Genomic DNA, 48,160 nt, shown 5'->3' with positions numbered 1-48,160 from the left:
GCGGATAAGGATTCCCAGGGGACGAAGACGGGTTCGCTGGAGTCTTCGGGCATGAAGCAGACTTCGCGGCGTTGGCGGTTGAAGCGGGTGGGGATGATGGCGGCGCGTTTGTTGTGATAGTGGAGCCAAGTGAAGAAGAGGATGGCTAGAGCAGAGAAGCCGGTAACTAAGGCATATCCATAGATGGCGAAGAATAAATCAATGACAAATTCCCATGTGTATGCGAAGTCATATCCGAAGATAAGGCCCATACAGCCAATTGCTGGCGGGATTAGGAACGCGATCATGAAGGCACCACTGAGCGGTAATCCTAATATGACCTGCCATGAAAACACCTGGGGCGATCCCAAGCCAAAATCCATAAACACCTCATTCAGATCCCCGATATGCGGACCGTGCGGGGGTAGCGCTGTCGGCAGGGGCAACGGCGCGAGATAGGTAGTTCTTCCGCTTGGAAACGGCTCAACATCTCCGGCTTTTCGAGGTTGCTCAAGCTGCGGCACGGGCATCGGGCTATCAAGGTTGTTGGGCATGGTCAGCCAACTCCAGCAGATGGGTTTCAACCAGCAACATGGGCGGATGCTCGGTAACGGATTGAGGGGCCAACGCCGGAAAGCGGCCGTCACCCCGAGGGTTCAGGCGAATGACCCGAATGCGCGAATCCCACGCGCCCTTGGCGTTCAAGGTCTGGATGCAGACGGCCAACTCCAGCGTTTCGGACGCCGGGGTAAATTCAGAGTCAGGATCCACGGGATACTGCAGGCATAACACCAGACGATCGGGTCCTGTTTGCACGATGCGCAGGCTGTTTGCGACTTCCTCACTGATGACGTCCTTGCGCTCGCGCGGCGTGCCACGGCTGTGGAGGGGAACGGAAAGACGGTGGGCGCCGATTCCCAGGCGATGAGCTGGTTGTCCACTCAACGGTGGCTGGAAATCGCTGAGCTTGAGCCTTGGCAGCACCAAGTGAATGTCGCTGGGCTTGGCTTCTAGCAGCACGTTATTCAGCCACGAGTCATGCTCATTTGGGCCAAGTTGCGCGTACGGGGCATTCAGCAAATAGGCCAGATAACTTTGATATTCATCCAGGGTATGGTCGCCACGCTCGTCGGTGTCCAGGCTCCATGGCGTGGCTTTGAGCCATTTGTCATGGGCGCTGATGTTGTAACGGTTGTACAGCCAGGTTCCGCCCAGTTCCAAAATGGTGAACAGGGCACCGGCCAGGTTGAACCGGAAGAATACGGTGGATAACCTTGTCCCCGCAGCGGCCCAGGCGGCGGTTCTTGCGGCGCTGTTTTTTGCGACCAACACGTTAAACGCGGCACGACCGGTGTGACTCAAACCATAGGCATTGACGGTCGTCATGCCGGCCGCCCCCGCTGTCGCGAGCGCTGCACTATTCTGCGCAGCAGCATTCCCGCTACGCGTCGCCTGTTGCCAATTCTGGTGATGATTGATGAGGCTGACCATTGAAGACGCAAAGCCTAAAACGTAGGTAAAGCCACCCAACCCAATATGCAGCTTCCCCATCTGCACATGTACATTCAGCAACGCATGGTGTTGAAGACCCGCGACGAGTACAGCGCTACGTGCCTTCAACGCCGTATCAGCCAGACTTTGCGCCGCGGTGAATCCCGCCGCTCCTGTCGCAAAACTCGCAGCAATCAACGGTTCCAACTTACGTTTGTCTCGTGATTGGTTAAACGTTTCCCTCATGACCGAAACCAAATTCACCCCCTGCACCAAAAACACCAACAACCCCATCCCTTCACTCCGAATCAACTTCGCATTCGGCACCGAGCTAACCCCCAGCCGAATATCCTTCAACAAACTCCGCACCTCCAACTGCTGCGCCGGCGGAAACACCACTGTCACCCCCGCCCGAGCCGGTGTCGCGCCGTACAGCCGAACTGACTGATCCGGCAGTTCCGCAATCGGACTCAGCGCTCCGGCCAACCGGCCTTCCAGTTGCGTCAACTGCGCGCGCACCCGAACGATCTCGCCCTGCAATTCCACCGCCCGTGGTGTCTTGTGCCCTTGGCGGTTTTTGTTGTGAGTGAGTTGATTGCGTTCGCGAGTCAGGGTTTTCAGGTAATCGCGCTCCCTGAGCAGTTCCTTGAGGTTGGTTTGCAGCGCCGCATGTTCCGTCGGGCTGGCAACAGTAAAGGTCACCCCGGTAGTTTTCGCCGCATCGAGTATCCGCCCCGACAAGGCTTTGGGCAGGCGCCGGAACAGTTCGTCGAGGTCGGGGATCTTCTCTGCCGACAGGTCAAACCCTTCCAGCGCCCGGCTCAGGCCCAGGTTCAACGCCGGGCTGAGGCTGTGCTGGGCCGCGTCGGCAACCGCGCGGGTGTGCTCGGGCAGATCGTCGAGGGCCGGCAGATGCGGCTGTTCGATTTTCTGTAATTCGCCCAACCAGTGCGGCAGGTTGTTGAACACCCCCATGCCGGCGTTGAACAACGTGGCGTATTGCGCGGCCCGTTCCGGTTGCAGGCGCAGGGGCAAGGTGTAGAACAGTGGTCGGGTCAGTTCGGGGTGTTTCTCCAGATAACCGAGAAGGGTTTCGCTGGCGTGGTCACTGCGGCAGATGTCCTTGAGGCAGGCGTATTCGGCGGTGAAGGCCTGGTGGAGTTGCTGTTGATCCTGCGCGTCGTAGTACCAGGCCGAACGATGGAACCGACCGGCACCCACCAGCATCGTGCGGTCGGCGGTGATGCGTTCGAGCAAGCGGTTCCAGCGACCAAGGTCGTCTCGATGCTGAAACAGCGCGCTGTCCATGGCCGGACGGTCGATGAAGTCGTTGACCCCACGTTTGCCACTGAAGCTGGAGCCCTCGAGTACATCGACGATGCGTTTGTTTTGCTTCTGGCCGAGTTTTATCAAGGTATCGAGGTGACGTTCGACGAAATCACCGGGGGCGACCTTGAAATGTTGGCGAGTGTAGTAACGGTGGTCTGCCTCGTCACTGGCGCGGCTGTGGGCGGTGAAGTCGGGTGTAGCGCCCTGGTACTTGGCGAATTTGAACGCTTCTGCATGCGCTTCTTTGCGCGCTTGCTCCAGTTCCGGAGGTACGGGAGCGTCCAGTGACTCGACCTTACCGCCCTTGTTCAGGTAGTCGAGCAAAGCTTTGCGAGTGTGTTCCCGATCCGGTTCGGGCAACTGCTCCAGATCGGCGAACAGGACCTTGACCGGAGGATCGTCGCTGGCGTCGGCCAGGTTGCCGACATCCGCCGGACTGAGCTGGCTCAGGGACTCGATGTAACACGCCAGCAGGTAATCACGTTCGTTGTGGTCGGCGTTGCTCCAGTCGTCGACCCAGCCGACCACGGTGTCTTGATACTCGGCCAGATCGCGCAATACGCCGAGATCGTCGTGCATCACGAGAAACAGCGTGTCGTCTTGATAAGCCGGGCGCACCCGCCCGAGAAACTCGCCGATGTGCGCCTCGCGAAAGCGCGGAGGCTTTTCCCATAAATAGGGTTTACGTTCGTGCTCGGGGGCATCGCTGACGTGCACCGTTGGCAATAGAACGGCGTCCGGCGGCGACTCGGTTTCCTGCTCTTCGCGGTCTTTTGCGACGAGTGCCTGCTGGGCCGGAACAGTGGCAATCTCCGCTAGCCACTGCTCGCCCTGCTTGACCGTCAGTAGATGCTCGCCACCGGTTTGGCAATGCACCGGGCCGAGGTCGACGGCCTGCATGAAGTGCTCGCGTTCCTCGCGGCTGTCGAGCACTTGCGCGCATTTGGCCGCCGTCCACTGCACTTCGGCGAAGGTCACATGCAGGGTGCTGCGTCGCGAAAACACCAGCGCCGGACGCTCCTCGATGGGCATGCGCTGATCGCTGTCGACCGTGGCGCCCTGGTGCAGCAGGCCGCTGACCAACCCGTCGCGCACTTGGTACTCATACAATTCACCGGTAACGCTGTCGATGACATACAACCAACCATCGCGCAGCATGCGAATGCCCATCGGGCGGGTCGTCAGGGCGTACGGCAGCTTCAGTTCGGCACTCGGGTCGAGGGGCTTTTCCACCAGTCCGTAACGCAAGGGCAACAGTTGCACGTGGGTTTGGCGCAAGGGGCAGGCACCCAGAGAGCCGATGGGGGATTTGGATGCCGCCGCTGCGGCGAGGTTGGCGGGTGATGTCATGGGTGGCCTCGTTGGCTGGCCCACTGGTGGGCGCGGTCAGCGGCCAGCGCCACACGCTCGCCGGGGGATTGCAGTGATGGCGAATGCAACAACCGGTTGATCTGCGGATGCTGGTCGAACGCTGTGCCGTCCAGCCAGGCCATGACGTTGGCGTAATAAAACAACTCGGACTGGCTGCTCAAACCCAGCGCGCTGGCGGCAGCCTCCAGTTGTTCCAGCATTGGCCAGCGTTCGGCCACGGTTTTGCTGCCATGGCGTTCGGCGAAGTGCGCGAGCAGATGAGCGTCGAGTTCGAGCAATACGCGGCGCCGATCAGCGTGGTCCAGCGCCGCATTCTGTTCAGCGCTCAGGCGATAGGGCGTCGGCAGGTCAGGACGCTCGGACGACCGGGGTTGGTGGCGATGCCAATTCGCGCCGACGTTATCGGCCGTTACCACACAGGACAGTGGACCAAACAAACACTGATCGCCGCTGCCGAACAGGGCACGCGCCACGGCGGCATCGGCCAGTCGCAAAATCACCGGCAGGCCCTCTGGCAACTCAACCGTCAGCAATTTGCGCAAGTGTTGAGCGACGTCATGCGCAGGCTCGGGGCTGAACAACAGCACGCCCGACTCTTCATGCGCCTGTTGCCGATAGAACTGAACAATCGGCTCGTCAGGTTGTTGAACGGCCACTAAGAGCGGTGAGATATCCCGCAGCGCGGTGAAGGACGGGCAGTCATACAGCGCGATGGCGTTGGCGCCGGGGCTCAACTGTTTCAAGCGATCCGGCAAATCGCTCAGAGTCGCGCCGTCGAGCAACACAAAAGCCTGTTGCTCGTTCCAGGGCAGGTCGGCAGGTAAAGAGATCGAGAGGTTCATGCTTGGGCGGCCTCGCAAATCAGGCAGCGCGAGGCGCGGGTTGAAATCAGCGCATGGCGTTGCTGTACCGCGTCGAACGTCACTTTCAGCAAGGGCAAGGCGCCCGGTATCAGGGGCTCGGCGGGTAGACCCACGCCCGGGGCACCGCCGACTAGAATCGGCACGCTGCTGAAAATGCCTTCCGGCCCCAGCGTCAGCCAATGACCGCCAGCCTGGACTGACAGGCGGGCTCCGCCATCGATGACGACTTGCTGCCCGGCGCTCAGGTGAAGGTGCTGGGTGGCATTGAGCAGGTGATTGGTGGTTCGGACGTGGCGGTCGCCGTGAACCAACAGATGATCGTCCTGCTTGAGTTCCGTCAGGCGGTTGCCGTGGGTCAGGTGATGTTCTTCACCGCGCAGGTCGTGGCTCGCAACCCCGCCGATGACCACGGTGCGTTGGTTATCGACTTGAAGGCGTTCGTCGTTGAGAACGTGCTGGACAAAGTCGCGCTGGGCACGCAGGGCAATTTCCTCGGCGCCTTTCCTGTCCTCGATGCGCAATTCGTTGTAACCGCCGCCACCGGGACTGCTCTGGCTGCGGAAAATGCTGCGGCTGTGCTCGGCCGGCAGAGCCAGCGGTACGGGAGTTGAGGCGTTGGGCTGACAGCTGAGGACGAAGGGTTTGTCGGGATCGCCATCGGTGAACCCCACCAACACTTCCATGCCGACCCGGGGGACCATCACGCTGCCATAGCGGTCATGAGCCCAGCCGGTAGCGACCCGCAGCCAGCAGCTCGATTGTTCGTTGTGCTGACCGTCACGGTCCCAGAGCAGTTGAACCTTTACTCGGCCGTACTCGTCGCAGTAGATCTCTTCACCGGGCGGACCGGTGACGACCGCATGCTGGTTGCCCGTCATTTTGGGTTTGGGGTGTTTAACGGCCGGTCGGAATATCACGTCCCAAGGTATGGCGACGAAGTGGTTGCGGTAACCCTGAGTGAAACCATCCGCCAGGCTGACGTCGGTGATCGACTCTTCCAGCACTTGGGGCTGTAAGCCAACATGCTCGATCTCAGTCAACAACCACAGGCCATTGCGGTCAGCGCGTGGGTGTTCCGTCATCTCGAGGAAATGGCCGCTGCGCATCGCACTTTCGTCACTACGCCCATCGGCTCGCTGGTAATCGGCGCGGTGACGTTCCAGGGCTCGATTGGCCAGATGTTTACCGCGCTCGCGATGAGTGAACTGGCCTGGGAAACCATAATCCTCAAGGTGCGGCAGCAGCGGATTTTTGGCCTCGCTGTCGAGTGACAGTCGCGGTTTCTCGAAGTCGTAATCACGACGGCTAACGTGGGTCGGGCGGGTTTCCAGTCGCAGCTTGAAACGGTCGATCACCGGCGTTTCGGCGACCATGCCACTGCCTGGCCTGTACGCGGTTGACTGGGAGGGTTGCGAAAAGCTGGTTTGATCGTCGCCGAACACCAGCACATGCCCATCGGGGCTGTGCTCGAAATGAAAGTGCAGTCCTTCTTCCTCGCACAACCTTTGCAGGAAGTGCAGGTCAGCCTCGTACTGCACGCAATAGAGCCGTGGCCGGTACTCTGCGCTTAGTTGGAAACGCCAGGTATCGGACTGCATTCCTTGGTCTATCAGAACTTGTTCAATGATCTGCGGCACGCTCAGGTGCTGAAAAATACGCTGATTGTGGCAGTGAGTGAGGTAGGCGAGTTGAGGCGCCAGGGTGATTTGATAGTGGGTCAGGCGTTTGCCCGAGGCACCTTGGGCGATTCGATAGACATGGCCATGAAGGCCGGAATTGTCAGGGCCGAACGTCAGAAATGCCGGGCGATGCAGCAGCGACTCGAGATCGAGATCGGGACGCTCGCTGACCAGTTCGAGTGTGACTTCGTAGGGCTGGTTAAGCGCTTCCTTGGCGCGGAACTCGAGCACCTGAAGGTCGTGGGGAAAACCTTCAATGTCGAGTTTGAAAACGACCTGCTTGGCATCGCTGAGCATCCACGTGTCCCTGTGTCTATTTGAAGGCACGGGACTTTGCGTGGATCTGCCCATTGGCGCAGTCAGACGGTTCGATATTTAGCGTAGGACGCGTCCGTTAATCCGGATTGAGGGGCGACACGTCCCTTCGCCACAGGTAAGGCGCCCGGCTTCATAAGGTGAATACCCGACCAAAACCATCTGCCTTTCTTGATCGCCATCAAGCAGGTTTCAACCCTTCGCTTCCTATCATGGATGGGCCTAGCAAAGAGGAAGCGACCATGTCAGACACCTTCACCAAAGGCATGGCCAGGAATATTTATTTTGGGGGAAGCATCTTCTTCTTCCTGATATTCCTGGCTTTGACCTATCACACGGAACAGACCTTTCCAGAGCGTAGCAATGAAGCGCTGTTAACCAAATCAGTCGAGCGCGGCAAGTTGGTCTGGGAGCAAAACAATTGCATCGGCTGCCACACGCTATTAGGCGAGGGCGCCTACTTTGCGCCTGAACTGGGCAACGTGTTCCAGCGACGCGGCGGGGAGGCGGGCTTCAAACCCTTTCTGCATGCCTGGATGAAAATGCAGCCACTGGGCGTACCGGGCCGACGCGCGATGCCGCAGTTCAAGTTGAGTGACCAGGAGGTGGATGACATCGCCGAGTTCCTCAAATGGAGCTCAAAAATCAACACCAATGGCTGGCCGCCAAACAAGGAGGGCTAAGCAATGAACATTGCTAATCCGCATCTGAAATTCGCCTCGCAAGCCGTGGCCAAACCGTACTTCGTGTTCGCCCTGATCCTTTTTCTCGGCCAGGTGGTGTTCGGTTTGATCATGGGTCTGCAATACGTGATAGGGGACTTTCTGTTCCCGATCATTCCCTTCAACGTGGCGCGGATGGTGCACACCAACCTGCTGATCGTCTGGCTGTTGTTTGGGTTCATGGGTGCCGCCTACTACCTGATTCCGGAAGAGGCCGACCGCGAGCTGCACAGTCCGAAACTGGCGATCATCCTGTTCTGGGTCTTCGCCGCCGCTGGCGTGTTGACGATCCTGGGATATCTGCTGGTGCCGTATGCCGGCCTGGCCAGACTGACCCACAACGAGCTGCTGCCGACCATGGGTCGGGAGTTCCTGGAGCAGCCGACCATCACCAAGATGGGCATTGTGGTGGTGTGCCTGGGCTTCCTCTACAACATCGGCATGACCCTGCTCAAAGGTCGCAAGACCACCGTCAGCATGGTCATGATGACCGGGCTGATCGGCCTTGCGGTGTTCTTCCTGTTCTCCTTCTACAACCCCGGCAACCTGGCCCGCGACAAGTTCTACTGGTGGTGGGTGGTGCATCTTTGGGTGGAAGGCGTGTGGGAACTGATCATGGGTTCGATGCTCGCTTTCGTCCTGATCAAGATTACCGGTGTCGACCGGGAAGTCGTGGAGAAATGGCTCTATGTGATCATCGCCATGGCGTTGATAACGGGGATCATCGGTACCGGTCACCACTTCTTCTGGATTGGTGCTCCCGAGGTCTGGTTGTGGGTCGGTTCAATCTTCTCGGCACTCGAACCGCTACCGTTCCTGGCCATGGTGATCTTCGCCTTCAGCATGGTGAAGAACCGTCGCCGGCAACACCCGAACCGCGCAGCCACGCTGTGGGCCAAGGGAACCGTGGTAACCGCCTTCTTCGGCGCTGGCGTCTGGGGCTTTTTGCATACCCTGGCACCGGTCAACTTCTATACCCATGGTTCGCAACTGACGGCGGCGCACGGCCACCTGGCTTTCTACGGTGCTTACGCGATGATCGTGATGACCTTGATCAGCTACGCCATGCCACGGCTGCGCGGATTGGGTGAAGCCGCTGATGAGCGCGCGCAGACGCTCGAAATCTGGGGCTTCTGGTTGATGACGCTGTCGATGGTGATGATCACGCTGTTCCTCACTGCGGCCGGTGTCGTACAGGTGTACCTGCAACGCTGGCAGGTTGATGGCGTCGCGTTGCCATTCATGGCCACGGTCGAGCATTTGCAGGTGCTGTTCTGGGCCCGTTTGGGTGCCGGTCTCGGGTTCTTCGCCGGGCTTGCGTGTTACCTGTTCAGCTTCAAGCAACGTGGCCGCGCAGCCTTGCGCGCCCCGGCTGCTGTTGTCCCTTCATGAGCCGGTGTAACGGCTAGAAAAGGTCGGCCCGGCTGATACAGCGGGCCGTTTTTTTGCTTTACAAAAAGGGCAAATACCATGGCCTTTACCGTCGAATTGGAAGAGTGGGTGGGCAGCGTCTGGCATCGCTTCATCACCCGGCGCGCCAGCCCGGACTTCCCCGAAGCACGGGTCGAACTGGCCAGCCAGCAACGACCGCTGGCGTTGTTGTTTCGCGCCATGGGTGGCGCCAATGGCGTCGGCGTGGAAGCCGCCAGCGACCGCGATCTGCTGCTGCGGCGCAACGTGCTGCAGCAGATCGCCGGCACCTGCAAACAAGTGCCCTTGGCGTGGTGTGACGAGACGAATCTTCGTCTGCCGTCGAGCCTCGCGGTGTTTCCTGAAGTCGCACTGAACGAGGAGCTCTATCGTTGGCTCGCATTGCTGGCGGCCCAGGCTGGCCAGATGCGGCACTGGGGGCGGGACAATCAACGCTGGACGCAACAGCTGTTGCGGCGCTATCCCGCGTTGCGTGCCCGGTACAAACGCTTGGTCGATGCCCATCTGCAATTGCGCCCGGATCCGGCAACCTTGAACCGCGCCGAAGCTGCGCTGGAACGGGCGTTATGCCAGGCGTTGCGCGAGCCAGGCAGTGTCGAACATTTCCCTCGCAGCGAAAGGGCCGCCTGGCCGCTGCCACTGTGGTTGTACCCGCCGCAAAACCTCGCGAGCCCGCAGGCTGCCGATCTTGGGGACGAGTCGCAAGAGACTCTGACGACCCCGCCCGGTGAGCAGAAAGGCGCCAGCAAACGCGCCAAGCGGATCGATGAGGGCAGCCGCGACGGCGGGTTGTTAATCGTGCGCCTGGAGAACCTGTTCAGCTGGACCGAACACGTGGACCTGGATCGCTGGTCAGACGACAGCGAGGACCCGGACGCGGCCAGAGTCGCCGAGGACCTGGACGAATTGAGCCTATCGCGCACACGTCTGCGCAAGGGGGGAGGCCTCAAGCTGCACCTGGATTTGCCGCCCGCCGATGTCGACGATATTCCCCTGGGCGAGGGCATCAAGTTACCGGAATGGGACTATCGCAAACAGCAGATGCAGGACGCCTTCGTCAATGTGCAAATGATGGTGCCCCGCGACTGCGAGGCACAGCCACTGCCGCCACGGCTGAAGGCTTCGGCGCACCGCCTGCGCCGCCAGTTCGAGCACCTGCGCAATGACCGCCAATGGCTACGCCAACAACCCCAAGGGTCTGAACTGGACATGCAGGCCTGGCTGGATTTTCACGTTGAACGCGAGCATGGCCAGTGTGCGCAACGAGGTTTGTTCATGGAACAACGGCAGACGCGTCGCGACCTCGCGTGCCTGTTGCTGGCCGATGTGTCGATGTCCACCGACGCGCACTTGAACGATGAGCATCGGGTGATTGACGTCATCCGCGACAGTCTGCTGCTGTTCGGTGAAACCCTGTCGGTGCTGGGTGATGATTTCGCCTTGTATGGGTTTTCTTCGCTGCGTCGCCATCAAGTGCGCATGCAAGAACTCAAGTCCTTCACCCAGCGCTATGACGACAACACCCGCGGTCGCATTCAAGGGCTCAAACCGGGTTATTACACCCGCATGGGCGCCGCCATCCGCCAGGCCACCCAACTGCTGGGCAAGAGCCAACGACGCAGCAAACTGTTGCTGCTGCTGACGGATGGCAAACCGAATGATCTGGATCTGTATGAGGGCCGGTACGGCGTTGAAGACACTCGCGAAGCAGTGCTGGAGGCGCGACGTCAGGGATTGACGCCGTTCTGTATCACCATTGATCGTGAAGCCGGGGACTATCTGCCTTACATGTTCGGCGCCAATGGCTACACCTTGATCCGCCAGCCCGAGCAATTACCCCTGCGCTTGCCGCAGTTGTATCGGCAGTTGACTCAGCGTTGAACCCGGGATTGAGAAACGCAGCATCAACTGATGCTGCGTGGCAGCCAGAAAAACATCGTCACGCAGAAGATCGTCAGACCGATGCAAAACCACGTGAATCGGCGCAACCGACGTTGCGCCGCGTGTGCGGCCAATGCCGGCAGGGGCATGCCGCATTGGCGGCACTCGGTTTCTTGTGAGGGATTGGCGTGTTGGCAATACAAACAGACGGGCATGGCACTCACTCGAACTGTTCCAGACGCAGACGATCGAGAATGGCGATCTGGCGGCCGTCCTGGGTGATGATTTTTTCATCGATCAGGCGACGGATGATCCGCGAAAAGGTTTCCGGCTGGATCGACAGATGTCCGGCAATCAGTTGTTTGGCCATTGGCAGTTCGAATTGGCTGTCAACGGTCTGCTGGCGCACCAGTTGCGTCAGCAGATAGCGCACGACCCGGTGGGTGGCGTTTTTCAGGGACAGGGTTTCGATTTCGTTGACCCGTTGGTGCAGGCGAACGCAGAGCTTGCCGAGCAGCGCAAAGGTCAGCCGGCTATTGCTCTGCAGCAGGCGCATGTAGGTGTTGTTGGATAACCGATAGAGCTGAGTCGGGCAGATCGCTTCGGCTGAGGCCACATAGTTCGGGGTGTCCATCAGCATCATCGCCTCGGCGAAGGTTTGCCGATCGCTGATTACCTCAAACACTTTCTCCTGCCCATCCGGTGTCAGGCGGTAAATTTTTACCGCCCCGGCAATGATGAAATAAAACGAGTCTGCCGGCTCACCCTGGCGGAACAACGGTTCGCCTTTGTCGATGCTCAACAAGTGGCTGGTACTCATCAGTTCATCCAGCTGTTCTTCGTTCAACGGCTCGAACAAATGATGACTGCGCAGAATCTGGTGATGGACGCGATGAAGCACCATAAAAATTCATCCTAAGGAGTGAGGAGGGGATAGCGATCTAGTCAAACGAGGCCCAGCGAGACGCCGCTGGCCAACGCCAGAACCGAGGTCAACACCACAAACCAGGCCAACGGCTGGATGACTTTTTTCATGACGACTCCTGGGGATCGAGAGGGATCAAAGGTTCTTTGATTCCAATAGCTTGAGCAAAACGCGGGCCATGCCTGGAAGTCTTTGTTTATTGGGGATGTCTGACGCGAGGGTAAAAAAGACCATGATGTTTAGGGTTTAAAAAACCCTCAAAGGGTCATTTGTACCCTGGATGGCTCTCCGCGGCGGCACGCGAGGCTTGTTACGGGCGCGGATCAGCATCGGGGCACGCCCCTTGCACACTTGATCTGCGACAAAGGCAATTGATCGCTAATACGCGATGATTGCCCCCGGACTTACCTTGACGCGTGCGGGTTTGCGTCAGGTCAGCAGCAAGGTAAAGGAGTGGCTTTATGCAAGTGCTTGACCGCCGTAAAGCGATGGCCATCGCGCCACTGTTACGTTTGGCCTTTCGGCCATTTTTCCTCGCCGGCTGCCTGCTGGCAGTGCTGGCCATTCCGCTCTGGCTGGCCGCCTTCAGTGGTGCGCTTTCCGGTTGGCAACCGGCGGGTGGCTGGCTGGGCTGGCATCGGCACGAATTGTTGTTCGGGTTCGGCTTGGCGATCATCGCGGGCTTTCTGCTGACGGCGGTGCAGACCTGGACCGGTCGTCCCGGCATCAGCGGGCAACCACTGGCCGCGCTGGCGTTGCTGTGGTTGTTGGCGCGTGTGGCGTGGCTGGTGAATGCACCGTGGCCGGTGCTTGCGGTGCTGGAATTGGCGTTCCCGCTGGCGGTGGCCGCGCTTATGGGTTTCACCTTGTGGAAGGTGCGCCAGAAACGTAACTACCCGATTGCATTGGTGTTGCTGTTGTTAGCGGCGGCCGATGGGTTGTCCCTGTACGGCCTGGTCGAAGGTCATGAAGGCTGGCAGCGTCAAGGCGTGCTGACCGGTCTCTGGCTGGTGGCGGCGATGATGGGTTTGATCGGTGGGCGCGTCATACCGTTCTTCATCCAGCGTGGTCTCGGCAAGGTCGATGGTGTTGCCCCCTGGCCTTGGCTGGATTGGCTGCTGCTGATTGGCTCACCGCTGGTGGCGTTGTTATATGCCGCAGGACCTGCGCTTGCCCCCAATCTCTGGGTCGGCCTGTTGTTCGCCGCGTTGGCCGCCGGGCATCTGGTGCGCCTGGTTCGCTGGCATGATCGCGCCCTCTGGCGCGTGCCGTTGCTGTGGTCGTTGTACCTGGCTTATGCCTGGTTGGCGGTGGCCTGTCTCGCCATGGCGCTGTGGCATTTCGGTGTGCCGATTAACCCGAGTCTGGCGGTGCATGGCCTGACGATCGGCGCCATGGGCGGCCTGGTGTTGGCGATGATTGCGCGGGTCAGCCTGGGGCATACCGGCCGCGCGCTGGAGCCTCCGTCGGGCATGACTCTGGCGTTTATTTTGCTCAACCTGGCCTGTCTGAGCCGGGTCGTGTTGATCCTGTTCTTTCCCCTGCCTGCGTTGTGGCTGGCCGGTGTGTGTTGGGCGCTGGCGTTTGCGCTGTACGCCTGGCGCTACGGGCCGATGCTGCTGCGGGCCCGGGTGGACGGTCATCCGGGCTAAGCACGTGAACTGATGGAGGCTGGCGGTGTTATATCCCTTTTTACTGGTCACCCACTTGCTGGCGGCGATTGCCTTCATCGGCACGCTGTTTTTTGAAGTGGTGATCTGGCACCGCGCCCGCCAGCAGTTGGCGGACGGCGCGCAAACAACCGCAGATCAAGCGATCGCAGTGCGTTCGCGCAAGGTGCTGCATGGCGTGGTGTTGCTGTTGTATGGCGCCGGCATCAGTCTGGCGTGGCAGCACCGTGGGGTATTGAGTCAGCCGCTGGCGAGTAGTTTTGGCACGTTGCTGAGCCTGAAGATCATCCTGGCCCTGAGCATCATCGGCCATTATTTTTTGCTGGCGTACTGGCTGAAAAGCGCACGACTGACCGCAACCCGCGCCCGCTGGATTCGCCGCAGCATCCTCGGGCACATGGTGTTGATCGTGATCCTGGCCAAGGCCATGTTCTATTGGCACGGTTGATCGCCCGCCGTCGCTGACAGACAAAACCCGCGTCAGCCGGTGGGCTGGCGCGGGTCGGGTGTGAGCGGCAATCGATCAATGACGACGGTTCAAGGCGTTAACAAACAACACGTTGTTTTCCAGATGGATGTGTTGCATCAGGTCATCACGAAACTCCAGCAGCCCACGATAGAGGGCACGCCAGGTGTTACAGGCATCGGCCGGTGGGGTGATGTTGTTGGTCAATGCGAGCAGCCTCTCCAATGCTTCGCCATGTTGATCATGTTCAAAGCGCAGCACCTGGATCGGCGGCGCGGCCTGAGGGCCGATGCCCTGTTGCAGCATCGGGAAGAGCACTTGTTCTTCCTTGAGCATGTGGCCTTCGAGTTCTTGTTGCATGTCGGTCAGCAGATCGGCCAGGCCGTTGGGGCAGCTGCTGCGCGCACCATGGACCTGCTCGACGCGACGGGCCAGGCGGATCAGTTCCGGCAGTTGCTCGCGATGGCGGGCGTGGTAACGGGCCAGAAGATGGGCGATTAACAGCTCCGACGGCTCGTTGCGCCAGTCGTGTTGGGTTTCGCCGGTGTCTTGCAGCCGGTGCAGCGCATCGGCGATCAGGAGTGGATCGAGGTCTTTGCCAACGGCCGCTTCGCGCAGGCTTTTATGTCCGCCACAACAGAAGTCCAGTTTGAAGGTGTGAAAAATCCGCGTGGCGCCGGGAATGTCGCACGCCAGTTGGCCGAGGCTTTGTTCCAGTAGGGTCAGGCTCATCAGGGGGTCCTTGTTTGGATTTCAACGGTTCCCCAGGCTCATTGCATCCGGCATGCCATATTTAACGTATTGAAAAATATGACTTAATTTTTTGTTGTGGTGATAGACACCCGGACGCTTTAGGGTGAATCCAACCATAAAGGGTAATAACTACCATGCTGCGTGAAAGCCTGGCGGCCGACCTGATTGTCGAGTTGCCCAATGCTGTGCGGTTGCAACGACTGGTCCAGACCCTGCGCGAGTACTTCAACAGTGGCGCCGTGGGATTGCTGCGTCTGGATGACGACAGCTTGAGGCCGGTCGCGACGGTGGGGCTGGTGCATGAAGCGTTGGGCCGCCGGTTTGTCATCGCCCAGCATCCGCGGCTGGCGGCGATCATGGCGTCGCGCGAGCCCACCTGGTTCGAGCCCGACAGCCGCTTGCCGGACCCCTATGACGGCTTGCTCGACGGCCACGTCGGCGAACCGCTGCCGGTGCACGACTGCATGGGCGTGAGCCTGTATGTGGAGGGGCGGATCTGGGGCGCGATCACCCTCGATGCACTGCACGCCGGGACCTTCGACAGCCGTGCGCGGGAAGAACTCAAGCGCTGCACCTTGCAGATCGAAGCGGCTGTGCGAGTTACCCGGCTTGAGCAGGAGAACCGCAGCCTGCGCTTGTCCCGCAGCGATATTCAAGGCGTGCGGCGGCCAGCTGATGAAGGCGAAATCCTCGGGCAGAGTGAGGTGCTGCATCAGTTGCTCAATGAACTGGACGTACTGGCCGATTCCGAGCTGCCGGTGTTGCTGCTGGGCGAGACCGGCGTCGGCAAAGAGCTGTTCGCCCGACGCTTGCATCGTCTGTCGCGTCGCAGTCATAAGCCGCTGGTGCAGGTCAACTGCGCCGCGTTGCCGGAGTCTCTGGCAGAGAGTGAATTGTTCGGCCATGTCAAAGGCGCGTTTTCCGGCGCCACCAGTGACCGTGCCGGACGTTTCGATGCGGCCAACGGTGGCACGCTGTTTCTCGACGAAGTCGGTGAGTTGCCGCTGGCCGTGCAAGCGAAGTTGCTGCGCACCCTGCAGAACGGCGAGATCCAGCGCCTCGGCGCGGACAAGCCGTTGCATGTCGATGTGAGAATCATCGCCGCGACCAACCGGCACCTGCCGGACAGCATCCGCGACGGCTTGTTTCGGGCCGATCTGTATCACCGGCTCTCGGTGTACCCGGTGCCGATTCCGCCGCTGCGCGAGCGGGGTAACGATGTGTTGATGCTGGCCGGGCATTTCCTTGAACTCAATCGGACGCGGCTCGGTCTGCGTGGTTTGCGTTTGTCGCCGGCGGCTGAGCGAGCGCTGCTGACGTACATCTGGCCGGGCAACGTGCGCGAGCTGGAACATGTGATCAGCCGAGCGGCATTAAAGCAGCTCAGTCGCGGCACGAGTCGCACCCTGATCATGACGCTGGAGCCCGAGATTCTTGACCTCGACAGTGCCATGGGCGGGCAGGGCGCGGTCGTCGAAAGTCCCCTGGACGTGACGGCTGATGAGCCGTTCCAGCCCCTGGGCGAAGCGGTCGACGATTACCAACGCAAGAAAATTCTCCAGGCCTTGAGCCTGTCCGGGGAAAACTGGGCCAGCGCTGCGCGAATTCTGGAAGTCGATCCCAGCAACCTGCACAAACTGGCGCGGCGTCTGCGCCTCAAATAAGGCTGGGCGTGCTCAGTGTTGATGGTGGTCAAGGTGGTCTTGCGCAGTGCATCGCACACTGGGCAGAACCTTTTTGGAGATCACCGCCATGCCCCTTTCCCTGGCACAGATGCGCCGCAACTACACCCTTTTTGGCTTGCAAGACGAGGCAGCGCTGGACGACCCAATGGCGATGTTCCGGCAATGGATGCAACTGGCTCGTGACACGGAACGCGCGCCTGTCGAAGCCAACAGCATGGTGTTGGCGACGGTCGACAGTGAGGGGCACCCGCACTGCCGGGTCCTGCTGCTCAAGGGCTTGAGCGATGAGGGCTTCACATTTTTCGGCAATTACCAAAGTGATAAAGGCCAGCAACTGGCCGCCAACCCGCAGGCTGCCATGACCTTTTTCTGGCCGGGGCTGGAGCGTCAGGTGCGTATCGAAGGCCAGGTCTCCAGGCTCGAACCCATGCTGTCGGATGCGTACTACGATTCCCGCTCACAGGACAGTCGCCTGGGCGCCTGGGCATCACCGCAAAGCCGGCCATTGGCCAATCGCGCCGAGCTTGAGTCGCTGTTGATACAAACCACCCAACGTTTTGCCGGCAAGACCGTGCCGCGACCCGAACATTGGGGCGGTTACTGCCTGCACCCTGATCGTCTGGAGTTCTGGCAAGGCCGTGCCGACCGCTTGCATGACCGTCTCAATTACCGTTTGCGCGATGGCGCATGGCAACGCAACCGCTTGGCGCCTTGAACCGATCAAGTAGCAATGGAAACGAGTGTGGGCGCCCGACACACTCTTCTTATGTCCCTGACGAGGTACCTCTTTGGAGGAATAGGCTCACCGGGGATTGCGGTTCAGGCTTTGTCCCATACCCTCATTTACGGGAAGGCTTGGATATGGCCCATCTGGCGCAACGCACGTTTGAACCCTTGAACATTGCCGTGTTGACCATCAGCGATACGCGCACCTTTGACACCGACACCTCGGGGCAGACCTTGACGGATTTGCTGCAAACGGCCGGGCATCTATTGATCGATCGTGACCTGGTCAAGGACGACATCTATCAGATCCGCGCCAAGGTCTCTCACTGGATCGCCGACCCCAAGGTGCAAGTGGTGTTAATGACCGGCGGGACCGGTTTCACCGCGCGCGACAACACTCCGCAAGCCGTTTTGCCGTTGCTGGACAAACACGTGGAAGGCTTCGGTGAACTGTTCCGTCAGGTGTCCCTGGCGGAAATAGGCATGTCCAGTCTGCAGTCGCGGGCGTTGGCCGGAATGAGCAATGGCGTGCTGGTGTGCTGCGTTCCGGGCTCGCCGGGCGCCTGTCGAACCGCCTGGAACCAGATCCTGCTCGAACAATTGGACAGCCGCACCGGCCCGTGCAATTTCGCCCCGCATTTGAAACCGCAAGGGCCACGGGTCATCGACGCCTGCGAGACACGCTCATGACCGGTCGAGTGTGCGACCTCGGCAATCTGATGCCGGTGGACGAGGCCATCAGCCGTCTGCTGGATCAGGCACCGCCGCCGCCCCAGGCGCAAAAGATCGGTCTGGATCAAGCCTTGGGTCGGGTGCTGGCGGTGGACATTCATTCCCCCGTCAACCTGCCGGCCTGGGACAACAGTGCTATGGACGGTTATGCCCTCAGGGCCGCGGACCTGCCGCCAGACGGAGGCTGCTTGTCGATTGGCGGGCGAATTGCGGCGGGTGATTCGGCGTGCTCACCCTTGCTCGCGCAGCAGGCGGTGCAGATCTTTACCGGCGCGCCGTTGCCGCCGGGTGCCGACACGGTGGTGCCGCAGGAGCGCTGCCGGATCGATGACGAGCGCGTCTGGTTCCCGCCCGTAAACGCCGGTGATCATGTGCGCAAGGAAGGCGAGGAGGTTCGTCGAGGCGATCTATTGCTCCAGGCCGGTAAACGCTTGCGTGCGCAAGAAGTGGGGTTGCTGGCCGGCGCAGGGATCGCGCGGGTCGAGGTCTATCGACCTTTGCAGGTGTGCTTGCTCAGCAGCGGCAATGAACTGCGTGAACCGGGTGACTCATTGGCGCCCGGGCAGATTTACAACAGCAATCGTTACTGCCTCGCTGCGTTGTTGAGCGGTTGGGGCGTCGAGGTGCACGACTATGGCGTGATGGCCGATGAGTTGGCCGCCAGCCGGCATGCCTTGAGCCTGGCCTCTTCGGAATGCGACCTGCTGTTGAGTTCCGGGGGCGTCTCGGTCGGTGAGGAAGATCACCTCAAACAGGCGATCGAGGAGCTCGGCAGTCTGGATTTCTGGCGGCTGGCGATTCAACCGGGTAAACCGCTGGCCTTCGGCGAAGTGGCCGGCAAACCCTGGATAGGCATGCCGGGCAATCCTTCGGCGGCGCTGATTACCGCGTTGCTGGTGGTGCGTCCATTCCTGCTCAGGGCTCAGGGCGTGAACGACGTGTTGCCGGTGCCATTGGCCGTGCCCGCCGGGTTCGACTGGTTGCAGCGCAACAAGCGTCGGCAGTACCTGCGGGCTCGGCTGACGCCGGGTGCTGACGGCCAGTTGTGCGTGGAGCTGCACCCTCAGCAAAGCTCGGCGATGTTGACCGCCGCGTGTTGGGCCGACGGGTTGGCGGTGATCGAGTGCGAGCAGCAAGTGCTCAAGCACGACAACGTGATGTTCCTGTCCTTCGCCGACCTGATGCATTGATGGCAATTGATTGCCGTCAAGGCCGAGCCTGCCGGTCTCGCTAGACTGGCAGCGCGATTTTCCATGAGGATTACCCATGCAACTGGTCTGCCCGGCAGGGAATCTGCCTGCGCTAAAAGCGGCGGTGCGCGAAGGCGCCGATGCCGTCTATGTCGGTTTTCGCGATGACACCAATGCCCGGCATTTCGCGGGGCTGAACATGGACGACAAACAGTTCGACGCGGCCGTCGCCCACATCCGCCAGCATCAACGCAAACTCTACGTCGCGGTCAACACGTACCCGCAACCCAAGGGCTGGGAGCGCTGGCAGCGGGCGGTCGATCGTGCCGCCGATTTTGGCGTGGATGCGCTGATCGCCGCCGACCCCGGGGTGCTCAACTATGCCAGCCAGCGCCATCCGCAATTGGCGTTGCATTTGTCGGTCCAGGGCTCGGCAACCCATTCCGCGGCCCTGGAATTTTACGCGCAGCGCTACGGGATTCGTCGCGCGGTACTGCCGCGGGTGTTGTCGTTGGCGCAGGTACGTCAGGTGGCCGCGAGCAGCCCGGTGCCCATCGAAGTCTTTGGCTTCGGCAGCTTGTGCATCATGGCCGAAGGGCGCTGCCATCTGTCGTCCTACATCACCGGTGAGTCGCCGAACCTGTGCGGCGTGTGTTCGCCCGCTAAGGCGGTGCGCTGGAGCGACGACGCCGACGGCTTGAGCGCACGGCTCAGTGAAGTACTGATCGACCGCTACACCCCAGACGAACCCGCCGGTTACCCAACCTTGTGCAAGGGGCGTTTCCTGGTTGGCGGCAAACGCTTTCATGCACTGGAAGAACCCACCAGCCTCGATACGCTGGATTTGCTGCCGGAACTGACGGCCATTGGCGTTGAGGCGGTAAAAATCGAGGGTCGGCAACGCAGTCCAGCCTATGTGGAACAAGTCACCCGTGTCTGGCGCGCAGCACTGGATGCCCATCGTGGCTCGCCGGGCAGTTTTCGGGTCAAGGAGCAATGGCGTCAGGTGTTGGCCGGCCTGTCCGAAGGCAGCCAGACCACCCTGGGTGCTTATCATCGATCATGGCAATGAGGGAGGCGACATGAAGCTCAGCCTTGGACCGGTCCTGTTCTATTGGGACAAAGAGCAACTCAGCAACTTTTACGCCGAGATGTCGGCCTTGCCCCTGGACGTGATTTATCTGGGGGAAACCGTGTGCTCGAAGCGCCGGGCCTTTTCACTGGATCAATGGCTGGGGTTGGGGCGCGAGTTGCAGGACTGTAGCCAGGCACAGTTGGTACTTTCCAGCCTGACACTGATCGAAGCCGCCTCCGAACTCTCCAGCCTGCGCCGGCTCTGCGACAACGGCCAATTGCTGGTGGAGGCCAACGACATGGGCGCGGTGCAGTTCCTCGCCGAGCGCAAGTTGCCGTTTGTGGGCGGCCCGGCGATGAATGTGTACAACGGGCATACGCTGGGGCAACTGCTGGACTGCGGGATGACCCGTTGGGTGCCGCCCGTGGAGTGTTCGGCGGCGCTGATTGGCGATGTGCTTGAGCAGGTACGCCAACTGGGTCGTGAGGTGCCGGAAGTCGAGATCTTTGCCTATGGGCATTTGCCGTTGGCCTATTCCGCACGCTGCTTCACGGCCCGGGCGGAAAACCTGCCCAAGGACGACTGCCGGTTTTGCTGCCTCAACTACCCCGACGGTCTGCCGTTGACCAGCCAGGAAGGGCAGGCGCTGTTTACCATCAACGGTATTCAAACGATGTCGGCCGAGGTGACCAACTTGCTGGCGGATTACGCCGGGCTGGTGGCCTGTGGCGCCGGTGTGTTGCGTCTGAGCCCTCGCGCTCAGGGCATGGCCGAGGTCATTGACGCCTATCAACGCGTTCGTCTGGGCGAGACACCGCCGCTGTTTGTCGACGGTTGCAACGGCTATTGGCATGGCCAGGCCGGCATGTTGCGCGTCGAGGAGGTTGGCCTGTGTTGAATCGTAAAAAGTGGTTGTTGAAAGGCGCCGACCGGTTATTGCCGCTGGTACGCCGGGTGCCCTTCGCGGTGCAGCGCCTGGCGTTGCAGCAGGCCCTCAATCGCTGCCTCGCCGAGCCGTTGCGCGAGGGTGAATTTGAAGTATTGCGCGGACGCTGGTTGTGCCTGCGGATCCCTGACCTGGGTTTGTCCTGGTTCTTGACGCTGACCCGTCAAGGGTTGCGAATTGCCGAACACGCTAACGCGCACGTGACCATCAGCGGTAACTGGCGCGAGTTTTTATTGCTGGCCAGCCGTCAGGAAGATCCGGACACGCTGTTCTTTCGCAGACGCCTGGTGATCGAGGGTGATACGGAGTTGGGGTTGGCGCTGAAGAACTTGATCGACAGTCTTGATCCTGACGTGTTGCCAGTCTGGCTGTGGCGCAATCTGGAGCGGGCAGGGAAGGGCTTGGCGGCCGGTTAGCCGACCAGTCTTTTTGGGTTACTTGGAAAAGCGCCAAGTAACCCAATGCTCTTGCCCCATCGCCGCGACAAGCCTGCTTCCGCAGGGCTTTTGTTGTTCTTCAGGCCATCGTGTCCTGCCGGCTTTCATGCTGGCGAGCATCACTGGCAATCAACTGCCTGATCTCTCCAAACAACTCATCCCCCTGCGCCTCTGTGCAATCCTCGCCATTGCGCTTACGCAACCCGCAATGGCTAAGAATCAAGTGCACATCCGCGTGCAGACCATGCTGCTTCAAGCAGTTTTCAACGCATTGCAGCGGGCAGCCATCCAGCGCAAAAATCCGCCGCCCCGAGCGTGCCTTGTTGACCAGCGCCGCCACATGCCCGCCGACCCCGACGATGCAGGACATTTCCGCCAGGCCGCTGCGATCAAGCCGCACGGCCAGGGTGTTGGCCAGTTGGGCGACGTTGGAGCAGCCTGAGCAGGCGTAAATCAGGGGTAAGGTTGAACGGGGCATGAGCGCTCTCCATGGGTGGACGTCCTCAGTGTGCAAGGCCGGTGGCGTTGCGCATTGACTGCGGTCAATTCTGTCTATTGGAAGGCCGCGAGATCCTCTTCGGCGAGGATGCTGATGTTACGTCGTTCCATGGCGATCAGGCCGCTGTCCACCAGACGGTGCAAAATCCGCGAAAAAGTTTCCGGCTGAATACCCAGCTTCGAGGCCACCAGGCGTTTGGACACTTGCAAGACAATCAAGCCGCTGACCGGGTTGCGTTCCTGGAACAGAAAATTGATCACCCGACGGCTCGCGCTGGCCATGGTCAAGGTATCGATGTCCCGCAGACGCAGGTGCAGGTGCACGCTCATGCTCGCCAGGATCGCCAGGCAAACTTTCGGCTGATCTTCCAGGGCGTTGCGGTAATGGCTGCCCTCGATACTCACCAGCACGCTGTCCTTCAGCGCCGTGGCGCTCACCGGGTAGAGACGGGCCTGGCTGAACAGCAAGGCTTCGGCAAACGTCTGGCCTGGCTGAATGATTTCCACCAGGTTTTCCTGACCTTCGCCGGTAAGCCGGTACAACTTGATCTGGCCGCTGACCAGCAGGAAAAAACGCTTGGCCGGATCGCCCTGGTGCATGAGAGTGCTGTGACAGGCCAGGCGCTTGAGCATCGCCAGTGCGCAGACTTCCTCGAAGATTTTCTCCGGCAGTTGGCTGAACAGATGGTGACGACGCAACGTTAAAACGATGGAAGGGTGGGTCAGCATGGCGTACCTCCGCTGACGCTCATAGTAGAGAGCGCCGGCCGGATGACCTATGCCTCTGCCGGCCTACCTCTAAAGAGGCATGCCCGTCAGCCGGCATGGCGCAGATGCTCCATGGCCCACACCGCTGCCTCGACCCGCGAGCGCAATCCGAGTTTGTGCAGCAGGTTTTTGACGTGAACCTTGACGGTCCCTTCAGTGATGCCCAGCTTGTGCCCGATGACTTTGTTGCTGAAACCGCTGGCAATGGTTTTCAGCACCTGACGTTCACGCTCGGTCAGTTCCACCACGGTCTGGCGTTGCGGTGAACGCAGTGCCTGGGCCATGACTTGCGTCAGCCCCGGGCTGATTACCAATTCGCCGTTCAAGGCATTGCGGATGTACTGAATCAACAGTTCGGGCTCCATGTCCTTGAGCAGGTAGCCGTCGGCATCCAGACGCAGTGCGTCGCGAATATCGTCTTCGGCGTCCGAGACCGTGAACAGCAGCACCTTGCCGGTGTAATGCATCGCTCGTAACTGGCGCAGGGTTTCGATGCCATTCATCAGCGGCATGTTGTTGTCGAGCAACACCAGGTCCGGTTGCAGCGGCTCGATCAGACTGAGTGCTTCTTCACCGTTGCTGGCTTCGCCGACGATCAGGAAATCATCTTCGAGTTCGAGCATCTGGCGGATGCCGTGACGCATCATCGGGTGATCGTCGACCAGCAGAATGGTGTGTTGCAGGGACGGGTTCATGTGACGCTACCTTCTGTTTGCTGCCCGAGAAATTCCGGCTGGAATTCCAGTTGGACGCGGGTGCCTTGTGGCTCCCTGGAAAATATCTGCAGTTGACCGCGCAAGCTGCGAGCCCGCTCATCCATGATTTTCAGGCCGTGGTGTTCGCGTTGGTCGACGTTGCCGCTGAAGCCGCGCCCGTCGTCTTCAACCAACAACCTCACGGTTTCACCGTCCTGACGCAGTTCGAGCCAGGCGTTTTGCGCGTGGGCGTGACGCAAACAATTGGAAAGCGCCTCGCGGGTGATCTGCAAGATGTGGATTTGCTCGCTGGCCGATAACTGAAAGGCCAGCGCGTCGACGTGCAGGTGCACCTGAAACTCCCCGCGCCGGGAAAACTCCTCGGCGGTGTCCTTGAGTTCCTGCACCAGTCCCGCATCGTGAATCTGCAAGCGAAAGGTGGTCAGCAGCTCACGTAACTGGCGGTAGGCATTGTTCAGCCCTTCGCGCAGTTCGGCGGTGACGTTCTCCAGGGTTTCGACCGGTTCGCCACGGCGCATCAGGGTCTGCAGGCGACTGACTTGCAGCTTCATGTAGGACAGGGCTTGGGCCAGTGAGTCGTGCAGCTCGCGAGCGATGATCGTGCGTTCGTCGAGCAATAGCAGGCGATGATCCTGTTCCCGTTGACGCTTGAGCGAGAGCGAGGTGCCAATCAGGTTGGCCAGAGCCTGGATCAGTTGGGTTTCCCAGACTTGAGTTGGATGTCCATCGACAAAATGCGCCTTGAGTTCACCCAGTTCGCTGCCCTGGTTACTGATGCTGAAGGTTTGCGGGCTGGCTTTATGGTGCTTCTGGCACGTCGCGCAGTCGCTGCTGGCACAGACTTCCCGGATGTTCGCGCCGTGGAGGGCGAGCAACTGCTGGGCCGGTGCCTGCATTTGTCCTTGCAGACACAGCGACAGGCGTAAGCCAGGCAAGCGTTGCTGGAAGCGCCGGATCAACTCATCCAGCCCTTCGGCATTGGCCAGGCGTGTGGCCAGGCTTCGACTGCTTTGGTACAGCAACTCGAGGGCGGCATTGGCTTGTTGCAGGTTCAGGGTTTTTTGCTGGACCTGACTCTCAAGGGTGCGATGCGAGTCTTCGATGGTCTCGGCCATGGCGTTGAAACTCGTGGCCAACTGGCCCAGTTCGTCCTGGGACTGATGATTGACCCGCACCTTGAAATCGCCGCGACGAAAGCGCTGGGTTGCATCCACCAACTCTTTCAAGGGCATGACGACCCCGTACTGCAATTCGTACAGCCCAATCAGCAGGACGAACAGGGTGGTGAACAAGGCCAGGCCCTGGATCACCTGTTGCCAGCCTTGCTTTTGTTCGCTTTGGCGCTGCAACAGGTTGACGAATTGGTTCAGTTGTTCAATGAAGGGCAGGGCCTGGACCTGAAAATAGGCGGCATCGCCGCGCTCCAGTGCCGGGCGCAAATCTTCGTTCCAGTGTTGCTGGATCTGCCCGTAGCTGATTTGCAGCGCTGTGGTCGGGCCATCTTCCAGCACCGCTTTGAGTGACTGGCTGTTGAGGCGGGTTTGCAGGCTGTCGCTGATGGCGATGATCTCTTCGCCAGTTGCACCCGCGGCCAGTTTCCAGCTCAGGTGGTAAGTCTCCATGCGCACCGAGCCTGCGGTGTTGATGGCGGCCGCATCGCCCTGGCTGAACCAGGCGATCAGTCCGGCACTCAACGAACTGGCAAGGGCGAGCACGGCGATCAGGATCACCGCCAGCCCGGCGCGAGCGGGCAGGGAACTGCGCAACCAGCGGATCATCAGCGCAGGTCCCGGAAGAAATCAGCAAAACAGAGCATGTGCAGCTCCAGGGTGGGGTTTTGCCGCCGATCCCGGGCGCGCTACCTCTAAAGAGTTGTCGACTGATCCTTGTCAGCAAAAACCTTGGTAGAAAACCTTAAGACGCTGATAAACCGCCGGTTTTAGGGTTCTCCTGTACTACCTCCTTAGAGGTAGACCGCACAAGCATAAGCCTATGCCCCCTAGCGCTTCGTTGACATGGATCAAGTTTTTGCGGGGTTGGCCTCTTTAGTCTGCCGCCATGGCTAATTGATTGGAGAGCATTTGTGAACCCACCGCGTGTAAGACAAGGCTTGGTGCTGGGCATGAGCACGCTGGCCTTCACTGTCTGTTTCATGGTCTGGATGATGTTTGCCGTGCTCGGGGTGCCGATCAAGGACCTGCTCCAGCTCAACGAAACCCAGTTCGGCTTGCTGGCCGCGACCCCGGTACTGACCGGATCGCTGGCGCGTTTGCCGCTGGGTCTGCTGACCGACCGCTTTGGTGGGCGCAGTGTGTTTTTCCTGCTGATGCTGTCCTGCGTCGCACCGCTGTACCTGATCAGCCACGCCACCGCTTACTGGCAGTTTTTGGTGTTGGGCTTGTTCGTCGGCCTGGCCGGCGGCTCGTTTTCGGTCGGGATTGCCTACGTCGCCAAATGGTTCGACAAGGAGAATCAGGGCTTCGCAATGGGCATCTTCGGTGCCGGTAACGCCGGGGCTGCGTTGACCAAGTTTCTTGCCCCGGCACTGATCGCTGCCGGCAGTTGGCAATTGGTGCCGAAAGTATTCAGCGCGATTCTCTTTATTACCGCGCTGTTGTTCTGGTTCTTCAGCGCCGAAAACAAGGGCCACCGCAGTGCTACCGGCGCCACCTTGCGCGAGCAGTTGAGCTCGCTGAAAGACCCGGCCGTGTGGCGCTACTGCCAGTACTACTCAATCGTCTTCGGTGGTTATGTCGCCCTCGCGCTGTGGATGACCAAGTACTACGTGCAGGAATACGGTTTCAGCCTGCAAAGCGCGGCGCTGCTGGCGGCCTGTTTCTCCCTGCCCGGTGGCGTGTTGCGTGCGGTCGGCGGCTGGATGTCGGATCGCTGGGGTGCGCAAAGCGTGACCTGGTGGGTGTTGTGGGTCAGCTGGATCTGTCTGTTCCTGCTCTCGTATCCCCAAACCCAACTGCAAGTGCAAACGATCAACGGCCCGGTGGACTTCCACATTGGCCTCAATCCCGCGCTGTTCACCGTGCTGTTGTTCGTCATGGGCATCGCCTTCGCGTTCGGCAAGGCCTCGGTCTTCAAATACATCGCCAACGACTACCCGAAAAACATGGGCGCAGTGTCCGGCATCGTCGGCCTCGCCGGTGGCTTGGGCGGGTTCGTGTTGCCGATCCTGTTTGGCGCCCTGGTGGACCTCACGGGCGTGCGCTCTTCCTGCTTCATGTTGATGTACGGCGTGGTCTGGGTCTCCCTCACTTGGATGTACTTCAGCGAAATACGCAAAAGCGCGGTGCTGGGTAAGGCGCCGCTGCTGACCCCGTCCCTGATTTCCAGCATTGCCCTAGGAGAAGAACATGTCCGTTCTGCAAAAGCCTGACAAAGGCCCGGTCATTCATGACTGGCGCCCCGAGGACCCTGCATTCTGGGGGCGTAGTGGCAAACAGACCGCCACGCGCAACTTGTGGATTTCCATTCCTGCGCTGCTGCTGGCCTTTGCGGTGTGGATGGTCTGGAGCACGGTGATCGTGCGTCTGAACGCCATCGGTTTCACCTTCACCACCGACCAGCTGTTCTGGCTGGCGGCGTTGCCGGGCCTGTCCGGCGCAACCTTGCGCGTCTTCTATTCCTTTATGGTGCCGATCTTCGGTGGCCGTCGCTGGACCGCCCTGAGCACCGCGTCGCTGTTGTTGCCCTCGATCTGGATGGGCTTCGCCGTGCAGGACCCGAGCACCTCCTACAGCGTGTTCGTGTTGATTGCCTTGCTCTGCGGTTTCGGTGGCGGCAACTTTGCATCGAGCATGTCCAACATCAGCTTTTTCTATCCGAAATCGCAGCAGGGTACGGCGCTGGGCCTCAACGCCGGGCTGGGTAACCTGGGTGTCTCGGTGATGCAATTCTGTGTACCGCTGGTGATTACCTTCGGTGTGTTCGGCTTCATGGGCGGCTCGCCGCAAGCACTGCCGGACGGTGGTCAGTTGTGGTTGCAGAACGCTGGCTTCATCTGGGTGCCGTTTATTGTCCTGGTGACCGTGCTGGCCTGGTTTGGCATGAATGACCTGTCCAGTGCCCGCGCTTCGTTCAGCGAGCAGGCGGTGATCTTCAAACGCAAACACAACTGGCTGATGTGCTGGTTGTACCTGGCGACCTTCGGTTCGTTCATCGGTTTCTCCGCCGCGTTTCCGCTGCTGATCAAAACCTCGTTCCCTGATGTCATCGCGTTGAAATTCGCCTTTCTCGGCCCGTTGGTTGGCGCCCTGGTACGCCCATTGGGCGGCTGGCTGGCGGACAAGCTCGGCGGCGCGAAGGTGACCTTGTGGAACTTCGTGGCGATGATCGTGATGGTCTTCGGCGTCATGCACTTCCTGCCGCAGAACGGTCAGCCCGGCAACTTCTACGGCTATCTCGGCATGTTCATGCTGCTGTTCATTACCACTGGCATCGGCAACGGCTCCACCTTCCGCATGATCCCGGTGATCTTCCGCACCCAGCACGAAAAAGCCTCGGCCGGCAAACCACCCGCCGTGCGCGAACAAGCGCTGAAGAATGCCGGCAAAGAGTCAGCTGCCGTCCTGGGTTTCAGTTCGGCCATGGGCGCCTTCGGTGCGTTCTTTATTCCCAAATCCTTCGGCACTTCGATGGCCCAGACCGGCGGACCGGAGATGGCCTTCTACATGTTCGTCGGCTTTTACTTGAGCTGCATCGTGGTGACCTGGTGGTGGTACGCGCGCAAAGGCGCCGCGACACCCTGCTGAATCGAGCCGAATACAAAACCATTGCGTGGGCGGAGCACAGACTCCGCGACAAAGCCTGAGAGGACTACACCGTGAGTCATTTACTGGATCAATTGCGGTTTTTCAATCGCAAGCAAAACGAGTTTTCCGACGGTCACGGCGAGACCCGCAAAGAGTCTCGCGACTGGGAGAATGTCTACCGTTCGCGCTGGCAGTACGACAAGATCGTGCGGTCCACCCACGGGGTGAACTGCACCGGTTCCTGCTCGTGGAAAATCTACGTCAAGAACGGCTTGATCACCTGGGAAACCCAGCAGACCGACTACCCGCGTACCCGTAACGATCTGCCGAACCATGAGCCCCGTGGCTGCCCGCGTGGTGCCAGTTACAGCTGGTACATCTACAGCGCCAACCGGCTCAAGTACCCGAAAATCCGCAAGCCGTTGCTCAAGCTCTGGCGCGATGCGCGGCAAACCATGGCGCCGGTGGAAGCCTGGGCCAGCATTGTCGAGGACAAGGTCAAGGCCGACGCCTATAAAAGCAAACGCGGCATGGGTGGCTTCATTCGCTCCAACTGGGAGGAAGTCAACGAGATCATCGCTGCGGCCAACGTCTATACGATCAAGCAATACGGCCCTGACCGGATCGTTGGCTTCTCGCCGATTCCGGCCATGTCGATGGTCAGCTATGCCGCAGGTTCGCGTTACCTGTCGCTGATCGGCGGTGCCTGCCTGAGCTTCTACGACTGGTACTGCGACTTGCCACCGGCCTCGCCGATGGTCTGGGGCGAGCAGACCGACGTCCCGGAATCGGCCGACTGGTACAACTCCAACTACATCATTGCCTGGGGCTCCAACGTTCCGCAGACCCGTACCCCCGACGCGCACTTCTTTACCGAAGTCCGTTACAAGGGCACCAAGACGGTCGCGATCACCCCGGACTATTCGGAAGTCGCCAAGCTCACTGACCTGTGGTTGAACCCTAAACAAGGCACCGATGCGGCGCTGGCCCAGGCGTTCAACCATGTGATCTTCAAAGAATTTCACCTGGACAAGCCGAGCGCCTATTTCACCGATTACGCCAAGCGCTTCACCGATTTGCCGGTGCTGGTGCTGCTCAAGCAAATGGTCGACAAGGCACCGGGCGCCGGTTACCAGCCGGACCGCTTCCTGCGCGCCAGCGACCTGACCGACAACCTCGGCCAGGAAAACAACCCGGAATGGAAAACCATCGCCCTCGATGTCAGCGGCGAACTGGTGTCCCCTCAGGGTTCCATCGGTTATCGCTGGGGCGAGAAGGGCAAGTGGAACATCCTGCCCCGTGAAGGCGGCGAAGGCCGTGAGATCGATCTGAAGCTGAGCCTGATCGGCGATGACGTGGCCGAAGTGGCGTTCCCGTATTTTGCCGGCGAGTCCCACGAGCACTTCCAGCACGTGGCCGGCGATGCTGTGCAATACCGCCGCGTGCCGGTGCATAACGTGGTGCTGGCGGACGGCAGCGTGGCCAAAGTTGCGACCGTGTTCGACCTGTCGGCCGCCAACCTGGCCATCGATCGCGGCCTCGGCGGTGAAAACGTGGCCAAGGATTACGACGACGCCTCGGTGCCCGGCACCCCGGCGTGGCAGGAGCAGATCACTGGCGTCAGCCGCGAGAAAGCCATCCAGATTGCCCGTGAGTTCGCCGACAACGCCGACAAGACCAAGGGCCGCTCGATGATTATCGTCGGCGCGGCGATGAACCACTGGTACCACATGGACATGAACTACCGCGGGCTGATCAACATGCTCATGCTCTGCGGGTGTGTCGGTCAGACCGGTGGCGGTTGGGCGCATTACGTTGGCCAGGAAAAACTGCGTCCGCAATGCGGCTGGCTACCCCTGGCGTTTGGCCTGGACTGGAACCGTCCGCCACGGCAGATGAACGGCACCAGCTTCTTCTACGCCCACAGTTCGCAATGGCGCCACGAGAAGATGAGCATGCACGACGTGCTCTCACCGTTGGCCGACAAATCAAAATTCCCCGAGCATGCCCTGGACTACAACATCCGCGCCGAACGCGCCGGCTGGTTGCCCAGCGCACCGCAACTCAACACTAACCCTTTGCACATTTGCCGCGATGCGGCTGCGGCCGGTATGGACCCGAAAGACTACGTGGTCAAGTCGCTGCAGGACGGTTCGCTGCGCTTCTCCTGCGAACAGCCGGACAGCCCGGTCAACTTCCCGCGCAATATGTTTATCTGGCGTTCCAATCTGCTGGGCTCCTCGGGCAAGGGCCACGAGTACATGCTCAAGTACCTGCTGGGCACCAAAAACGGGGTGATGAACGAAGACATCGGCCAGGTCGGCGACTGCAAACCCGAAGAAGCCGAATGGGTGGACGAGGGCGCCATCGGCAAGCTCGATCTGGTCACCACGCTGGACTTTCGCATGTCCTCGACCTGCGTCTATTCCGACATCGTGTTGCCGACGGCAACCTGGTACGAAAAAGACGACATGAACACCTCGGACATGCACCCGTTCATTCACCCGTTGTCGGCCGCCATCGACCCGGCGTGGGAATCGCGTTCCGACTGGGAAATCTACAAAGGCATCGCCAAGGCGTTTTCCAGCATGTCCGAAGGGCACCTGGGCGTTGAGAAGGACCTGGTGACCATCCCGTTGATGCACGACAGCGTCGGCGAACTGGCCCAACCGTTTGGCGGCACCGACTGGAAAAGCGCCGGTGTGGCACCGGAGCCGGGCAAGAACGCGCCGAACCTGCATGTGGTGGAGCGTGACTACCCAAACATTTACAAGCAGTTCTCGTCCCTCGGGCCATTGCTGGAGAAAAACGGCAACGGCGGCAAAGGCATCAACTGGAACACCGAAGACGAAGTGAAATTCCTCGGTGAACTCAATCATAAAGAAGGCGATGCCGGTATCAGCCAGGGTCGGCCGAAAATCGACACGGCGATCGATGCTGCCGAAGTGATCCTGTCCCTGGCACCGGAAACCAACGGGCAAGTCGCCGTCAAGGCCTGGGCCGCGCTGTCGGAATTCACCGGCATCGACCACAGCCACCTGGCGCTGTCCAAGGCCCACGAGGCCATCCGGTTCCGCGACATTCAGGCACAGCCGCGCAAGATCATTTCCAGCCCGACCTGGTCGGGTCTTGAAGACGATCACGTCAGCTACAACGCCGGCTACACCAACGTTCACGAAGGCATCCCATGGCGCACCATCACCGGTCGCCAGCAGTTCTACCAGGATCACCCGTGGATGCAGGCGTTCGGCGAGCAACTGATGAGTTATCGGCCGCCGGTCAACACCCGCACCATCGAAGGGGTGAAAGGCAAACGCAGTAACGGCCACAAGGAAATCGTCCTGAACTGGATCACCCCGCACCAGAAGTGGGGCATCCACAGCACCTACAGCGACAACCTGCTGATGCTGACCCTCAGCCGTGGCGGGCCGATTGTCTGGCTCTCGGAGAACGACGCGAAAAGCGCCGGCATCGAGGACAACGACTGGATCGAGTGCTTCAACATCAACGGTGCATTGACCGCCCGTGCGGTGGTCAGCCAACGGGTCAAGGACGGCATGGTGATGATGTACCACGCCCAGGAACGGATCATTAACGTGCCCGGTTCGGAAACCACCAAGACCCGTGGCGGCCACCACAACTCGGTCACTCGGGTGGTGCTCAAGCCGACCCACATGATCGGCGGCTACGCCCAGCAAGCTTACGGTTTCAACTATTACGGCACCGTCGGTTGCAACCGCGACGAATTCGTCGTGGTGCGCAAAATGTCCAAAGTCGATTGGCTCGATGGGTCATCCGGTGATGACCTGCCGCGTCCCCTGCCGACCGATATCGAGGAGAACTGAGATGAAGATTCGCTCACAAATCGGCATGGTTCTGAACCTGGACAAATGCATCGGTTGCCACACCTGTTCGATCACCTGCAAAAACGTCTGGACCAGCCGCGAAGGCATGGAATACGCCTGGTTCAACAACGTCGAATCTAAACCCGGGATCGGCTACCCGAAAGAATGGGAAAACCAGGACAAGTGGAAGGGCGGCTGGATCCGCAATGCCAACGGCACGATCAACCCGCGCATCGGCGGTAAATTCCGCGTATTGGCGAACATTTTCGCCAACCCGGACCTGCCGAGCCTGGACGACTATTACGAACCGTTCGACTTCGATTACCAGCACCTGCACACCGCACCGCTGGGCGAGCATCAGCCCACCGCGCGCCCGCGTTCGCTGATCTCCGGCAAGCGCATGGAGAAAATCGAGTGGGGCCCGAACTGGGAAGAAATCCTCGGCACCGAATTCGCCAAGCGCCGCAAGGACAAAAACTTCGACAAGATCCAGGCGGACATTTACGGCGAGTACGAAAACACTTTCATGATGTATTTGCCGCGCCTGTGCGAGCACTGCCTCAACCCGACGTGCGCAGCAGCTTGCCCGAGCGGGGCAATCTACAAGCGTGAAGAAGACGGTATCGTCCTGATCGACCAGGAGAAATGCCGTGGCTGGCGGATGTGCATCAGCGGCTGCCCGTACAAGAAGATCTATTTCAACTGGAAGAGCGGCAAGTCCGAGAAGTGCATCTTCTGCTACCCGCGTATCGAAGCCGGCATGCCGACTGTTTGCGCGGAAACCTGCGTCGGGCGTATCCGTTACCTCGGGGTGTTGCTGTATGACGCCGACCGCATCAGCGAAGTGGCGAGCACCGCCAATGAGCAGGACCTGTACGAGAAACAACTGGAGATCTTCCTCGATCCGAATGACCCGGCAGTGATTCGTCAGGCTCTGGCCGATGGCGTACCGCAGTCGGTGATCGACTCCGCACAACGTTCGCCGGTCTACAAAATGGCCGTGGACTGGAAACTGGCGCTGCCGCTGCACCCGGAATACCGCACCTTGCCAATGGTTTGGTACGTACCGCCATTGTCGCCAATCCAGAACGCCGCCACCGCTGGGACCGTGGGCATGAACGGGGTCATCCCGGATGTCGACAGCCTGCGTATTCCACTGAAGTACCTGGCGAACCTGCTGACCGCGGGCGATGAAAAACCGGTCAAACGCGCACTGAAACGCTTGCTGGCGATGCGTGCCTACAAACGTTCCGAACAAGTTGACGGTGTTCAGGACCTGCAAGTGCTGGCGGATGTCGGCCTGAGCGTGGCCCAGGTCGAGGAGATGTATCGCTACCTGGCGATTGCCAACTACGAAGACCGTTTCGTGGTGCCGAGTGCCCACCGTGAAGACGCCATGAGTGACGCCTTCGCCGAGCGCTCCGGTTGCGGCTTCAGTTTCGGCAGCGGCTGTAGCGGCAGCTCCGACACCAATATGTTCGGCGCCAAGAAAGCCAACCGCCGCGACATCCTGAAGACCGTCCAGTTGTGGGAGGAATGAGCATGCAAATTCTCAAAGTGATTTCGCTGTTGCTCGATTACCCGACCGAGACGCTGATTGGCGGTCGCGACGAACTGGAACAGGCGATCATCCAGTCACGGGAAATCAGTCCGAAGCAGCGCGGTGCGTTATTCGAATTGCTGGAACTGATCTGCGCCAATGACCTGATGGACGGGCAGGAGCACTACGGTGCGCTGTTCGGCCGGGGGCGCTCGCTGTCGCTGCTGTTGTTCGAACACGTGCACGGTGAGTCCCGCGACCGTGGCCAGGCCATGGTCGACATGATGGCGCAATACGAAGAAGCCGGTTTTGCCATCGGCGTCAAAGAGCTGCCCGATTACATCCCGTTGTACCTGGAGTTCCTGTCCACCCGCGAAGACATCGAGGCCCGCGAGGGCTTGGCGGATGTTTCGCACTTGCTGGCCTTGCTCGCGGCACGTCTGGAAGAGCGCGAAAGCGCCTATGCCAGCTGCTTCCGGGCGCTGCTGCAAATTGCCGGGGCCGAGCCGCATCAGGCGGTCGCCGACCTGCGGGCACAGGTCGCGGCGGAACCTCGCGACGACTCCCTCGAAGCCCTCGACAAAATCTGGGAAGAGGAGGCCGTGGACTTCCTCCAGGCCGAACAACAGGACCGTTGCAGTTCGCTGCCTAGCGCTCCGGGCAAGGCCCGTGAGGAAAGCGCGGTGCCGTTGCACTGGGTGGATTTTCAGCATGAAGGGTTGGCCGCCGCGCCAGCCAAGGAGGTAGACAATGTCTAAATGGAATCTGTTGTTGTTCGGGGTCTATCCCTACGTCGCCCTGGCGATTTGCCTGATTGGCAGCTGGGCGCGCTTCGATCTGTCGCAGTACACCTGGAAGGCGGGCTCCAGCCAGATGCTCAATCAGCGCGGCATGCGCGTGGCGAGCAACCTCTTCCACATCGGTGTGTTGTTCGTGCTGGCCGGGCATTTCGTCGGCCTGCTGACCCCGGCGTCGATTTATCACCATCTGATCAGCACGGAGAACAAGCAGTTGCTGGCCATGGTCTCGGGCGGGTTTTTCGGCCTGCTGTGCCTGATTGGTTTACTGATGCTGGTTAACCGACGGCTCACCGACCCTCGGGTCCGTGCCACCTCCAGCCCTTCGGACATCCTGATTCTGTTGGTGCTGCTGGCGCAATTGCTGCTCGGGCTGCTGACCATCCTCGCATCCACCGGGCACATGGACGGTTCGGTAATGGTAATGCTCGCTGATTGGGCACAGAACACCGTGCTGTTGCGTCCGGTGGAAGCAGCGGCGGCCATAGCGCCGGTCGGGCTGATCTACAAGTTGCATGTGTTTCTCGGCTTGACCCTGTTTGTGCTGTTCCCCTTCACCCGTCTCGTACACATGATCAGCGCACCGATCTGGTACCTGGGGCGTCGTTATCAAATCGTTCGTCAGAAGTATTGAGGAGACAATCATGTCAGGTGGATGCGGATGTGGTGGCGGTAATGGGGGCAGCGGTGGCTGCGGTTCTTCAAAAAAATCCGAGGTTGTTCTCGACATCGCGCCGGTCGCGGCAGCGCAGTTTGAAGCCCTGCCGGTTGAGCCCGCTGGGGCCGATGACACCCCGGCCCAGTTGATCGCCAGCAGTGAACAGGAGTGGCCGATCATCAGCGTCAACGAGGTGTCGATCACCCCGGAAGCGATGGCTCAGGAGCTGCAATATCACCCGGCCGAAAGCCGTGAGGAGGCGGTCTACCTGGCCGCCCGGGCACTGGTGATCCGCGAGTTGTTGCAGCAGCGCATCACCGAGCTCGGTGTGTCACTGGAGATTGGTGCTGGTGAGAACGAAGAAGAAGCGGCCACGCGTTTGTTACTCGAACGTGAGGTGAAAGTGCCGCAGTGCGACGAGGAGTCGAGTCTGCGTTACTACGAAAACAATCGCGGGCGCTTCCACAGCGCGCCGTTGCTGGCGGTGCGGCACATCCTGCTCGAATGTGCGCCAGACGATGTCGAGGCCCGCGAGCTTGCGCAGGGTCAGGCCGAAGTCCTGCTGCAGCAACTGGATGAGTTCCCCGGCAGTTTCGCCGAGCTGGCCGTGAAATATTCGGCCTGCCCGTCGAAGGCCCAGGGTGGTTCTTTGGGGCAGATCAGCAAGGGCCAGACCGTGCCTGAACTGGAACGTCAGTTGTTCACCCTGGCACCGGGTCTGGCCAGCAAACCGCTGGAAAGTCGCTACGGCTGGCATGTGGTCAGTGTCGATCAGCGAATCGAAGGCATGCCGTTGCCCTATGAAGTGGTGTCGACGGCGATCCGCACGCAGTTGCAGCAAGGCGTCTGGCAGAGAGCGCTGGTGCAATACCTGCAAACCCTGATCGGTGCAGCCGATATTCGTGGCATCCACTTGCAGGGTGCCGACTCACCGCTGGTGCAGTGAGCATCGAGGCAAACCGGGAGAAGTGATGAACGCTGTGATGCAGGATGGTTTTGGGCGGCAGATCGATTATCTGCGGATGTCGGTGACGGATCGCTGTGATTTTCGCTGTGTGTATTGCATGGCGAAAAACATGACGTTCCTGCCGCGTCAGCAGGTGCTCACGCTGGAGGAATTGCAGCGTTTGGCGACGCTGTTCGTTGGCCTGGGTGTACGCAAAATCCGTCTGACCGGCGGCGAACCGCTGATCCGTCCCGGCATTGTCGGACTGTGCCGCAACATCGCCGCCTTGCCCGGTTTGCGCGAACTGGTAATGACCAGCAACGGCTCGCAACTGGGCCGCCTGGCCCGGCCGTTGGTCGACGCCGGGGTGAAGCGGATGAACATCAGCCTCGATAGCCTGGACGGGCAGAAGTTTCGGGCGATCACCCGTAACGGCGACCTCGATCAGGTGCTCAACGGCATTGAAGCGGCGCGGGACGCAGGGTTCGAGCGGGTCAAACTCAACTGCGTGGTGATGAAGGGACGCAACTTCGATGAAGTACCGGCGTTGGTGCAGTACGCCATCGACCAGCGCATCGATATCAGTTTTATCGAAGAAATGCCCTTGGGCGACGTCGGTCGTTCCCGGGGTGAATCGTTGTGTTCCAGCGACGAAGTGCGCACGCTGATCGCCAGCCAGCATCGGTTGCTCGACAGCACCGAAAACAGCGGCGGTCCGGCGCGCTATGTGCGTCTGCAATGCCATCCCGAGACCCGGATCGGCTTCATCTCCCCCAACAGCCACAACTTCTGCGGCAGCTGCAACCGGGTGCGGATGACTGTTGAAGGCAAGCTGTTGCTGTGTCTTGGGCAGGACGATGCGCTGGATTTACGCGGATTGCTACGGCGCTATCCGCTCGATGACCAACCCGTAATCAACGCGGTGCAGAAGGCCTTGCGCGGTAAGCCGCTGCGGCATGATTTCAGTCCCGACGGGGAGGTACACATTGTCAGATTCATGAACATGAGCGGCGGTTGATCGAAATGCGGTCTTCAAAACAGAGGAAATCCAATGGGGCAGCAAGGGCGCTTCCACAGATTTTCTTTTGCCGTCTTCGGGCGGTTTTTTTTCGCCGGTAAATCTTGATATCGATCAATTGCAGAGCACTGCTTTTTCCGTAGCCTTCACTGCATGTTGTGGTTTTAAGTTTATTTAAGTCTATATGTAGTGTCTGGAGGCCAAATGCAGAGCACGCTGATCGCAGTAGGATGTAACCGCTTGCACAAACGCGATGGCAGTCAGGTCGCCTTCGATGCCGACAAAATCCGTCAGGCGTTGATCGCCGCCGGCAAGGCGACGGGAGAGTACGGCGAGGTTGAGGGTGAAGGCTTGCTTAACGCGGTACTGGCCAGGCTCGAAGGATTGCCAAGACTCCATGTCGAGCAAATCCAGGACCGTGTTGAGCGAGTGTTGATGGACGCCGGTTTTTTTCTCGCCATGCGCGCATACATCGTCTACCGCGAACAGCACGGCCGTTTGCGCCGCGACCGCCGCACCCTGGTCGAAGTGGCGACCTCGATGAACGAATACCTGGACCGCGAAGACTGGCGGGTCCAGGCCAACGCCAATCAGGGTTACTCCCTGGGCGGTCTGGTGCTGAACGTGTCGGGCAAGGTCACCGCTAACTACTGGCTGGACGAGGTGTACAGCGAGGCCATCGGTCAGGCCCACCGCGAGGCGGATTTGCATGTCCATGACCTGGACATGCTCGCCGGTTACTGCGCCGGCTGGTCGCTGCGCACCCTGTTGCACGAAGGGCTCAACGGTGTGCCCGGGCGAGTCGAAGCCGGTCCGCCCAAGCACTTGAGCAGCGCCTTGGGGCAAATGGTGAATTTCCTCGGCACCCTGCAAAACGAATGGGCCGGCGCCCAGGCGTTCAGCTCGTTCGACACCTACCTGGCGCCCTATGTGCGCAAGGACCAACTGAGTTTTCAGGCGGTGCGCCAGGCGATCCAGGAGTTCATCTACAACCTCAACGTCCCTTCGCGCTGGGGCACCCAGACGCCTTTCACCAACCTGACCTTCGACTGGGTTTGTCCGCAGGATTTGCGTGAGCAAATACCCGTCATCGGCGGTGAGGAAATGCCGTTTGCCTATGGCGACCTGCAGGTAGAAATGGAGCTGCTCAACCGCGCTTACATCGAGGTGATGCAGGCCGGCGATGCGAAAGGGCGGGTGTTCACCTTTCCGATCCCGACCTACAACATCACCCACGACTTCCCGTGGGACAGTGAAAACGCCGACCGTCTGTTCGAGATGACTGCACGGTACGGCCTGCCGTATTTCCAAAACTTCCTCAACTCGGACCTGCAACCCAATCAGGTGCGCTCGATGTGCTGCCGCTTGCAGCTGGATGTCCGCGAGTTGCTCAAGCGTGGCGGCGGCTTGTTCGGCTCGGCGGAACAGACCGGATCGCTCGGCGTCGTCACCCTCAACTGCGCCCGACTGGGCTATGTGTTCAAGGGTGATACCAGCGGTTTACTGCAGCGCCTGGACACGCTGATGGAACTGGCGATGGAAAGCCTGGAGGTCAAGCGCAAGGTGATTCAGCACCACATGGATGCCGGCTTGTACCCTTACACCAAGCGGTACCTGGGCACCCTGCGCAACCACTTCTCGACCATCGGCCTCAATGGCATGCATGAAATGCTGCGCAATTTCACCGGCGATGAGGAGGGCATGCACACCGAACAGGGCCGTCGATTTGCCCTGAATATGCTGGACCATGTGCGCGCCACGTTACTGCGGTTTCAGGAGGAAACCGGCCACATGTACAACCTGGAAGCGACGCCGGCCGAGGGCACGACCTACCGCTTCGCCAAGGAAGACCTCAAGCGCTACCCGGACATCCTGCAGGCTGGCAGCGCGCAAGCGCCGTATTACACCAACTCCTCGCAACTGCCCGTGGGCTACACCGAAGACCCCTTCGAGGCCCTGGAACTTCAAGACGAGCTGCAATGCAAATACACCGGCGGCACGGTCTTGCACCTGTACATGGCCGAGCGAATTTCTTCGACCGAGGCGTGCAAACAACTGGTGCGCAAAGCCCTTGGCCGCTTTCGCCTGCCGTACCTGACCGTGACCCCGACATTCTCCATCTGTCCGGTGCATGGCTATCTGGATGGCGAGCATGAGTTCTGCCCCAAGTGCGACGAAGCACTGCTGTTGCAAGAGCAGAAGCTCGACACCGTTCATTGATTTCGATCCACTCAACTGCAAGGAGCTTCACCATGACTGCATCGCAAACATTGCCCCAGGCTCAACGTCAACGCTGCGAAGTCTGGACGCGGGTAATGGGCTATCACCGCCCTGTATCGGCGTTCAATCCGGGTAAACAGTCGGAGCACCGCGAGCGGGTGCACTTCACTGAAAGCGCGGCGCTGGCCGGGCGCCAATGAGTCGAACGCTTCGGGTCGGGGGCATGGTGCCCCTGACCACTATCGACTATCCCGGACAGCTCGCCTGCGTGCTGTTTTGCCAGGGGTGCGCCTGGCGTTGTCGTTACTGCCATAACCCGCAGTTGATCCCGCCTCGTGGCACAGACGAAGTGGATTGGCGGCGGGTGTTGGCGTTTCTGCAGCGGCGTCAGGACCTGCTCGATGCGGTGGTGTTCAGTGGTGGAGAACCCACCTTGCAGGACGGTTTGCTCGGCGCCATGGAGGAGGTGCGGGCGATGGGGTTTCGCATTGGTTTGCACAGTGCCGGCATCAAACCCGCAGCGTTCGCCAAGGCGCTGACCGGGGCCGATTGGGTCGGTTTCGATGTCAAGGCATTGCCCGAGGATTGCCAGGCCATCACCCGGGTCGAGGGCAGCGGAACGGCCAACTGGCGCAGCCTTGAGCATCTGCTGGCCAGCGGTGTCGACTATGAATGCCGCACCACCGTGCATTGGCATCTGTTCGAGCCGGCGCGCCTGCTGATCCTCGCCAAGCGCTTGAGCGAACTTGGCGTCAAGCGCTTCGCCGTGCAACTGGTTCGCACCGAGCGGATGCTCGATCCGCTGCTGCCGGGCGTTTCGGCACAAGCCTTGCTACCTGACTTATGGGAGACCCTGCGCGAATTGTTTCCAGCCTTCGTGTTACGGGGGTGACCGAGGCTGAGGCCTAACGTTTAACGGTGACATCCACCCTTGGGTTTTCAAATGCGCTGCCTATCGGCAGGTATCAAACGGGGAGCATTTGATATGGCCAAATTAACGACAGCACAACGTATCGTCATCGGCTTTGCAATCGCGCCGCTGGCATTGATGGGGATGGCGTTTTACGCGTTGCACGACCTGGCGACGCTCAAGGAACAGGCGGCGGTGATCGTCACGCGCAGTGTGCCCCGTCCATTGGGTGGTGAACCGGATGATGCCGCACGGTTTTTAAGTCAGATCGCTGATTGAAGTGCCCGTGGACTCAAGTGTTGGTGGCAGTGTGATGATGAACATGCATCAGATGCAGCAAAATCTGAATGCCATGGTCAGCACTTGCGAGGCCTCGCGGCAGTCCGAGCAAACCGCACAGCGCGGGCGTGAGCAGGTCCAGGAAACCGTGGTTTCAATCGGCGCACTGGCAGATGGCGTCACCGACACCTCACCGACACCTCACCGCACATCGAGCAACTGGCGGGCCGGGTGCAGGACATCAGCAAGGTGCTGGATGTGATTCGCAGCATCGCCGAACAGACTAATTTGCTGGCCCTCAATGCGGCCATTGAAGCGGCCCGTGCCGGGGACGCCGGACGCGGCTTTGCCGTGGTCGCCGATGAAGTGCGCGCCCTTGCGCACCGCACTCAAGCGTCCACCCAGGAAATCGAGCAGATGATTGGCAACATTCGTCTCGATACCGGTCATGCAGTGACGACCATGCAAAGCAGCAGCAACCTGGTTTGAGCCACCCTTGAAGTGGCGCAACGGTCGGGCGATGCATTGGATGAAATCACCCGGTCGATCTCACAGATCAACGAGCGCAACATGATGATTGCCAGTGCCACGCAAGAGCAGGCATTGGTGGCGCGGGAGGTGGATCGTAATCTGATGGGCATTCGCAACTTGTCGGAGCAGGTCTTGCTGGGGGCCCAACATACTCACACAGCGGGTCACGATTCGGCGCAGATGGCGGGGGCGCTGCACCAGACAGTAGCGCGTTGTAAAGTCTAGGTAATCCTGGGTGGTGGTTGTGGGTGAGGGGCTCAGGACCAGCCCCAGAACTGCAACCACCAGCCGAACCCTACCAGGCCGATGGCGAGTACCAGGCAAGTGCTGCCCGCGCAGCGACGAACCTGGGAAATACCTTCTCGGTCCAGCCGTTTCCATCCCAGTAACAGGCTCCAGCCCATCGCAGCCACTAACAAACAGGCCCTCGCCGGTTGTACCCACTCCAGCAACAGCCCTTCATAGCGAAGCAATTTCACCGTTGTGGCCGACAGCCCGAGAAACAATCCCGCACCGCCCAAGGGCGTGAATGCCAGTACCAGGGGCCCATACAGTGCAGGATCTTGCGCCAATCGCGCCGCCACACGCAGAAGGACCATTAACGCCGTGCCCAACACCATCGAACTCAAACTCAGATAAACGACGATGCTGAAACCGTCGAGCCAACTGAAGCTGTCGTTGAGCTGCGGGTAATGGGTGAGCAGCCACCAGGGCGCGTTGTCCTCCAAGGCCCAGAGCTGGTCGTGCTCGACCAGCCATTGGGCGAGGGTTTGTTTGAGGGAGACGAACCATGGGCTAACCGTCCATTGAAAGGCGCCCATGGCGAGACCGATTACGCCGAACAGCAATAAACGCGCGTCCCACGGTGACAGCGTCTGCGCTGTCGCGTGAAGAATCTCCTGATTGCTGGAGCGGGCGATCAATTGAACGGCACCGCGTTGTCCGCTGCAGCGTCCGCAGGCGTGGCAGTCACTGGCGCCTTGCATACGACGGATATCGAGCAAGGGTGCGCAGTTGGGCGACGGCAGGCGTGGCGCGACATTTTCCATCCAGCGGTGTTCGTCGACCTGGAAATGCACAGGCGCCAGACGGGCGAGCAGGGCGAAGACGCCGCTGACCGGGCACAGGTAACGGCACCAGACCCGCTTGCCCCGGGCGAACAGCAGCCCGACGACGACTGCCGCGACCGTCGACCCGCCCAGAATCAACAGCGCCGCCTGAGCATAGTCATAGACGCTGATCAATTGGCCATAGAGCGTCGTCAGGCAGAACGCCAGCGTTGGCCAGCCGCCCCAACGTAACCAGCGGGGTACACCCAAACCTTTGCCGTAATGGCTGGCCCATTCGCTGAGTGAACCTTCCGGACAGAGAACGCCACACCAGAGCCGGCCGAACAGCACGATCGACAAAAGCACGAATGGCCACCAAATACCCCAGAACAAAAACTGCGCGAACAGGGTCAGATTATCGAGCATCCGTGCCTGGCTGTCCGGCAGCGGCAACACCGCCGGTAACACCAACAGCAATGCATAGAACAGTACAACGACCCACTGCACGGCACGAATGACGGGCGCGTGACGACGCATCCCGTCGCCCAGGCGCTGCAGCCATCGATCGCGGCGACTCAGCTCAGGCATGGGTTTTTTCCCCGGTACGTTGACGCAGCCATCCGCCGACGGTCAGCCAATAAGCTGCCAGCACCAGTAACGTCATGCCGCTGGGCGTCGCGCGATAACCGGCAAAACCGGCAAGGAAACCACCCAATCCATGGCTGTCGCTGAGCAAGGCACTGCTGTCCCAAAGCGCATCACCCACGAGGCTATACATCACCTCCGGCAACTCCAGGGCGAGTAGTTGACCGCCAATTCGCTCGGTGCCGCTGACCAGCAACGCCGCGCCGAGTACCAGCAAAACAGCTTCGCTGATGGCAAAGAATCGCTGCCACGAAATGAACCGGCGACTGCTGTGAAGCAGGGCAATGGTCAGCGCCGACAGCACCAGCCCCATTGCGCCGCCGATGGCAAACAAACCGAGCTGTGGACCTCGTAATCGAGCGCCGGCGCCATAGAGAAAGACCACCGTTTCACTGCCTTCACGGCTGACGGCGAGCATGGCCAGCAGTAACAGACCTGCGCCACCTTGCCGAGCCAGGTGGCTATCGGCGTGTCGTTGCAAATCGTGCTTGAGCGTGCGCCCGTGGCGGTGCATCCAGCCGACCATTTGCACGATCAGTAGGCTGGCCACCAGCGCGAGAGCGGCCTGGAACCACTCGCTGGCTGAACCGCTCATGGCCTCACCGGCAAACAGAATCAACACCGCCAGCAGGCCCGAAAGCATCAACCCAAGCACCACACCTGCCCACAAGTACTTCGCCAGTCGATCACCCTGATGCTGCTGGCTGACCCAGGCGTGGAGGATGCCGATCACCAGCAGCGCCTCGACGCTTTCGCGCCAGACAATGAACATTGATTGATTCATGAAAACTCCGTGTTTGAACGGGTCATTTCGCGAGGATGCCGCCCTCGGGCAGTTGCGGATTGAACTCGTCGAAGAAGGGGTAGTGCCCGGGCCTGAGAGGGTGAATCACTACGAAAGTCGTCACGCCTGGCGACAGTACTTTTTCAACCCGCAATGGCGTGCTCTCGAACTCGGCAGGCCCCTTGCCGATATTTTTCAGGATGATTTTGAAGCGCTGTCCGGCCGGAACCTCGAGCAACGCGGGGGAGAACTGGCCATCGCGCAGGCTCAGCTCATAGCTGGGTAACTCGGCATAAGCCGTCCATGGCGCCACTGCTCCGGCAAGCATCAGCCAGGCAATCTGCAGGCGCTTCATTCAATAGCCGCCTTTTTTACCAATGCCGGCGTAGATGAACTCGTAGTGCAATTCGCAGCGTTCAAACCAGGGCGCTACGCCGGTCTCCTTATCGGTATGACGGCCAAGGGACCCATGGCCGCCGGGTGGCAGGACGGTGAAGGTCAGCTGATATTTGCCTGGACCGAGCAGCTTTACATTGTCGCCATAGTGCGGGCCGTCATTGGCGACCATAGCGTGGAAATCGCCGTTGAGTTCATTCTCGTTGCCCTGTTTTTTAAGGTGGAACGAGACATTGAGATAAGGCACGAAACTGCCTTCCTGAAAGCCCTGTCGATTGTCCGCCGTGGCGCGAATATCGGCTTCCAGGTGCACATCGGAATCCGCAGTGGCCCGCATCATGCCGGCAGGCGCCATCTCGATCGGCTGCAAATACACCGCCCCGACTTCCAGCCCTGGGCACAACTGAGGTTCCCCGATCGGGTATTCCTTGGCCTGAGCCAATGGTGTGAGCAAGAGCAGGGCGAGTGACAGTGAAAAGGTCGTACGCATGATGTCTTCCTGGGCACTAACGAGTAGGAACCCGAGTGTAGGAAGCTTTCCTGCGAATAATAATGATTGTTATCAAGTTTTCAGCGATTAAGCCTATGACGGGGAGCGCTTTCGAAACCGCTCGGCGCGGTCGACGCTGTCGCTCATCTGCGCAGCCGCGTGAATCGTCAATGGATGCTGGGTGAAGCCGGGGCGGGGTGAAATGTAGGCGGCCATTTCGCGGGCGACGGCCAACTGTTGATCCGATCCTTGTGCCAGCAACGCGATGACCAGGTTTTCCAGGGCAATCACCCGGACACGAAGGTGGACCAGTTCTGCATTGGTCAATTCGGGGGGGGAGGAAAATGCTTCTGCATCGAGTGAGGTTCTCGCGCCTTCATCATCCCAGGTCGACAATCGAACAGGGCTCTGTTCTCCGGTAGATGGTTTTTTGCCATGCATAAGAAGCTTCTCCAGGTATTTTTATGTGCCTGCCCAAGGACCGGAAAAACGCGATGAGGTAGCCGATTTACCGGCAGGACAAAGCTTAGTCGTAAGACGGCCATTGAGTGAGCACTTTCGATTTCAGTCCTTGATCCGTATCAAGGTCACTTTTGCGCGAGGGATGTAGGTTGGAGGTCCATCCTAGAGGCGAACCGGGGATCGACATGGCCAAGAATTTTCCCATCAGCCCCAAGCACCCCGAACGTATTTGCTGGGGCTGCGACAGGTACTGTCCAGCCAACTCCCTGGCGTGTGGCAATGGCTCCGACAGGACAATGCACCCAGCCGAAATGATCGGAGATGATTGGTATCTGCATGGAGACTGGGGTATTGAACCGTTGGTCGCGGTAGAAGACGCGACGGACGATCCCGGCTTGAAGGGCTGAGCATCCCCCTGTAAACAAAGAAACCACCGGACGGAATTTTTTTTGAAATCAAGGGGTTGCCAGCCTCGGGAAATCAGTACATAATTCACGCCATCGAAAGCACTGACCGCTGAAAAAGCTCAATGTTTTCAAGGGGTTAGATCGTAGATCTTACTCAAAGTTTGTAGGCGTTTGATGTTGTGCTACATGACGTCAGATGTTTGAGGCCGAGTAGCAAAATGGTTATGCAGTGGATTGCAAATCCACCTACGCCGGTTCGATTCCGACCTCGGCCTCCACTTTAAACGAGCTCCGTAGATCTATGATTTACGGAGCTTTTTTATGTGAACTGTCCTGCAAGATTTAGTCTTGAAAAGGGCAGTCGCGAACTTGCTTCGCCGGAGCGGGATGTATATATTTCCCCTCTGCTGCACAGGCAGTCAGAACTGCCAGGTCGTTATTTGACAGTCTTCAGACTGCTTCACCGCGCTACCGCCCGAATGGCGAAACTGGTAGACGCATGGGACTTAAAATCCCCCGCTCGTAAGGGTGTGCCGGTTCGATTCCGGCTTCGGGCACCATCTTGCATTCCACTGAGCGCTTTTGAGTTCTTTGGAAGCCTTGAAAAACCTGCCTTCTGGCGGGTTTTTTCGTTTTAGCATTCCGTCGGAATCTTGCCCATTCTTCTCGAATCCATTCATTTAGAGGGTAAAGTTAGGGGTAGTCTTTGGTTCGATTAAGGATAGTACCCTTATGTCGCGCACAACTGCTCCGCTTACCGACGCTGCCTGCCGTTTAGCCAAGCCAACAGACCGTCCCTACAAGCTTTTCGACGGCGACGGTCTCTATCTCCTAATCCAACCCAATGGCCGTAAAGGCTGGCGTCTCAGGTACGTAAAGCCTGACGGCCGGGAGGGGTTGACCTCCCTCGGCAGCTATCCGGTGATTGGCCTTGCCGATGCGCGCCAGAAGCGTTTAGATGCGAAGCGGATGCTCGCAGACGGCATTGATCCCGTTGAGAACAAGCGTAAAGCCAAAACGGAAAATGCTGTCAACGGCCGTACCTTTGAAAGCGTTGCGTTGGACTGGCACAAGAACATGTCGGCCAGATGGACACCCGACCATTCCAAAAATGTGTTCAACCGTCTGAATAACTATGTTTTCCCGTTTATCGGTGCTCGCGCGATTGCTGATCTCGATACTTATGATCTGATGCAACCTTTGGAGGCGATCAGAAAACGTGGAACGATTGACGTCGCCTTAAGGGTACAAAGATACCTGCAAAGTATTATGCGTGAGGCAAAACGCCTTCGTCTTATTCCGATAAACCCTGCGTACGATCTTCAGGGCTTGATCAAAGCGCCGCGAGTCTCCCATCGGCCTGCATTGCCCCTGTCACGCCTGCCTGAATTGCTGGCACGAATCTATGCCTACAAGGGCCGAGAGCTGACCCGGCTAACGCTCATGCTCTCGCTGCACGTGTTTGTTCGCTCGAGTGAGTTACGTTTCGCTCGTTGGTGTGAGTTCGACCTTAAGCGTTGCGTATGGGAGATCCCGGATACTCGGCCGGAGCTGGAGGACGTACGCCATTCAACACGGGGGACGAAAATGGCGGGCGATGTTCATCTAGTGCCTTTATCGCCGCAAGTTGTGGCCGTGCTTGAACAGATCCACACCCTCACTGGCACATTCGACCTGGTGTTTGCCGGTGATGCTAGGGCCTGGAAGCCGATGTCAGAAAACACCGTGAACAAAGCGTTGCGCACCATGGGATACGACACGAAGACAGAGATTTGTGGTCACGGATTCCGCTCAATGGCCTGTAGCGCACTGATCGAGTCAGGTCTGTGGTCTGAGACGGCCATCGAAAGGCAAATGAGTCATAGAGAGCGCAACAGCGTTCGAGCTGCCTACATTCACAAGGCAGAGTTCATTGAGGAGCGTCGGTTGATCATGAACTGGTGGAGCCGGTACCTTACGGCGAATCTTCAGGAGCATGTCACGCCTCATGAGTTTGCGAATCTGGCCGGCGAGAATGTCACTCGATTGGCGACAAAAAGATCGTTCGCCAATTGATGCCCTCACTCCGGATAATTTCGACGTGACCACGCGGATCGTGTGCAGTGTCCTGGGCTCAAACTGAGGTGTTAACTTCAAACGGTGACGATGGATGTTACCGCTACACTTGAGCGCTTCTGATGGGCGTTCGTTGTTTTTCGAGTTGCCGCTGGAGGACTGGAGTTCACGCGTCATCTGAGGCGTCGGAAGACACTCACAATATGACGGTCAACATCTGATTTCTACGGGCTAATGATCGCGATACGCTGCCCTTGAGTCGGATTTTTTATTGCGCAGGAGAACACCATTTGGCAAGACATCTCAGCTTCGAAGCAAAAATGAAGCGCGTGGGTTGAATGCACCAGCATCCAGCCCTGCCGCCGGCACTGCCGATTGTCTCTGTAAGTCCAGCTATGGCTCTTGTTCCGCGCACAAAGCGCTGCGAGTCTAGAGTCTGTTATTTACAGTCAAACTCTTGCTCTCCGAAGAACATTTTGACTGGGCTCTAGGGCGGTGTTTTCAGGTCGATAAATCTTTTGTTTGCCCCCAGTTTTGCCCCCATTCGCAAATCATGCACGGGCGATCGAGATTGGGGATCCTAACTGCGTTCCGGTTTAGCCATTGATGGAGTTCAGTGGTAACCGGCCAGCAAACACACCTTTCTGACCCCACCGCCAAAGGCGATGGTGTCCACCTATTTAAGTGGACACCACTTCTAGCCTTTTAAGAGGGTCT

Annotated in this window: 41 protein-coding genes, 2 tRNA genes and 2 pseudogenes; 29 read left to right on the top strand and 16 right to left on the bottom strand. The window is 59.6% G+C overall.

The window, feature by feature from the left end; all coding sequences use genetic code 11:
* The 4 genes and pseudogenes from ACXPVS_RS25660 to ACXPVS_RS25645 form a co-directional block, all read right to left on the bottom strand.
* Positions 1 to 533 (bottom strand): annotated as a pseudogene (locus ACXPVS_RS25660) (hypothetical protein); the annotation flags it as partial.
* On the bottom strand, positions 517 to 4,149 hold the full coding sequence (locus tag ACXPVS_RS25655) for a toxin VasX (RefSeq protein ID WP_458512396.1): 3,633 nt from the start codon (positions 4,147 to 4,149) through the stop codon (positions 517 to 519). The pseudogene ACXPVS_RS25660 and the gene ACXPVS_RS25655, both read right to left, overlap by 17 nt.
* Positions 4,146 to 5,012, bottom strand: a complete 867-nt coding sequence (locus ACXPVS_RS25650; RefSeq protein ID WP_458512395.1) for a DUF4123 domain-containing protein — start codon at positions 5,010 to 5,012, stop codon at positions 4,146 to 4,148. The genes ACXPVS_RS25655 and ACXPVS_RS25650 overlap by 4 nt, the downstream gene beginning before the upstream one ends.
* Positions 5,009 to 7,009: a type VI secretion system Vgr family protein gene (locus ACXPVS_RS25645; RefSeq protein ID WP_458512394.1), complete on the bottom strand. Its 2,001-nt coding sequence runs from the start codon at positions 7,007 to 7,009 to the stop codon at positions 5,009 to 5,011. Before ACXPVS_RS25645 ends, ACXPVS_RS25650 begins: the two co-directional genes overlap by 4 nt.
* Before the next feature lie 260 nt (positions 7,010 to 7,269).
* Between ACXPVS_RS25645 and ACXPVS_RS25640 the strand changes: the two genes are divergently transcribed.
* The 3 genes from ACXPVS_RS25640 to ACXPVS_RS25630 all read left to right on the top strand — a co-directional run bounded on the left by ACXPVS_RS25640 (position 7,270) and on the right by ACXPVS_RS25630 (position 11,061).
* Positions 7,270 to 7,710 (top strand): c-type cytochrome, encoded by a 441-nt coding sequence (locus ACXPVS_RS25640; RefSeq protein ID WP_458512398.1) that lies wholly within the window; start codon positions 7,270 to 7,272, stop codon positions 7,708 to 7,710.
* 3 nt (positions 7,711 to 7,713) lie between these two features.
* On the top strand, positions 7,714 to 9,141 hold the full coding sequence (locus tag ACXPVS_RS25635; RefSeq protein ID WP_458512393.1) for a cbb3-type cytochrome c oxidase subunit I: 1,428 nt from the start codon (positions 7,714 to 7,716) through the stop codon (positions 9,139 to 9,141).
* A gap of 78 nt (positions 9,142 to 9,219) precedes the next feature.
* Positions 9,220 to 11,061 (top strand): VWA domain-containing protein, encoded by a 1,842-nt coding sequence (locus ACXPVS_RS25630; RefSeq protein WP_458512392.1) that lies wholly within the window; start codon positions 9,220 to 9,222, stop codon positions 11,059 to 11,061.
* 23 nt (positions 11,062 to 11,084) lie between these two features.
* Here the strand turns inward: ACXPVS_RS25630 and ACXPVS_RS25625 are convergent, their stop codons facing one another.
* Together ACXPVS_RS25625 and ACXPVS_RS25620 are read right to left on the bottom strand one after the other, a co-directional pair.
* On the bottom strand, positions 11,085 to 11,276 hold the full coding sequence (locus tag ACXPVS_RS25625) for a protein DnrP (protein ID WP_458512397.1): 192 nt from the start codon (positions 11,274 to 11,276) through the stop codon (positions 11,085 to 11,087).
* Between the two features lie 5 nt (positions 11,277 to 11,281).
* A complete protein-coding gene (locus ACXPVS_RS25620) occupies positions 11,282 to 11,965 on the bottom strand; it encodes a Crp/Fnr family transcriptional regulator (RefSeq protein ID WP_046052668.1) in 684 nt (227 codons plus the stop codon).
* A 482-nt stretch (positions 11,966 to 12,447) separates the two neighbouring features.
* Here ACXPVS_RS25620 and ACXPVS_RS25615 point away from each other — a divergent pair, with 482 nt between their 5' ends.
* The gene (locus ACXPVS_RS25615; RefSeq protein ID WP_458512391.1) at positions 12,448 to 13,638 is read left to right on the top strand and encodes an NnrS family protein; all 1,191 of its coding nucleotides are present in this window, start codon (positions 12,448 to 12,450) and stop codon (positions 13,636 to 13,638) included.
* 25 nt (positions 13,639 to 13,663) lie between these two features.
* Complete coding sequence (locus tag ACXPVS_RS25610; RefSeq protein ID WP_458512390.1) at positions 13,664 to 14,104, top strand: CopD family copper resistance protein; 441 nt, start codon at positions 13,664 to 13,666, stop codon at positions 14,102 to 14,104.
* A 75-nt stretch (positions 14,105 to 14,179) separates the two neighbouring features.
* Here ACXPVS_RS25610 and ytfE read toward each other — a convergent pair whose 3' ends face one another.
* Positions 14,180 to 14,854: an iron-sulfur cluster repair protein YtfE gene (ytfE, locus tag ACXPVS_RS25605; protein ID WP_458512389.1), complete on the bottom strand. Its 675-nt coding sequence runs from the start codon at positions 14,852 to 14,854 to the stop codon at positions 14,180 to 14,182.
* A 155-nt stretch (positions 14,855 to 15,009) separates the two neighbouring features.
* Between ytfE and norR the strand changes: the two genes are divergently transcribed.
* The 7 genes from norR to ubiT all read left to right on the top strand — a co-directional run bounded on the left by norR (position 15,010) and on the right by ubiT (position 21,645).
* Positions 15,010 to 16,539, top strand: coding sequence for a nitric oxide reductase transcriptional regulator NorR (gene norR / locus ACXPVS_RS25600; protein ID WP_458512388.1), 1,530 nt, complete (start codon positions 15,010 to 15,012; stop codon positions 16,537 to 16,539).
* An 88-nt stretch (positions 16,540 to 16,627) separates the two neighbouring features.
* Positions 16,628 to 17,275 carry a pyridoxamine 5'-phosphate oxidase gene (gene pdxH / locus ACXPVS_RS25595; protein ID WP_458512387.1) on the top strand — a complete coding sequence of 216 codons (648 nt, stop codon included), beginning with the start codon at positions 16,628 to 16,630 and terminating at the stop codon, positions 17,273 to 17,275.
* Between the two features lie 146 nt (positions 17,276 to 17,421).
* Positions 17,422 to 17,976, top strand: a complete 555-nt coding sequence (gene moaB / locus ACXPVS_RS25590) for a molybdenum cofactor biosynthesis protein B (RefSeq protein ID WP_458512386.1) — start codon at positions 17,422 to 17,424, stop codon at positions 17,974 to 17,976.
* Positions 17,973 to 19,208, top strand: coding sequence for a molybdopterin molybdotransferase MoeA (locus ACXPVS_RS25585; protein WP_458512385.1), 1,236 nt, complete (start codon positions 17,973 to 17,975; stop codon positions 19,206 to 19,208). Before moaB ends, ACXPVS_RS25585 begins: the two co-directional genes overlap by 4 nt.
* 76 nt (positions 19,209 to 19,284) lie before the next feature.
* Positions 19,285 to 20,280: a ubiquinone anaerobic biosynthesis protein UbiU gene (gene ubiU, locus ACXPVS_RS25580; protein WP_458512384.1), complete on the top strand. Its 996-nt coding sequence runs from the start codon at positions 19,285 to 19,287 to the stop codon at positions 20,278 to 20,280.
* Between the two features lie 10 nt (positions 20,281 to 20,290).
* Positions 20,291 to 21,181 carry a U32 family peptidase gene (locus tag ACXPVS_RS25575; RefSeq protein ID WP_458512383.1) on the top strand — a complete coding sequence of 297 codons (891 nt, stop codon included), beginning with the start codon at positions 20,291 to 20,293 and terminating at the stop codon, positions 21,179 to 21,181.
* Positions 21,175 to 21,645: a ubiquinone anaerobic biosynthesis accessory factor UbiT gene (gene ubiT, locus ACXPVS_RS25570; protein WP_458512382.1), complete on the top strand. Its 471-nt coding sequence runs from the start codon at positions 21,175 to 21,177 to the stop codon at positions 21,643 to 21,645. The genes ACXPVS_RS25575 and ubiT overlap by 7 nt, the downstream gene beginning before the upstream one ends.
* Before the next feature lie 100 nt (positions 21,646 to 21,745).
* Here the strand turns inward: ubiT and ACXPVS_RS25565 are convergent, their stop codons facing one another.
* The 4 genes from ACXPVS_RS25565 to ACXPVS_RS25550 form a co-directional block, all read right to left on the bottom strand.
* Positions 21,746 to 22,144, bottom strand: coding sequence for a putative zinc-binding protein (locus ACXPVS_RS25565; RefSeq protein ID WP_458512381.1), 399 nt, complete (start codon positions 22,142 to 22,144; stop codon positions 21,746 to 21,748).
* A 74-nt stretch (positions 22,145 to 22,218) separates the two neighbouring features.
* On the bottom strand, positions 22,219 to 22,893 hold the full coding sequence (locus ACXPVS_RS25560; RefSeq protein WP_458512380.1) for a Crp/Fnr family transcriptional regulator: 675 nt from the start codon (positions 22,891 to 22,893) through the stop codon (positions 22,219 to 22,221).
* Between the two features lie 86 nt (positions 22,894 to 22,979).
* Positions 22,980 to 23,627, bottom strand: coding sequence for a two-component system response regulator NarL (gene narL, locus ACXPVS_RS25555; protein WP_458512379.1), 648 nt, complete (start codon positions 23,625 to 23,627; stop codon positions 22,980 to 22,982).
* A complete protein-coding gene (locus ACXPVS_RS25550) occupies positions 23,624 to 25,426 on the bottom strand; it encodes a HAMP domain-containing protein (protein ID WP_458512378.1) in 1,803 nt (600 codons plus the stop codon). Before ACXPVS_RS25550 ends, narL begins: the two co-directional genes overlap by 4 nt.
* 305 nt (positions 25,427 to 25,731) lie before the next feature.
* Between ACXPVS_RS25550 and ACXPVS_RS25545 the strand changes: the two genes are divergently transcribed.
* The 13 genes and pseudogenes from ACXPVS_RS25545 to ACXPVS_RS25485 all read left to right on the top strand — a co-directional run bounded on the left by ACXPVS_RS25545 (position 25,732) and on the right by ACXPVS_RS25485 (position 41,380).
* Positions 25,732 to 27,036, top strand: coding sequence for an MFS transporter (locus tag ACXPVS_RS25545; RefSeq protein ID WP_458512377.1), 1,305 nt, complete (start codon positions 25,732 to 25,734; stop codon positions 27,034 to 27,036).
* Positions 27,014 to 28,411, top strand: coding sequence for a NarK family nitrate/nitrite MFS transporter (locus ACXPVS_RS25540; RefSeq protein WP_458512376.1), 1,398 nt, complete (start codon positions 27,014 to 27,016; stop codon positions 28,409 to 28,411). Before ACXPVS_RS25545 ends, ACXPVS_RS25540 begins: the two co-directional genes overlap by 23 nt.
* 71 nt (positions 28,412 to 28,482) lie before the next feature.
* Positions 28,483 to 32,256: a nitrate reductase subunit alpha gene (locus ACXPVS_RS25535; RefSeq protein WP_458512375.1), complete on the top strand. Its 3,774-nt coding sequence runs from the start codon at positions 28,483 to 28,485 to the stop codon at positions 32,254 to 32,256.
* Between the two features lies 1 nt (position 32,257).
* Positions 32,258 to 33,796 carry a nitrate reductase subunit beta gene (gene narH, locus ACXPVS_RS25530; protein WP_046047388.1) on the top strand — a complete coding sequence of 513 codons (1,539 nt, stop codon included), beginning with the start codon at positions 32,258 to 32,260 and terminating at the stop codon, positions 33,794 to 33,796.
* A gap of 2 nt (positions 33,797 to 33,798) precedes the next feature.
* Positions 33,799 to 34,554: a nitrate reductase molybdenum cofactor assembly chaperone gene (gene narJ / locus ACXPVS_RS25525; RefSeq protein ID WP_458512374.1), complete on the top strand. Its 756-nt coding sequence runs from the start codon at positions 33,799 to 33,801 to the stop codon at positions 34,552 to 34,554.
* Positions 34,547 to 35,227, top strand: a complete 681-nt coding sequence (gene narI, locus ACXPVS_RS25520; protein WP_458512373.1) for a respiratory nitrate reductase subunit gamma — start codon at positions 34,547 to 34,549, stop codon at positions 35,225 to 35,227. Before narJ ends, narI begins: the two co-directional genes overlap by 8 nt.
* Before the next feature lie 10 nt (positions 35,228 to 35,237).
* Positions 35,238 to 36,197, top strand: a complete 960-nt coding sequence (locus ACXPVS_RS25515; protein ID WP_458512372.1) for a peptidylprolyl isomerase — start codon at positions 35,238 to 35,240, stop codon at positions 36,195 to 36,197.
* Between the two features lie 25 nt (positions 36,198 to 36,222).
* Complete coding sequence (gene moaA, locus ACXPVS_RS25510; protein ID WP_458512371.1) at positions 36,223 to 37,215, top strand: GTP 3',8-cyclase MoaA; 993 nt, start codon at positions 36,223 to 36,225, stop codon at positions 37,213 to 37,215.
* 204 nt (positions 37,216 to 37,419) lie between these two features.
* Complete coding sequence (locus tag ACXPVS_RS25505) at positions 37,420 to 39,435, top strand: ribonucleoside triphosphate reductase (RefSeq protein ID WP_458512370.1); 2,016 nt, start codon at positions 37,420 to 37,422, stop codon at positions 39,433 to 39,435.
* A gap of 32 nt (positions 39,436 to 39,467) precedes the next feature.
* Positions 39,468 to 39,635 (top strand): anaerobic ribonucleoside-triphosphate reductase, encoded by a 168-nt coding sequence (gene nrdD / locus ACXPVS_RS25500; RefSeq protein WP_017338867.1) that lies wholly within the window; start codon positions 39,468 to 39,470, stop codon positions 39,633 to 39,635.
* Positions 39,632 to 40,327 carry an anaerobic ribonucleoside-triphosphate reductase activating protein gene (locus tag ACXPVS_RS25495; protein ID WP_458512369.1) on the top strand — a complete coding sequence of 232 codons (696 nt, stop codon included), beginning with the start codon at positions 39,632 to 39,634 and terminating at the stop codon, positions 40,325 to 40,327. The genes nrdD and ACXPVS_RS25495 overlap by 4 nt, the downstream gene beginning before the upstream one ends.
* 207 nt (positions 40,328 to 40,534) lie before the next feature.
* Positions 40,535 to 41,081, top strand: a pseudogene (locus ACXPVS_RS25490) (methyl-accepting chemotaxis protein); the annotation flags it as partial.
* 113 nt (positions 41,082 to 41,194) lie between these two features.
* Positions 41,195 to 41,380, top strand: coding sequence for a hypothetical protein (locus ACXPVS_RS25485; protein ID WP_458512368.1), 186 nt, complete (start codon positions 41,195 to 41,197; stop codon positions 41,378 to 41,380).
* A 32-nt stretch (positions 41,381 to 41,412) separates the two neighbouring features.
* Here ACXPVS_RS25485 and ACXPVS_RS25480 read toward each other — a convergent pair whose 3' ends face one another.
* From ACXPVS_RS25480 to ACXPVS_RS25460, 5 genes are all read right to left on the bottom strand, one after another.
* Positions 41,413 to 42,792, bottom strand: coding sequence for a 4Fe-4S binding protein (locus ACXPVS_RS25480; protein WP_458512367.1), 1,380 nt, complete (start codon positions 42,790 to 42,792; stop codon positions 41,413 to 41,415).
* Positions 42,785 to 43,633 (bottom strand): FTR1 family iron permease, encoded by an 849-nt coding sequence (locus ACXPVS_RS25475; RefSeq protein ID WP_458512366.1) that lies wholly within the window; start codon positions 43,631 to 43,633, stop codon positions 42,785 to 42,787. The genes ACXPVS_RS25480 and ACXPVS_RS25475 overlap by 8 nt, the downstream gene beginning before the upstream one ends.
* Positions 43,634 to 43,655: 22 nt before the next feature.
* Complete coding sequence (locus ACXPVS_RS25470; protein ID WP_458512365.1) at positions 43,656 to 43,988, bottom strand: cupredoxin domain-containing protein; 333 nt, start codon at positions 43,986 to 43,988, stop codon at positions 43,656 to 43,658.
* Positions 43,989 to 44,519 carry an iron transporter gene (locus ACXPVS_RS25465; protein ID WP_458512364.1) on the bottom strand — a complete coding sequence of 177 codons (531 nt, stop codon included), beginning with the start codon at positions 44,517 to 44,519 and terminating at the stop codon, positions 43,989 to 43,991.
* Between the two features lie 93 nt (positions 44,520 to 44,612).
* Complete coding sequence (locus tag ACXPVS_RS25460; RefSeq protein ID WP_458512363.1) at positions 44,613 to 44,960, bottom strand: hypothetical protein; 348 nt, start codon at positions 44,958 to 44,960, stop codon at positions 44,613 to 44,615.
* A 206-nt stretch (positions 44,961 to 45,166) separates the two neighbouring features.
* Here ACXPVS_RS25460 and ACXPVS_RS25455 point away from each other — a divergent pair, with 206 nt between their 5' ends.
* The 4 genes from ACXPVS_RS25455 (at position 45,167) to ACXPVS_RS25440 (ending at position 47,443) form a co-directional block, all read left to right on the top strand.
* The gene (locus ACXPVS_RS25455; protein ID WP_458512362.1) at positions 45,167 to 45,388 is read left to right on the top strand and encodes a DUF3079 domain-containing protein; all 222 of its coding nucleotides are present in this window, start codon (positions 45,167 to 45,169) and stop codon (positions 45,386 to 45,388) included.
* A 204-nt stretch (positions 45,389 to 45,592) separates the two neighbouring features.
* Positions 45,593 to 45,666: transfer RNA gene (locus tag ACXPVS_RS25450), tRNA-Cys, on the top strand.
* 195 nt (positions 45,667 to 45,861) lie between these two features.
* Positions 45,862 to 45,948 (top strand) — tRNA-Leu (locus tag ACXPVS_RS25445).
* A 172-nt stretch (positions 45,949 to 46,120) separates the two neighbouring features.
* The gene (locus tag ACXPVS_RS25440; RefSeq protein WP_458369634.1) at positions 46,121 to 47,443 is read left to right on the top strand and encodes a tyrosine-type recombinase/integrase; all 1,323 of its coding nucleotides are present in this window, start codon (positions 46,121 to 46,123) and stop codon (positions 47,441 to 47,443) included.
* Positions 47,444 to 48,160: the final 717 nt, after the last annotated feature.

Source organism: Pseudomonas sp. Ma2-10 (assembly GCF_054330215.1).
The sequence above is the reverse complement of the archived record's forward strand: the minus strand, read 5'-3'. Positions and strand labels throughout refer to the sequence as shown.

Excerpts from the sequence above, each read along its gene's own strand:
- ACXPVS_RS25655 (WP_458512396.1), bottom strand. The coding sequence starts at position 4,149 with ATGACATCACCCGCCAACCTCGCCGCAGCGGCGGCATCCAAATCCCCC.
- ACXPVS_RS25650 (WP_458512395.1), bottom strand. The coding sequence starts at position 5,012 with ATGAACCTCTCGATCTCTTTACCTGCCGACCTGCCCTGGAACGAGCAA.
- ACXPVS_RS25645 (WP_458512394.1), bottom strand. The coding sequence starts at position 7,009 with ATGCTCAGCGATGCCAAGCAGGTCGTTTTCAAACTCGACATTGAAGGT.
- ACXPVS_RS25640 (WP_458512398.1), top strand. The coding sequence starts at position 7,270 with ATGTCAGACACCTTCACCAAAGGCATGGCCAGGAATATTTATTTTGGG.
- ACXPVS_RS25635 (WP_458512393.1), top strand. The coding sequence starts at position 7,714 with ATGAACATTGCTAATCCGCATCTGAAATTCGCCTCGCAAGCCGTGGCC.
- ACXPVS_RS25630 (WP_458512392.1), top strand. The coding sequence starts at position 9,220 with ATGGCCTTTACCGTCGAATTGGAAGAGTGGGTGGGCAGCGTCTGGCAT.
- ACXPVS_RS25625 (WP_458512397.1), bottom strand. The coding sequence starts at position 11,276 with ATGCCCGTCTGTTTGTATTGCCAACACGCCAATCCCTCACAAGAAACC.
- ACXPVS_RS25620 (WP_046052668.1), bottom strand. The coding sequence starts at position 11,965 with ATGGTGCTTCATCGCGTCCATCACCAGATTCTGCGCAGTCATCATTTG.
- ACXPVS_RS25615 (WP_458512391.1), top strand. The coding sequence starts at position 12,448 with ATGCAAGTGCTTGACCGCCGTAAAGCGATGGCCATCGCGCCACTGTTA.
- ytfE (WP_458512389.1), bottom strand. The coding sequence starts at position 14,854 with ATGAGCCTGACCCTACTGGAACAAAGCCTCGGCCAACTGGCGTGCGAC.
- norR (WP_458512388.1), top strand. The coding sequence starts at position 15,010 with ATGCTGCGTGAAAGCCTGGCGGCCGACCTGATTGTCGAGTTGCCCAAT.
- pdxH (WP_458512387.1), top strand. The coding sequence starts at position 16,628 with ATGCCCCTTTCCCTGGCACAGATGCGCCGCAACTACACCCTTTTTGGC.
- moaB (WP_458512386.1), top strand. The coding sequence starts at position 17,422 with ATGGCCCATCTGGCGCAACGCACGTTTGAACCCTTGAACATTGCCGTG.
- ACXPVS_RS25585 (WP_458512385.1), top strand. The coding sequence starts at position 17,973 with ATGACCGGTCGAGTGTGCGACCTCGGCAATCTGATGCCGGTGGACGAG.
- ubiU (WP_458512384.1), top strand. The coding sequence starts at position 19,285 with ATGCAACTGGTCTGCCCGGCAGGGAATCTGCCTGCGCTAAAAGCGGCG.
- ACXPVS_RS25575 (WP_458512383.1), top strand. The coding sequence starts at position 20,291 with ATGAAGCTCAGCCTTGGACCGGTCCTGTTCTATTGGGACAAAGAGCAA.
- ACXPVS_RS25565 (WP_458512381.1), bottom strand. The coding sequence starts at position 22,144 with ATGCCCCGTTCAACCTTACCCCTGATTTACGCCTGCTCAGGCTGCTCC.
- ACXPVS_RS25560 (WP_458512380.1), bottom strand. The coding sequence starts at position 22,893 with ATGCTGACCCACCCTTCCATCGTTTTAACGTTGCGTCGTCACCATCTG.
- narL (WP_458512379.1), bottom strand. The coding sequence starts at position 23,627 with ATGAACCCGTCCCTGCAACACACCATTCTGCTGGTCGACGATCACCCG.
- ACXPVS_RS25550 (WP_458512378.1), bottom strand. The coding sequence starts at position 25,426 with ATGATCCGCTGGTTGCGCAGTTCCCTGCCCGCTCGCGCCGGGCTGGCG.
- ACXPVS_RS25540 (WP_458512376.1), top strand. The coding sequence starts at position 27,014 with ATGTCCGTTCTGCAAAAGCCTGACAAAGGCCCGGTCATTCATGACTGG.
- narH (WP_046047388.1), top strand. The coding sequence starts at position 32,258 with ATGAAGATTCGCTCACAAATCGGCATGGTTCTGAACCTGGACAAATGC.
- narJ (WP_458512374.1), top strand. The coding sequence starts at position 33,799 with ATGCAAATTCTCAAAGTGATTTCGCTGTTGCTCGATTACCCGACCGAG.
- narI (WP_458512373.1), top strand. The coding sequence starts at position 34,547 with ATGTCTAAATGGAATCTGTTGTTGTTCGGGGTCTATCCCTACGTCGCC.
- ACXPVS_RS25515 (WP_458512372.1), top strand. The coding sequence starts at position 35,238 with ATGTCAGGTGGATGCGGATGTGGTGGCGGTAATGGGGGCAGCGGTGGC.
- moaA (WP_458512371.1), top strand. The coding sequence starts at position 36,223 with ATGAACGCTGTGATGCAGGATGGTTTTGGGCGGCAGATCGATTATCTG.
- ACXPVS_RS25505 (WP_458512370.1), top strand. The coding sequence starts at position 37,420 with ATGCAGAGCACGCTGATCGCAGTAGGATGTAACCGCTTGCACAAACGC.
- nrdD (WP_017338867.1), top strand. The coding sequence starts at position 39,468 with ATGACTGCATCGCAAACATTGCCCCAGGCTCAACGTCAACGCTGCGAA.
- ACXPVS_RS25495 (WP_458512369.1), top strand. The coding sequence starts at position 39,632 with ATGAGTCGAACGCTTCGGGTCGGGGGCATGGTGCCCCTGACCACTATC.
- ACXPVS_RS25485 (WP_458512368.1), top strand. The coding sequence starts at position 41,195 with ATGATGATTGCCAGTGCCACGCAAGAGCAGGCATTGGTGGCGCGGGAG.
- ACXPVS_RS25480 (WP_458512367.1), bottom strand. The coding sequence starts at position 42,792 with ATGCCTGAGCTGAGTCGCCGCGATCGATGGCTGCAGCGCCTGGGCGAC.
- ACXPVS_RS25475 (WP_458512366.1), bottom strand. The coding sequence starts at position 43,633 with ATGAATCAATCAATGTTCATTGTCTGGCGCGAAAGCGTCGAGGCGCTG.
- ACXPVS_RS25470 (WP_458512365.1), bottom strand. The coding sequence starts at position 43,988 with ATGAAGCGCCTGCAGATTGCCTGGCTGATGCTTGCCGGAGCAGTGGCG.
- ACXPVS_RS25465 (WP_458512364.1), bottom strand. The coding sequence starts at position 44,519 with ATGCGTACGACCTTTTCACTGTCACTCGCCCTGCTCTTGCTCACACCA.
- ACXPVS_RS25460 (WP_458512363.1), bottom strand. The coding sequence starts at position 44,960 with ATGCATGGCAAAAAACCATCTACCGGAGAACAGAGCCCTGTTCGATTG.
- ACXPVS_RS25455 (WP_458512362.1), top strand. The coding sequence starts at position 45,167 with ATGGCCAAGAATTTTCCCATCAGCCCCAAGCACCCCGAACGTATTTGC.
- ACXPVS_RS25440 (WP_458369634.1), top strand. The coding sequence starts at position 46,121 with ATGTCGCGCACAACTGCTCCGCTTACCGACGCTGCCTGCCGTTTAGCC.